Annotated in this window: 50 protein-coding genes and 1 pseudogene; 24 read left to right on the top strand and 27 right to left on the bottom strand. The window is 45.9% G+C overall.

The features are described 5' to 3' along the window. Positions 1 to 147: 147 nt before the first annotated feature. Entirely contained in the window at positions 148 to 576 is a 429-nt protein-coding gene (locus tag QUA34_RS09505) for an NUDIX hydrolase (RefSeq protein WP_333332486.1), read from the bottom strand. 19 nt (positions 577 to 595) lie between these two features. Between QUA34_RS09505 and QUA34_RS09500 the strand changes: the two genes are divergently transcribed. From QUA34_RS09500 to QUA34_RS09490, 3 genes are read left to right on the top strand one after another with little or no spacing between them, the layout of a single operon-like run. After that, positions 596 to 748: a hypothetical protein gene (locus QUA34_RS09500; protein WP_333086190.1), complete on the top strand. Its 153-nt coding sequence runs from the start codon at positions 596 to 598 to the stop codon at positions 746 to 748. A gap of 4 nt (positions 749 to 752) precedes the next feature. Beyond that, positions 753 to 1,673, top strand: a complete 921-nt coding sequence (locus QUA34_RS09495; protein ID WP_333332489.1) for an alpha/beta hydrolase-fold protein — start codon at positions 753 to 755, stop codon at positions 1,671 to 1,673. 11 nt (positions 1,674 to 1,684) lie between these two features. Further along, positions 1,685 to 3,364, top strand: coding sequence for a phosphatidylglycerol lysyltransferase domain-containing protein (locus QUA34_RS09490; protein ID WP_333332492.1), 1,680 nt, complete (start codon positions 1,685 to 1,687; stop codon positions 3,362 to 3,364). Between the two features lie 209 nt (positions 3,365 to 3,573). Here QUA34_RS09490 and QUA34_RS09485 read toward each other — a convergent pair whose 3' ends face one another. The 4 genes from QUA34_RS09485 to deoC form a co-directional block, all read right to left on the bottom strand. Beyond that, complete coding sequence (locus QUA34_RS09485) at positions 3,574 to 4,800, bottom strand: glycosyltransferase family 4 protein (protein ID WP_333332495.1); 1,227 nt, start codon at positions 4,798 to 4,800, stop codon at positions 3,574 to 3,576. Positions 4,801 to 4,827: 27 nt separating this feature from the next. Then, the gene (locus QUA34_RS09480) at positions 4,828 to 6,399 is read right to left on the bottom strand and encodes an MFS transporter (RefSeq protein ID WP_333385962.1); all 1,572 of its coding nucleotides are present in this window, start codon (positions 6,397 to 6,399) and stop codon (positions 4,828 to 4,830) included. 232 nt (positions 6,400 to 6,631) lie between these two features. Then, entirely contained in the window at positions 6,632 to 7,507 is an 876-nt protein-coding gene (gene recO / locus QUA34_RS09475; RefSeq protein WP_333385958.1) for a DNA repair protein RecO, read from the bottom strand. A 234-nt stretch (positions 7,508 to 7,741) separates the two neighbouring features. Continuing rightward, entirely contained in the window at positions 7,742 to 8,422 is a 681-nt protein-coding gene (gene deoC, locus QUA34_RS09470; protein WP_333385955.1) for a deoxyribose-phosphate aldolase, read from the bottom strand. A gap of 414 nt (positions 8,423 to 8,836) precedes the next feature. Here deoC and QUA34_RS09465 point away from each other — a divergent pair, with 414 nt between their 5' ends. The 3 genes from QUA34_RS09465 (at position 8,837) to QUA34_RS09455 (ending at position 12,017) form a co-directional block, all read left to right on the top strand. Beyond that, positions 8,837 to 9,199, top strand: coding sequence for a hypothetical protein (locus QUA34_RS09465; protein ID WP_333215283.1), 363 nt, complete (start codon positions 8,837 to 8,839; stop codon positions 9,197 to 9,199). Between the two features lie 281 nt (positions 9,200 to 9,480). Continuing rightward, on the top strand, positions 9,481 to 10,749 hold the full coding sequence (locus tag QUA34_RS09460; protein WP_333385952.1) for a transposase: 1,269 nt from the start codon (positions 9,481 to 9,483) through the stop codon (positions 10,747 to 10,749). Positions 10,750 to 10,994: 245 nt separating this feature from the next. Then, positions 10,995 to 12,017, top strand: coding sequence for a tetratricopeptide repeat protein (locus QUA34_RS09455; protein ID WP_333082473.1), 1,023 nt, complete (start codon positions 10,995 to 10,997; stop codon positions 12,015 to 12,017). 92 nt (positions 12,018 to 12,109) lie between these two features. Here QUA34_RS09455 and QUA34_RS09450 read toward each other — a convergent pair whose 3' ends face one another. From QUA34_RS09450 to QUA34_RS09440, 3 genes are all read right to left on the bottom strand, one after another. After that, positions 12,110 to 12,856, bottom strand: a complete 747-nt coding sequence (locus tag QUA34_RS09450; RefSeq protein ID WP_333385949.1) for a hypothetical protein — start codon at positions 12,854 to 12,856, stop codon at positions 12,110 to 12,112. A 575-nt stretch (positions 12,857 to 13,431) separates the two neighbouring features. Next, the gene (locus QUA34_RS09445) at positions 13,432 to 14,154 is read right to left on the bottom strand and encodes a pyridoxine 5'-phosphate synthase (RefSeq protein ID WP_333082475.1); all 723 of its coding nucleotides are present in this window, start codon (positions 14,152 to 14,154) and stop codon (positions 13,432 to 13,434) included. 61 nt (positions 14,155 to 14,215) lie between these two features. Beyond that, on the bottom strand, positions 14,216 to 15,001 hold the full coding sequence (locus QUA34_RS09440; RefSeq protein ID WP_333385947.1) for a nucleotidyltransferase domain-containing protein: 786 nt from the start codon (positions 14,999 to 15,001) through the stop codon (positions 14,216 to 14,218). A gap of 271 nt (positions 15,002 to 15,272) precedes the next feature. Between QUA34_RS09440 and QUA34_RS09435 the strand changes: the two genes are divergently transcribed. The 4 genes from QUA34_RS09435 (at position 15,273) to QUA34_RS09420 (ending at position 22,089) form a co-directional block, all read left to right on the top strand. Next, the gene (locus QUA34_RS09435; protein ID WP_333082477.1) at positions 15,273 to 16,133 is read left to right on the top strand and encodes a Tab2/Atab2 family RNA-binding protein; all 861 of its coding nucleotides are present in this window, start codon (positions 15,273 to 15,275) and stop codon (positions 16,131 to 16,133) included. 374 nt (positions 16,134 to 16,507) lie between these two features. Beyond that, positions 16,508 to 17,803 (top strand): TldD/PmbA family protein, encoded by a 1,296-nt coding sequence (locus QUA34_RS09430; protein ID WP_333385944.1) that lies wholly within the window; start codon positions 16,508 to 16,510, stop codon positions 17,801 to 17,803. A 149-nt stretch (positions 17,804 to 17,952) separates the two neighbouring features. Next, a complete protein-coding gene (locus QUA34_RS09425) occupies positions 17,953 to 18,909 on the top strand; it encodes a GDSL-type esterase/lipase family protein (protein ID WP_333385941.1) in 957 nt (318 codons plus the stop codon). Positions 18,910 to 19,275: 366 nt separating this feature from the next. Continuing rightward, positions 19,276 to 22,089 carry a chloride channel protein gene (locus QUA34_RS09420; RefSeq protein WP_333385938.1) on the top strand — a complete coding sequence of 938 codons (2,814 nt, stop codon included), beginning with the start codon at positions 19,276 to 19,278 and terminating at the stop codon, positions 22,087 to 22,089. Positions 22,090 to 22,166: 77 nt separating this feature from the next. Here QUA34_RS09420 and QUA34_RS09415 read toward each other — a convergent pair whose 3' ends face one another. Beyond that, positions 22,167 to 23,678: an FAD-dependent oxidoreductase gene (locus tag QUA34_RS09415; protein ID WP_333385935.1), complete on the bottom strand. Its 1,512-nt coding sequence runs from the start codon at positions 23,676 to 23,678 to the stop codon at positions 22,167 to 22,169. Between the two features lie 101 nt (positions 23,679 to 23,779). Between QUA34_RS09415 and QUA34_RS09410 the strand changes: the two genes are divergently transcribed. From QUA34_RS09410 to QUA34_RS09395, 4 genes are all read left to right on the top strand, one after another. Beyond that, positions 23,780 to 24,625, top strand: a complete 846-nt coding sequence (locus QUA34_RS09410; RefSeq protein WP_333260441.1) for an ABC transporter permease — start codon at positions 23,780 to 23,782, stop codon at positions 24,623 to 24,625. A gap of 111 nt (positions 24,626 to 24,736) precedes the next feature. Then, complete coding sequence (locus tag QUA34_RS09405; RefSeq protein ID WP_333385933.1) at positions 24,737 to 25,588, top strand: ABC transporter permease; 852 nt, start codon at positions 24,737 to 24,739, stop codon at positions 25,586 to 25,588. A gap of 51 nt (positions 25,589 to 25,639) precedes the next feature. After that, positions 25,640 to 26,701 carry a spermidine/putrescine ABC transporter substrate-binding protein gene (locus tag QUA34_RS09400; protein WP_333385930.1) on the top strand — a complete coding sequence of 354 codons (1,062 nt, stop codon included), beginning with the start codon at positions 25,640 to 25,642 and terminating at the stop codon, positions 26,699 to 26,701. A 220-nt stretch (positions 26,702 to 26,921) separates the two neighbouring features. After that, the gene (locus tag QUA34_RS09395; RefSeq protein ID WP_333385927.1) at positions 26,922 to 28,010 is read left to right on the top strand and encodes an ABC transporter ATP-binding protein; all 1,089 of its coding nucleotides are present in this window, start codon (positions 26,922 to 26,924) and stop codon (positions 28,008 to 28,010) included. A gap of 165 nt (positions 28,011 to 28,175) precedes the next feature. Here QUA34_RS09395 and QUA34_RS09390 read toward each other — a convergent pair whose 3' ends face one another. Next, the gene (locus tag QUA34_RS09390) at positions 28,176 to 30,263 is read right to left on the bottom strand and encodes a thioredoxin domain-containing protein (protein WP_333385925.1); all 2,088 of its coding nucleotides are present in this window, start codon (positions 30,261 to 30,263) and stop codon (positions 28,176 to 28,178) included. A gap of 127 nt (positions 30,264 to 30,390) precedes the next feature. Between QUA34_RS09390 and QUA34_RS09385 the strand changes: the two genes are divergently transcribed. After that, positions 30,391 to 31,965 (top strand): outer membrane protein assembly factor BamB family protein, encoded by a 1,575-nt coding sequence (locus tag QUA34_RS09385; protein ID WP_333385922.1) that lies wholly within the window; start codon positions 30,391 to 30,393, stop codon positions 31,963 to 31,965. 178 nt (positions 31,966 to 32,143) lie between these two features. Here QUA34_RS09385 and QUA34_RS09380 read toward each other — a convergent pair whose 3' ends face one another. After that, positions 32,144 to 32,341: a hypothetical protein gene (locus QUA34_RS09380; protein ID WP_333323683.1), complete on the bottom strand. Its 198-nt coding sequence runs from the start codon at positions 32,339 to 32,341 to the stop codon at positions 32,144 to 32,146. A gap of 1,239 nt (positions 32,342 to 33,580) precedes the next feature. Between QUA34_RS09380 and QUA34_RS09375 the strand changes: the two genes are divergently transcribed. From QUA34_RS09375 to QUA34_RS09360, 4 genes are all read left to right on the top strand, one after another. Further along, entirely contained in the window at positions 33,581 to 34,246 is a 666-nt protein-coding gene (locus QUA34_RS09375) for a PEP-CTERM sorting domain-containing protein (protein WP_333385919.1), read from the top strand. 310 nt (positions 34,247 to 34,556) lie between these two features. Next, the gene (locus tag QUA34_RS09370; protein ID WP_333385917.1) at positions 34,557 to 35,246 is read left to right on the top strand and encodes a PEP-CTERM sorting domain-containing protein; all 690 of its coding nucleotides are present in this window, start codon (positions 34,557 to 34,559) and stop codon (positions 35,244 to 35,246) included. 1,199 nt (positions 35,247 to 36,445) lie between these two features. Continuing rightward, the gene (gene crtA / locus QUA34_RS09365; protein WP_333323685.1) at positions 36,446 to 37,282 is read left to right on the top strand and encodes a cyanoexosortase A; all 837 of its coding nucleotides are present in this window, start codon (positions 36,446 to 36,448) and stop codon (positions 37,280 to 37,282) included. A gap of 169 nt (positions 37,283 to 37,451) precedes the next feature. Then, on the top strand, positions 37,452 to 37,949 hold the full coding sequence (locus QUA34_RS09360; RefSeq protein ID WP_333385914.1) for a 2TM domain-containing protein: 498 nt from the start codon (positions 37,452 to 37,454) through the stop codon (positions 37,947 to 37,949). Between the two features lie 364 nt (positions 37,950 to 38,313). Here QUA34_RS09360 and QUA34_RS09355 read toward each other — a convergent pair whose 3' ends face one another. The 9 genes from QUA34_RS09355 to QUA34_RS09315 form a co-directional block, all read right to left on the bottom strand. Then, positions 38,314 to 39,333, bottom strand: a complete 1,020-nt coding sequence (locus QUA34_RS09355) for a CHAD domain-containing protein (RefSeq protein ID WP_333385910.1) — start codon at positions 39,331 to 39,333, stop codon at positions 38,314 to 38,316. Between the two features lie 427 nt (positions 39,334 to 39,760). Beyond that, entirely contained in the window at positions 39,761 to 40,099 is a 339-nt protein-coding gene (gene petJ, locus QUA34_RS09350) for a cytochrome c6 PetJ (protein ID WP_333323691.1), read from the bottom strand. A gap of 125 nt (positions 40,100 to 40,224) precedes the next feature. Beyond that, positions 40,225 to 40,722: a photosystem II cytochrome PsbV2 gene (gene psbV2, locus QUA34_RS09345; protein WP_333323693.1), complete on the bottom strand. Its 498-nt coding sequence runs from the start codon at positions 40,720 to 40,722 to the stop codon at positions 40,225 to 40,227. A 154-nt stretch (positions 40,723 to 40,876) separates the two neighbouring features. Beyond that, the gene (gene psbV, locus QUA34_RS09340) at positions 40,877 to 41,365 is read right to left on the bottom strand and encodes a photosystem II cytochrome c-550 (RefSeq protein ID WP_333323695.1); all 489 of its coding nucleotides are present in this window, start codon (positions 41,363 to 41,365) and stop codon (positions 40,877 to 40,879) included. Between the two features lie 145 nt (positions 41,366 to 41,510). Continuing rightward, positions 41,511 to 41,702, bottom strand: a complete 192-nt coding sequence (locus tag QUA34_RS09335) for a translation initiation factor IF-2 (RefSeq protein WP_333058460.1) — start codon at positions 41,700 to 41,702, stop codon at positions 41,511 to 41,513. Positions 41,703 to 42,086: 384 nt separating this feature from the next. Continuing rightward, a complete protein-coding gene (accD, locus tag QUA34_RS09330; RefSeq protein ID WP_333323697.1) occupies positions 42,087 to 43,037 on the bottom strand; it encodes an acetyl-CoA carboxylase, carboxyltransferase subunit beta in 951 nt (316 codons plus the stop codon). 139 nt (positions 43,038 to 43,176) lie between these two features. Beyond that, on the bottom strand, positions 43,177 to 43,389 hold the full coding sequence (locus QUA34_RS09325; protein WP_333323699.1) for a hypothetical protein: 213 nt from the start codon (positions 43,387 to 43,389) through the stop codon (positions 43,177 to 43,179). Positions 43,390 to 43,450: 61 nt separating this feature from the next. Beyond that, positions 43,451 to 44,281, bottom strand: a complete 831-nt coding sequence (locus tag QUA34_RS09320; RefSeq protein WP_333385905.1) for a prepilin peptidase — start codon at positions 44,279 to 44,281, stop codon at positions 43,451 to 43,453. Between the two features lie 272 nt (positions 44,282 to 44,553). Beyond that, complete coding sequence (locus QUA34_RS09315; RefSeq protein WP_333385902.1) at positions 44,554 to 44,814, bottom strand: hypothetical protein; 261 nt, start codon at positions 44,812 to 44,814, stop codon at positions 44,554 to 44,556. An 88-nt stretch (positions 44,815 to 44,902) separates the two neighbouring features. Here QUA34_RS09315 and QUA34_RS09310 point away from each other — a divergent pair, with 88 nt between their 5' ends. Continuing rightward, a complete protein-coding gene (locus QUA34_RS09310) occupies positions 44,903 to 46,480 on the top strand; it encodes an adenylate/guanylate cyclase domain-containing protein (protein WP_333385899.1) in 1,578 nt (525 codons plus the stop codon). 243 nt (positions 46,481 to 46,723) lie between these two features. Here QUA34_RS09310 and QUA34_RS09305 read toward each other — a convergent pair whose 3' ends face one another. The 4 genes from QUA34_RS09305 to QUA34_RS09290 all read right to left on the bottom strand — a co-directional run bounded on the left by QUA34_RS09305 (position 46,724) and on the right by QUA34_RS09290 (position 49,381). Then, positions 46,724 to 47,233: an N-acetyltransferase gene (locus QUA34_RS09305; protein WP_333385894.1), complete on the bottom strand. Its 510-nt coding sequence runs from the start codon at positions 47,231 to 47,233 to the stop codon at positions 46,724 to 46,726. A gap of 233 nt (positions 47,234 to 47,466) precedes the next feature. Continuing rightward, complete coding sequence (locus QUA34_RS09300) at positions 47,467 to 48,483, bottom strand: tetratricopeptide repeat protein (protein ID WP_333385891.1); 1,017 nt, start codon at positions 48,481 to 48,483, stop codon at positions 47,467 to 47,469. A gap of 232 nt (positions 48,484 to 48,715) precedes the next feature. After that, on the bottom strand, positions 48,716 to 48,982 hold the full coding sequence (locus QUA34_RS09295; RefSeq protein WP_333323710.1) for a hypothetical protein: 267 nt from the start codon (positions 48,980 to 48,982) through the stop codon (positions 48,716 to 48,718). A 105-nt stretch (positions 48,983 to 49,087) separates the two neighbouring features. Next, entirely contained in the window at positions 49,088 to 49,381 is a 294-nt protein-coding gene (locus tag QUA34_RS09290) for a hypothetical protein (RefSeq protein WP_333323713.1), read from the bottom strand. 261 nt (positions 49,382 to 49,642) lie between these two features. Here QUA34_RS09290 and QUA34_RS09285 point away from each other — a divergent pair, with 261 nt between their 5' ends. Then, complete coding sequence (locus QUA34_RS09285) at positions 49,643 to 50,575, top strand: LysR family transcriptional regulator (protein WP_333385888.1); 933 nt, start codon at positions 49,643 to 49,645, stop codon at positions 50,573 to 50,575. 153 nt (positions 50,576 to 50,728) lie between these two features. On the opposite strand, the gene QUA34_RS09280 is transcribed toward QUA34_RS09285, so the two are convergent. Both QUA34_RS09280 and ispD read right to left on the bottom strand, forming a co-directional pair. Beyond that, positions 50,729 to 51,061: a hypothetical protein gene (locus tag QUA34_RS09280; RefSeq protein WP_333385885.1), complete on the bottom strand. Its 333-nt coding sequence runs from the start codon at positions 51,059 to 51,061 to the stop codon at positions 50,729 to 50,731. 76 nt (positions 51,062 to 51,137) lie between these two features. After that, positions 51,138 to 51,824: a 2-C-methyl-D-erythritol 4-phosphate cytidylyltransferase gene (ispD, locus tag QUA34_RS09275; RefSeq protein WP_333385882.1), complete on the bottom strand. Its 687-nt coding sequence runs from the start codon at positions 51,822 to 51,824 to the stop codon at positions 51,138 to 51,140. Positions 51,825 to 51,996: 172 nt separating this feature from the next. Here ispD and QUA34_RS09270 point away from each other — a divergent pair, with 172 nt between their 5' ends. Beyond that, positions 51,997 to 52,959 (top strand): glycosyltransferase family 9 protein, encoded by a 963-nt coding sequence (locus QUA34_RS09270; protein WP_333385967.1) that lies wholly within the window; start codon positions 51,997 to 51,999, stop codon positions 52,957 to 52,959. A gap of 110 nt (positions 52,960 to 53,069) precedes the next feature. On the opposite strand, the gene QUA34_RS09265 is transcribed toward QUA34_RS09270, so the two are convergent. Further along, positions 53,070 to 53,363, bottom strand: a complete 294-nt coding sequence (locus QUA34_RS09265; protein ID WP_333385879.1) for a TRADD-N-associated membrane domain-containing protein — start codon at positions 53,361 to 53,363, stop codon at positions 53,070 to 53,072. A 450-nt stretch (positions 53,364 to 53,813) separates the two neighbouring features. Here QUA34_RS09265 and QUA34_RS09260 point away from each other — a divergent pair, with 450 nt between their 5' ends. Continuing rightward, positions 53,814 to 55,184: a helix-turn-helix domain-containing protein gene (locus QUA34_RS09260; RefSeq protein WP_333385877.1), complete on the top strand. Its 1,371-nt coding sequence runs from the start codon at positions 53,814 to 53,816 to the stop codon at positions 55,182 to 55,184. A gap of 1 nt (position 55,185) precedes the next feature. After that, positions 55,186 to 55,690, top strand: a pseudogene (locus QUA34_RS09255) (WD40 repeat domain-containing protein); the annotation flags it as partial.

The raw sequence follows: 55,690 nt of genomic DNA, 5'->3' as shown, positions 1-55,690 counted from the left end.
CGAATTCAAGTTCGAGCGCCCGAATTCAAGTTCGAGCGGCCGAATTCACATTATAAGTAATTACCCGAACCTGATATAAATCACCGATAAATCATAGCAATCAATCTGCGTTAATCCGCGTGCATCGGCGGTTAACAAATCCTCACCCTACAAACGCGGCCGCAATCCATAATGACGGTAACGCCAATAATCGCGCAAAATCCGATCGTGATCGAAACACAATTCACGAGGAATCTGCCAAGATTCAAAAATTTTTAAACTTTTAGCATCATCGGCGGCTTGAGGTTCGCCCGTTGCAGAAGCCAAGAATACAATACTGATAGTGTGTTCGCGGGCGTCGCGATTTGGGTCAGAATAAACGTAAAACTGCTCAATTAATTCTACATTCAAACTTGTTTCTTCTAAAGCTTCGCGTTTTGCCGCCGTTTCTACCGCTTCCCCGTAATCGACAAAACCGCCGGGAATTGCCCAGCCGTAGGGAATATTGCGGCGTTCGATGAGTATGATCGGCCGATGGGGGCGATCGGCTAATTCGATGATAATATCAACTGTAGGAGCGGGATTTCGATAAGTCATACCATTTTAGATTAAAGAATTGAATAATGTATCGTTGCAGTTTAACTGTGGAACCGGCATCTTGCCCGTTACTGAGAATGCTGCACAATGTGCGATCGACCTCACCTACAGTTCTACAATATACTTGCATATAATGTACGGATTGCGATCGCCGACCAAAAAGAGAGATTGAAAGTATGCCTAAGTGGCTGGGAAAAGTTTTAGGTATCGGTACGGGTACAATCATCCTCCTCGGTGCGACTGGATACTGGTACGTTTTTATTGCCGGGGCACCTCAGTTAGACCCTCCGAAAGTAGTAGTAGATGCCAACTTAAATTTTGAACTCAAAACATATAAAAGTGCAGCTATGAATTCAGAGCGCACCTATGGCTTAATTTTGCCGCCTGGGTACGCAAATAATCTCAAACAGCGCTATCCAGTGATTTTTTTGCTGCACGGCGGGCACGGAGACGCGCGCGCTTATCAGGACAAAGCCGCTGTTACTTCTGTGCTTCACAATTTATATAAAAGCAAAAGATTGCCGCCATCAATTGTAATTACTCCTGACGGGAACGACAAGCGGGGTACGAGTCCTTTGTGGGACCCGCAGTATTTTGACGGGCCCAACGGTAAGGTGGGAAGTGCCATCGGCTCCGAGTTAGTGTCCATCGTAAAATCGCGCTACAGAACGCTGGAAGACCCCAAATTCTGGGCAATGGGAGGACAATCTTCCGGGGGTTGGGGAGCTTTTAATATCGGTTTGCGCTACTTGAATAATTTTAATATTCTGTTCAGCCACAGCGGTTATTTTACAGATCAAAGCGGCAAGGCTAACAGTCCTAAATATTTAGTGGAAAAACTCCCTGTTAAAGATAAACAGCAGTTGCGCGCTTATTTGGATGCGGGGGAAGCAGACGAAAAATTTCTGATTTCCACTCAACAGTTCCACGAGCAATTAAACAGTTTGGGTATAGCCAACGAGTTTAAAAAATTTCCGGGAGGACACGGGATTGTTGGCCCGGATGTCGGTTGGAATTATTGGCACAAGCATTTAGCCGATTCTTTGAGCTATGTTGGAAAACAGTTTAAAATATCACTGGCAACACAGAAAAATTAGAAAGGTCAACAGTGTTACCCCAAAAAACTAGGATTGGACTCTGGACTGCATCATTTTTAACCGGATTGGTAGGAGTTATTAACCTGCTGTCTGCTGTAACTCCCAGTTTACCCGATCGCCGAAATTGGTTGGAGCCATTTTTTCCTTTTCCCGTGCGTGCGGGCGGCCATTTTTTTGCAGCAGTTATCGGCTTTATGCTGCTAACTCTGGCCACTAATTTGTTGCGGCGCAAGCGGATTGCTTGGTTGCTGACGGTGGGATTGTTAATCGTTTCTATTGTAATTCATTTAGTCAAGGGATTAGATGTTGAAGAAAGCTTGCTTTCTGGGGTGCTGCTGTTTCAGTTGTTGGTGATGCGACAGACGTTTACGGCTAAATCCGATCGCCCTTCAATTGCTCAAGGAATCCGGGTTTTGCTGGGGGCTTTGCTGTTTACGCTGGCCTACGGGACGGCGGGTTTTTATATTCTGGATGGGGGTTTTCAAGTTAACGGACAAGCGGTTAATTTCGATTGGGACGATGCTATATTCCAAACTGTTGCCATGTTTTTTACGGCGGACAATGCGGGGTTGGTTCCGCAAACTCGGTTTGCTAACTTTTTTGCGGATTCGATTTATGCTGTAGGTACGGTAACGCTTGGTTACGCACTTTTAATGCTTCTGCGGCCGGTGCTGCTGCGAAATTCGGCAAGTATTTCGGAACGGAATAAAGCTCAAGAAGTTGTAGCAAAATATGGGCGGACAACCCTAGCAAGACTGGCGTTGCTTCAGGATAAATCTTATTATTTTAGTCCTTCGGGAAAAAGTACGATCGCCTACGTGCCGAAAGGTAGAGGTGCGATCGGTTTGGGAGACCCCATCGGGCCTGTTGAAGACCGCAAAGAAGCAATTCTAGGGTTTCAAGAATTTTGCTATCGCAATGATTGGTATCCAGCATTTTATCAAACTTTGCCCCAGGATCTAGAAATGTATTCTACTCTCGGTTTTCGAGTGGTGCAAATTGGCGAAGAAGCTATTGTCAATCTCAAAACTTTTACTCTCAAAGGCAAGAGCAATCAAAACTTGAGAACTGCTATCAACCGACTTACAAAAGCTGGTTATCAAATTGAATTTTACGAACCTCCTTTAAGTTCCGAATTGATACGGCAAATGAAACTTGTGAGCGACGAGTGGCTGCAAATAGTTCAGGGTGCGGAAAAAAAGTTTTCGGTGGGTTGGTTTGACGAGGCATATTTGCGGGAAACTCGCGCCGTAGCACTCCACACTCCCGACGGTAGAATTAGTGCTTTTGCTAATATGATATCGGCGGGAGATGGGGTAGTTGGAGTTGATTTAATGCGGCGTCGCACTGAGGTGGAAAATGGCACGATGGAGTGTTTGTTTGCTTCGATGTTGCAGCATTGTCAAGAATTGGGATATCAAGAATTTGATTTGGGTTTGTCTGCTTTGGCGGGAGTGGGAGAATCTGAGAAATGTGGGCGGTTGGAAAAGGTTTTAATTTATCTTTCGGCTCACTTGAGCAAGTTTTATAATTTTAAGGGATTGCACAGTTTTAAAGATAAGTTTGGGCCGCGGTGGGAACCGCGTTATTTTGTTTATCCGAGTTTGGGAAGTTTGCCGGATGTTGTGGTTGCTTTGATTCGGGCCGATTCGGGCGATCGACTTTTGGATTATTTGCGGCCGGGAGGGTAAGCGATTTTGGATTTTAGATTGGGGAGGAATGACTGGTTCCCAGGCGTTTGCCGAAAGGTGCCGTTAACTGGTTCCCAGGCTCTGCCTTAACTGGTTCCCAGGCTCCAGCCTGGTAACGAGTAAAAGAGCCTGGCTTGGGGCAAAGGAGGAGGCAGAGCCTCCGGATCTGCGTTCCCAGGCTAGAGCCTGGGAACGAGCAATCAAAACATTCATGCTAAACCCCGAATTAGTACGCGCTGCTTTTGCAAAACCTCTGAGTACAGCTTTTCCAACTCAGTAATATTCTGACTGAGAGTGTATCGCTCCATCGCCCGTTGGCGTGCTTTTTGACCAAGCAGCATTCCCAACTCAGGATGATCGCAAAACAGCGGCAGCAAGGTTTGCAACTGACTTCGTACCCGCTGAGTATTCAAAACTATCCCCGCGCCTTCCTCCAAGGCCTCGCCGTCAGCACCGGCATCGGTTGCCAAACAAGCTAAACCGCAGGCCATCGCTTCCAGCAGCGACAGCGACAGTCCCTCCACCAAAGAAGGCAAAATAAATACGTCTGCACCCCGCAGAATTTCGATCCGGCGTTCCTCCTCGGCAACAAATCCGAGCCACACAATGCCATCATCTTCGCCGTAAAACAGTTGCAGCGAGGCGGCTAGGGGCCCGTCGCCTACGATAGCCAATACGTTCCCAGGGCCAAAATTACAGTGTTTCCAGGCCTTGAGCATCGACTCGACATTTTTCTCCTGGGCAATGCGGCCTTGGTAAACAAAAATTCGATCGGCCTTTAATTCCGACTTCAACCCCGAAGGCCCGGGCGAATATTTAACAGCATCCACGCCGTTGGGAATCACAGCCACCCGTTCCTGTGGCACTCCTAACTTGACCAATATATCCCGCTGAATCTGAGAAAAAACGATCGTCGAGTCGTAGTTAGCCAAAAACGGAGCGTACAGTTGATACATCAGGTGTTGGGTTCCCGATGTCAAATTCCGCAATTTGCGATCGAACGGCGGGTGAAAAGTCGCCACCAGAGGCAAATTCAATTCTTGACAAATTTCCGGCAGCAGAAAGTCTAGAGGCGAAAGCGTCAGGGAAGCGTGAACCACATCGGGTTTGAGCCGCCGCAGAGATTTCATCAGCACTGTGCGGGACTTGAGAGTGGGAATCGTATAAATTTGCGATTTGTAGTGACAGGGTAAAGAGACTTCGTTGCAACTGGCGGACGAGAGCGAAGTGGTATATGAGGTTTGAGTAATTCCCTTTCCCCATGAACCATTTGCCATGCTCCACCCCGTATTGTTCCTGTCCAGTGAGTCCGCCTCTTGGGCAAAGTGCAGGAAACTAACCTGGTATCCCCGGTCTAATAGTGCGTTGGTGACTTCCCTGGAGTAAGTGACGTTACCGCAAAAAGGTGATTTTTTTCCTAGCCAAGCGATGTGCATTCCAGTAAATCAGAGTTTGTTATTTATTTAGATTCGATCGACTTTGCTATTACTGCTACGGAAAATATACCAGGTTAAGACACCCCCAGCCATCGCTAATCCTGCTAAAGCCAAAAATACTGTCGGCAAACCCAGAAATGTTTCGGCTACCCCGGCCAAAGCCAACGGTAAACTCAAAGCGATATTAGTGGCATTGTTTTGCAGCCCGAAGACTTTTCCCCGCATTTCTTCTGGAGTTTCTGCTTGAATTGTAGTCTGCATCGGCACTCCCACCAATGAGGCAAATAAACCCAACAGGGTAATGAACAGCACCGATAGCCACAAATGGTGTGTAAATGCAGAAAGGCCCATCAGAGCAAGTGCCATGCCAATCGAGCCGATTAAACTCAGTTGAGAGTGAGAAAATTTATGGCCGAGATAGCCGACTGTCGTCGCCCCAGCAGCCATGCCAACGCCCACCGCCGCCAGCAAAAAGCCAAATTGTGATGCTTTCATACCGGGGAGGATTTCCGCCAGCCGCACTGCTAGAACTGCCAAGGCTGCAAAAATGGAAAATAGAATAATTAGTTGAATTAAAGCATTGCGGACTTTGGGTTGATCGTTGATGTAACGCAGCCCATCTCGCAAATCTGCTAAGGGGTGCGGCGGTTCGTGTTCGACTTCGTTTTTTTCGCCTGTTTTCATCGACAGCAACAGCACTCCGGCGAAGGCGTAACTTCCGCCTACTACTAATTCTTTGCCGATGCCGAGTCCGCCGCCGAGGTTGGAAAATAGGGTGTCGGCTAAAGCTAGTAAGGGTTCTCCCACTGCGAAGCCAATAATCACCGACCCCATCATGGTTGTGGTGTAGAGGGAGTTTGCCGATAGCAGGTGGCGGCGTTCCACAATTAGGGGAATCACTGACTGTTCTGCTGGGGCGAAAAATTGAGTTAGAGTCGAGACTAGGAATGTTACTAGCAGCAGCAAGCAGAATCCGAGTGGCAGTTGACCGAGTTCCCACCCGTCAGAGAGCCACAGCAGCACGGGCAAGGTTAACACAAAGGCTCCCCGCAGCAGGTTTGTGGCGACGAGCACTGCTTTTTTCGACCAGCGATCGACATACACGCCTGCAGCGGCCCCGAACAGCACTGCGGGAATGGTAAAGGCAATCATGATTGCCGATACCCACCTGCTGATGGTTTGATCTGGCGCTTGAAAGCGGCTGGCTACGAGGGCGATCGTCAGTACGAGATAAACTTTATCTGCTAGTTGGGAGAAAACTTGCCCACTCCACAATGCTAGAAAATTTGGGTTTTTGAGCACTGGCAGAAATCCCGTTTGTTTTTCGGGAATTTCGGCTACTGCTTCGGAGAGTTCTGCTGCTGGCTCTGGTGTGGGAACCGGGGGGATTGCTTCGGGCTGTGGGCTATTGCCCTTGTTCCAGTCTGGTGCTGGAGTTGTGGGGTATTTATCCATTTCTGGGTCTGGGACGTTGCTCCATTGTCGATCGGCGGAGACGGGATAAGAGTCAAACTCTGGAAAATTTTCTCGTTCTTCCATCTTGTGGTGGGTTACGGCTAAAACAGATATTGTCAAATCAGAATCAGACAGTCGCATCATAGAATTTGGGGTGGATAGCCTGGGGTGGTTGAGGTTGGGGGGATGGGAATTTGAATTTGAGGTGGTTAACCCCTAAGTTTATTAATAATCTCGTAACTTTATCTCTATCTATTATCTGATGTCGCAACAACCTTGAGAATTTACCTGAAATTGCCTACAGGTTCGGGTATCCCCCCGGCTGGAGGTGCGATGTACGATCGCCCCTTCACCTATTTAAATCCACACTCAAAATTTAAAACTCAAAACTCTCTAGGTAGGTGTCGATCGAGCTTCCCGACCGAATCGTGCAACCTAAATGATACTGGGCATATTGTCGCAAAATATTTTCTACTGATACCCAAGTTGTTCGATCGGCAATCCCCTCTCCTAGTTCTGGACTAGCCAACTGTTGCAGCGCTGCTAATTCCTTAGCATTTATCTCGAAATTTGTCAAGTGTTTGCTGCCATTTGTTTGTCGGGAACGGGATGTGGATTTGTACAAGCTACCGATTTCTGAAGAGAGTTCTGCCTCTAGGTTAGCTAGCTCGGACAAGCTGAAGGTTCCCCCAGAGGGTATACTAAACCCGGTTTGCCAGTTCGGATCGGTGAAATTTGGGATGAGCGGGTGTCTGGTGGCGCAGCAAACTTGGACTTGGGGCGCGAGGCCGGCTAAGGCTAGCAGGTGAAAAATGCCGTGGCTGAGGTGGGCGACAAGCACGGCGGCGGATTGGATTTCTGTGCGATCGGACAAACGCTCTAAACGGCTCAAATGTTCGCCCAGCAACCAAAAAAGTTCTTCTTGGGGCTCATCGGAAAGGGCGCTGGCGATCGCTAATTCGGCCAGATATTGCGCCGCGGAGAGTTTTCCGAGGTTGCGGCTCAAACCCGGATGGGATTGTACCGTGTCGGCTTGGGTAATTTTGTCGAGCGATCGGCCTTTGGCAATTAGCAATTCGTTGACAACAAATAATTCACTTCTACCGCCAATGGTCGATCGTTGTTTGCGAACACCCGGTGCTACGGCTCGAATTAAGCCGAATTCCCGCGTCAAAATTGTCAGCACTCGATCGGATTCGCCCATCGGCGCACTCTTAAGATTGATTCCAGTTGCTTTGTAAGTTCGAGTCACTCGATTTTAGATTTTAGATTTTAGATTTTAGATTTACAAGGACAGTAGCAAAAACAGTCCGCGACGCAGAACTTTTATTAGATACTCGTTACCAAGCTCTGCCTGGTAACGCAGATCCAGAGGCTCTGCCTCCTAATCCCAGCCGAGGCAGAGCCTCTAAATATGGATTCCCAGGCCGAGGCTTGGAACCAGTTAATGACTAATGACAATTGCCCACTGTCAACTGACAACTGTCTAATGACTTTTATCTAAATTATCCCGCTGGCGAAGTAATTCAGGCCCGCGAGAAGTCCCCAAACGAGTTGCCCCAGCTACTACCAAATCTAGAGCTTGTTCATGAGTACGAATTCCGCCCGCCGCTTTAATCCCGATCCTTCCCTTCGTAACTTCCTTCAGCAGTCGTACATCGTCAACTTTCGCCGGGCCAAAAAAGCCAGTGTTGGTTTTGATGTAGGCGACGCCGGCTTCCATACAAATCTCAGCCGCTAATTGTTTTTCGGCATCGGAAAGGAGCGAACTTTCGATAATTGCTTTAATGGTGAGATTGGTTTCTTCGCAAATTTGGGCTAGTTCCCGGTGGAATGCGTCGATTCTTCCAGCTTTCAACAATCCTAAGTTAACGGAGACATCTAACTCTACGGCTCCATTATCTGCTGCTTCTAGAGCTTCGTAAACTTTCACCGTTGAAGTCGAAGCACCGGTGGGAAAACCTATAACTGTACAGACTTTGGGACGTTTGCCGTGCAGCAGCTCAACTGCTTGTCTGACGTAGGCGGGATACACGCAAACTGTGACAAAGCCAAATCTCTCTGCTTGTTGGCAACAGTGTTCTACTTGCTCTGGCGTAGCGGTGGGGTCGATCAGGCCGTAGTCGATCAAGGGGGCAATATCGATGTCTGCCTGGTTTGCAGCCATTGCTGTTTTTTCTCCGAAGTAACTACTTCCTTATTATGTAGCGAATTTACCAAAATCTTCGACCGAAAGCAGCCTGGGTAGAACCCCCCGGATTCATCCGTGAGGTCGCTTTCCCCAATTCTTCAATCAAAAATCAAAAATCAAAAATCGATTGACTTTACTCCGAGCTCGATCGAGTACAAATATTCAATTTGCTGCTCGTAAAAACTCTTGTGGGAATTGGTTTCTCAATTAAAATCAAAAAAATAATATTTTGGTATCTGCCTTTAGATACATTTTTGATCTTTCTTTAGGTATACTTTGTTAAAAGGAGTTACGGTAGAGCCTGCGTCAGCTACGCTAGGGCAGAGCCTGGTAGCGGCTACTGTTTTTACTTTTAGTAGTGCTTTAAAAACATAAAAGCCAGTGCCAAGCATGAATCATTTAGAACTCGAACAAGAAATTGGGAAGATGGCTAGAGCGATGATGACTCGCAATAGCTTAATTGGTAAGGATTTGATTGCGGATCTCAGAGGGAGGCTGCCTGTTGACAGTTTAGCTGCTTTGATGATTGTCAGTATTGAGCGTTTGATTTGGTATGACTGTGAGTCCGTGATCTGGAGTTTGAGTTATTTGATTCCTGCTGACGTGATGGAAGAAATTCGCCGAATCACTGCCCTGGTTGTTTGCCAGCGGTTGATGGGCAAGGGTTTTGTGCTGGGGAAAGATTTTAGTATTGATGGAACAGGCCAGTTGATGTTGAGTGAGAATGCTAAAACAGCAGTTGTGGTTGCTTAAATTGAGCAAGCAGAAGTAGAAGCTATTAGCACTAGGAGATTTGCAGTTAGACTTGGGGCGCCCTAGGACTCTTTGTGTAACTGCAAACCTAATTCGGGATGCGGTGGTAAGAGTTGCGTGATTCACCGAAGAACGAGACGGAAGCCCCTGGCTTTAGACATGGGGAGGAAGTCGGTAGCGGTTTCAACCGCCGACCATATTTTTTGATTGGTGGTTTTGTAGGCATACTTGAATCTTTAATCAAGAATACTATGCTAATATAAACCCAGGAGGAAAACAGAGTGTATGGATGCCAGCAAAATCTAATTAGTCCAGACAAAGACTTGAAAGCAATCTTAGAGTTTTTGTGCAGTGAAGCCTCAAAGTTAATTAATTGTGGAACTTATTATGCCCGACAACTCTTCTTCAAAACGGGAAGGATACCGAGTAAAGCCAAGCTGCATAAAGTTCTAGGAACGGACAATCGGAACATTCATTACAAAGCTTTTTATTCAGATACCGCACAGCAGATATGGAGTAGCGTGGCTGAATCTTTCAATTCCTATGTAGGCTTACTGGCTGGAGTTAAAGAAGGGACAGTGACGCAACATCCAAGACTTCCTGGATACAGACAAGGCGGATTAGCGCTGGTGACATTTACAGGTAGATCGGTCAAATTAAAAGATGGAATGTTACGATTTCCTTTAGGGAAGCAAATTAAAGCTTGGTTTGGCATAGATGCGTTCTATCTAACCATGCCATCTAACTTAGAACATTCTTCTATTCGAGAGTATAGGCTCTTGCCTAGAAATGGATGTTTCTATCTGGAATTGGTTTACCAAAAAGAAGCTGTCCAATCCTCTGTTACCGTTGATTCTGTATTGATGATAGATCATGGGATGGACAACTGGATAACTTGTGTTAGCAATATTGGAACTTCATTTATCGTAGACGGAAGGCATCTCAAGTCCATCAACCAAGGCTATAACAAACGAGTGGCAACCTTGATGTCGGGAAAAGATAATGGATTCTGGTCGAAAAGACTGGAACGGCTAACCGAAAACAGAAATAGAACAATGCGGGATGCAGTTAATAAAGCTGCTCGTAAAGTCATCAATCATTGTGTATCATCCCAGATAGGTACAGTCATATTTGGATGGAACACGAATCAGAAAGATTTGATAAATATGGGTACAAAGACCAATCAAAAATTTGTTCAGATTCCCACGAGTAGGTTAAAAGATAGAATAGCTCAACTGTGCGAACAGTACGGAATCAAATTCGTCGAAACCGAAGAATCATATACTTCAAAAACTTCATTTCTCGATGGTGACGAACTGCCTAAAGTCGGCGAAAAACCCGAGTGGTGGAAAGCTTCTGGAACAAGAGTAAAACGTGGATTATATCGGACAGCGAAGGGGTGGCTAATTAATGCAGACTGCAATGGCTGTGCAAATATTGGTCGGAAAGTAGCAACAATACTTGGAATTGATCTTAGTGGAGTTGGTAGAGGTGACTTGTCAGCACCTGTAAGACTTAAATTATGGTCTTATGAATCCCCGTCCCTTTAGGGCTGGGGAGATGTCAAGCAGAGTTAAGATTCGCAGCAGCTCTAAAAAACGATGAGTGCGGTTAGGTAAAAGAGCTTTTTACTAGAGGAAAATAGTTAGTTTTGACCGCAAATTGTTGAGGTTGTTACGGGCAGTGTGTACGGGCGATCCCCCTGTATCAAATTTTTCAGATTTTTAGTGGAATTACAGTTTTATTCCAGGTATGGTTTCATGTAGAATCATCCCTAAGATAGATACAAAATATTATGAACTTAATCCAAAACTTGGAAGCGGCTTGGTATTACCATCTGGGTTCGCGCCACCTCGAAGCTAACGATGATCATGGTGCTCTGGCGAACTTTAACAGAGCTTTGAAGTTGCAATCAGATCATTATAAGGCTTGGTTCGGCCGAGGTATGGCTTTGGGGAATTTAGAACGGCACTTAGAGGCGCTGAAGAGTTTTGATGAAGCCTTGGCGGTGCAGCCGAATGCGAGCTTTGGCTGGCACAACCGGGCTATTGCTTTAGGAAAGTTGGGCGAGTGGTTGGAGGCTCTCAATAGTTTTGACCGGGCTCTGGAGTTCAGTCCGTGCGCGGCGAGTATTTGGCACAACCGAGGACTGACGCTGATCGATATGGGGCTTTACGAGAAGGCGGTTCTGAGTTTTGATCGCTGTTTAAATTTGTACCCGGAGGCTGCTTGGGCGTGGTACAACCGAGGTAATGCCCTATTGGAACTCAAGCTTTACTATCAGGCACTCAACAGTTTTGAGCGGGCGATCGAGTTTAAGCCTGACGATGCGAAGGCTTGGTACAATCGCGGTATAGCTGCGAACTCTATGGGACTTTACAAACAAGCAGTGGCTAGTTTTAGCCGATCGATCGCTCTACAACCGGGCAGAGCCGAGGCTGTGGGCGAACGGAGAGTAGCTTTGGAGAAATTAGTAGGTTTAAATCAGAGAAATGGCAAGTTTACTCCCACATCTGAGCGTCCCTTTGAGGATTATTTGATCTGGTACAACCGGGGTGTGGAATTGGCGCGAAAAGGCTGCTACTCTGAGGCGATTGCTTGCTACGAAACAGTTTTAGAAATAAATCCTGATTTTGCTAACGCTTTTTACAATAAAGCTTGCTGTTATGCTCTACTGGGATTTGCTGATTTAGCCCTTGACAATTTGCAGCGGGCTATGGAGTTGATCCCTAATTTATACCGAGAGCTAGCTTTAGCTGACTCGGATTTAAGCTGCATTTGGAAACAAGAACGTTTTGAGGCGCTGATCCAAGGTTGATTTTACGCAAAAAAACAGCCCCCCAATCGGGCGAGCTGTTTTTTTGGCGGGCGCACATTCGATCGCCCTCAAGAGTATTTCTGCAATCTTTGCTATTGCACAGAAACTCGGATTGAGGGCTTGACCGGCCTCTTGGCAACTACGATTACCCGGTAAGTGCCGGACTCGGGGAGTTGAGCAAAAGTTTGACCTTCGCCTTGATCCAGGAGTTGTCCCGACGGAGATTCGATCGCCAGATCTAGATTTTTGGTGCTAGCTGTGACCCTAATTGTCTGTCCCTGCTTGCCTTGAACCGTGATAGGCTGGATTTGGTAGCCGGACATTTTGAGTTTGACTGTGGCTTGTTTTTCCTTGAATGCTATGGGAATTGCGCGATCGGGCCTATAAGTCCACTTGGCGTTAAAGTCGCGTCCTAGTACGAAGCTGGTGGTTTCACCTTTGGGGGTAACTCGCACGCGGTAGATACCTGACTCTGGCAACTGGCCAATCCACTGATTATCTGATTTTTCAATAACCCCCATATTTTCACCATTGGGACTGTACAGTTCGGCTGTCAGTTGTCCCGCCCACAGGGAGAGAGTGAGTTCTCGCCCTTTGATGCCTTCAAAAATATAGGTGGTGGGTTGGTTGATTGTTTCTCGGATTTCCGAGGTTGACATTCGCTTGATTGGTTCGAGGTTTGAAACTGATTCAGAGGTAACGGATTTGTTAAGGGTTTCTGTAATTTCCGAGGCAGCCATCAGCTCGCTCGGCGAAATTTTGGGGGCTACTGGGCTGGCAAATACTGATTTTGCCGTCATCATAAGTAGCATTCCAGTCAGTAAAATTAGTTTTTTCATGTCGCACGTCTGAGGGGGGGTAAGGAGTTGTATATGGTTACTTGTGTTTGCCTGTTTTCACCGGATTAAATCTGGCGATCGCACAGAGGCTACAGCAGCATAGAGGATACACGTAAATATCCCGTACTTGCACAAAACCTGATGGTAGCAGATTGGCAGTGCGGGAGCTAAGTAGTAGGCTCTGTTTTTCCGGACATTTCAATGATACTACCTACGCATAATATCATCAGAGAATATTAGTAATTGGGTCGAGGAAAATTAAAGCTGTTTCCCAGGATCTTGTTAAAAAAATGCCCACACCCAAAAAACGCGGTGTTTTGGATTCTGGCTCTGCCTTACTACTAGACAACTGCTAGACCCCCACGGGGTTACAGCCCCTCGTATTACTTCGTTTTTGACAATCGCCTAATTATGTAGGGCGCTGCCAACCGCACCTTACCATATTTGTAGCACGTCCAACCCGGGTTTTCGTAAGTTTTGATCCTGTATTTTCCTAGGGCCGATTTAGTCAGAATCTCTGATACAAACGGGTTTATCACTGCCAAATCTGCCCTACCAGACAAGGTTAATTTGTATTACGAACCTGCCAGAATTTTTAGGTAAGCTTCTACTGTTTTGGACAACCCCATTTCTAGCGCTTCCGCAATTAAAGCATGACCAATTGATACTTCGAGTATATCAGGAATAGAGCAAAATTTAGCTAAGTTTTGCAAATTTAAATCATGTCCGGCATTCACTCCCAAACCTGCTGATTGAGCGGCTTGAGCTGCTAAGACATATTGTTGAAAAACAAATTCTACTCTACCTTCGCGAAAAGCAGTTGCGTAGGGTTCCGTGTACAGTTCTACTCGGTCTGCTCCAACTTCTTTTGCTAGTGGCATGAGAGCAGCATCTGCCTCCATAAACAAGCTGACTCTGATACCATTGTCTTTTAATTTTTCAATGATTGGTAAGAGCCGATCGCGATTTTCGGGAATATTCCAACCGCTATCCGATGTTAGCACGTCTGGAGCGTCTGGGACTAAGGTACACTGAGCCGGTTTTACGTCGCAAACTATATCCATAAATGGCGGCTGAAACGGATTTCCTTCGATGTTGAACTCAACGGTTAGCATTTTAGCTAATTCGTAAACATCCGCAGCTTTGATGTGCCTTTCGTCGGGGCGGGGATGGACTGTAACGCCGTGGGCTCCGGCGGCAATTACTGTTTTTGCGGCTTCAGTAACGCTGGGGATGCCGATGTTTCGAGAGTTTCTGAGGAGGGCGATTCTGTTGATGTTGACGCTGAGTTTTGTCACGGGATGTCACTCTTTAAGGTTGATGCTACTATATTATCGCTTTCGGTACGAAACCTTGAGCCTATTGCGGTAGTGTTAAGGTGTTATCAAAGTAAAAATTAGCTTCTGCAAGCGGTAAACTTTCTGCAAAGAAAGCCTCAGCTATTTGCTGTTTTGCTGCCAAATCTTCAAGGTTGGCGATGCAGAAAAGGGGTGCAACGCGATCGACTATTTCGGGCGGAAAGTCTCGGCTGAAATATTTTAGTTCAAAATCGTATCTGTGGGGACGGTAAATCATGCCCAACAGTTCGACTAAGGGTAGAAGCGTCCAATTGTGATAGTTGCCGATCGCATCTACTAAATGTCCGCGATAAATCTCTTTTTTAACCAGAGGTTGCAGCAAATCGAAACGGATTTTTAGGTCGTTGAATCTCGACTGCATTGTAGATAAATGTTTGCTTATATCGACAGGATGCGGTACAATTAGATTAACTTTGTCGAAGGCGATCGGCACTTTTCCGTGTCTCTCTATTTCCAGGAAATCGTTGCGGCTGCTGCGCCGAAAAACGGCGAAATCAATTAGCAAAAACGGCGGGGTTTCTTTGAGCCGCCAGAAGCACTGCGATTGACCGTGCCAAGCGGGTTCGGGAACTCGATATTTGAGTTCGATTTCGGCAATTTCGGCGAGGGTTTTTTCAACAATATCCAATGTTTCTTCCACGCAGTTATCTTCAACCACAACCGCAATATCGAGGTCTGACCACTCGTCGGTGTATCCGTGGGCTGCTGAACCTCCTTGCCACAAAGCGAGAACAAAATCTAAAGGTTCTAAGGTGGAAACAATCTTTTCGAGAATGATTTGTCTCATGGAATCAAGCTATACTGTTTGTTTTCCCTGGCTTGCACAAGTTTAACAAACGATCGCGTGTTGAGATTGCTCCGCGACAGTTCTCCGAGGAGTTGCTAATGCTTCCGGTTGTGCACTGCTACCAAAAATTACACAGGAACCTGCTAGGGAGAGTGCCCATCTTTGGGAAAGTGCGATCGCCCGCGATTGAAAATCAGCCTTAAATTGTCAGAATCAGAAACTTGCCCGCTGTCCGGTAACATGATAAAGGATTAATTTTAAACAGCGCGGCATGGCTACTATTTGGGAACTCGACTTTTACAGCCGTCCAATCATAGACGAGCGAGAGAAAAAAAAATGGGAAGTGTTGATCTGCGAAAGCCCGCTGAATGTAGGCGACAAGGCCGAATCTCTGTTTCGCTACTCGCAATTCTGCTCCAGTTCTACCGTAAATTCCCTGTGGCTGGCGGGTGCTATTAAAGATGCGATCGCCGCAGCACCGAAACGCCCCGAAAAAATCCGCTTTTTCCGCCGCCAAATGGCGAACATGATTACTAAAGCCTGCGATGACTTGGACATTCCCGCCGCCTGCAGCCGCCGCACCCTGGCCCTTAGCCTGTGGCTGGAAGAACGGATGCAAGACGTTTATCCCGCCGAACCGGGCTATCAACCGGTCGTGAACCCGAGCGTTCAATTTGTACCAGAAACGCCAGTTGCGCTGCCGGATGCTTTAATCGGGGAAAAATGGGCGTTTGTGAGTTTGCCGATCGCAGCTTTTGACGAAATGTCCGAGTGGGATATCGGATTTGGCGAAGCTTTTGGACTGCCGATGACACGCCTCGCCCCAGAAACGCAAATTCCGGGACTAATTATCTACTCGTCGAGAGCCACAGCCCTGGCAGGTTGGATGTCGGGATTGGAGTTGGCTTTCCTAAAATTTGAGAGCGGCCCACCTGCTAGGCTGGTATTAGATACGGGAGCTAACGATCGCTGGATTTTAGCTAATCTCAGAGACGCAGCAACTGAGAGAGAAGCGAAAGGATTTGAAGCAGCTAAAAACCAAGCAAAAAAAGTACATTTTTTAGCAATTCAGTCGAATCCCGAATCGGAATCTTTTGCAGGATTTTGGCTGCTGCACGAACTAACTATTTAGTCATCAGTCATTAGTCATCAGTCAGTTGTTAGTAGTCAGTTGTTAGTTGGCAGTTGTCAGTTGGCAGTTGTCAGTTGTTAGTAGCAGTTAATAATCTACCGTTATTTAGTCTAGAGTTAACAGCTAGATTGACTAATAACGAATAACTCATATAGCGGTTCTCAAATAATTGAGGTATGCTTTTCAGTCCCAGACCCGCGAGGCCTATGCTCTACGAGCATCTCATGTTACTGAGAAAGGCTATAACTAATAACTACTGACTAATGCCAACTGCCAACTGCCAACTGCCAACTGCCAACTGCCAACTGCCAACTGCCAACTGACAACTGCCAACTGCCAACTGCCAACTGACTAATTACCAACCACCGACAACAATGACCAATCACCAATCAGCAGAACAACTGTTAGAACTAGCCACCAAAGCAGGTGCAGAAGCTGCTGAGGTATTGGAATCGCAATCGCTCTCACGGCCGGTCTTTTTTGAAGCAAACCGCCTCAAACAGCTAGAAACTGCCCAAGCAGAAGGCATTGCACTGCGGCTGTGGCGGGATGGGCGGCCGGGTTTGGCGGTGGCCTACGGGCCCGTGGAACTGCAAATTTTGGTGGACAGGGCGATCGCGCTTTCGCAACTTAACGAACCGGAAACCATCGAACTCGGCACCGGTGAGAAAGTTGTTTATCCCGATCGCGGAGTGTCGGTGCCGGCCGAACAGCTAGTAAACTGGGGCAAAGAGGCGATCGCGATCGTCCGCGAAGCTTATCCCGAAAGCCTCTGCACCGCCGAACTCGACTGCGAAATCGAAAGCACCCGCTTGGTGAACACCAAAGGCTTGGATTCGAGTCACACCGACACCACCCTCAGCGGTTACTTATCAGCAGAATTAGTGCGGGGCGAAGATTTCCTCAACATTTGGGAAGGCGAAACCGAACGCGGCACCCTCGACTTAAACACGAGCGCCAAGCGGGTTTTGCAGCGTTTAGAATGGGCAAAAGATAATGTTGCTCCCGCCACGGGCCGCGTGCCGGTGCTATTTACAGCCAAAGCAGCCGATTTGCTGTGGGGGACTGTCTGTGCGGCGTTGAACGGCAAACAGGTACTCGAAGGCGCTTCGCCTTGGAACGATCGATTAGGCCAACAAGTGACATCGCCGCTTGTCACCCTCTCGCAGCAGCCGGATATCGGGCCCTATAGCTGTCCCTTTGACGACGAAGGCACTCCCACTCGGGCGATCGTCTTTATCAACAGCGGAGTGTTGCAGCTATTTTATACCGATCGCACCACCGGTCGAGCCTTGGGCAGTGGCACCACCGGCAACGGATTTCGCCCTGGTTTAGGCAGCTATCCGACGCCGAGTTTGTTCAATATTTTGATTAAGCCAGGTTCGCTTTCGCTAATCGATTTAATCGCTAAATTAGACGACGGAATTGTAGTCGATCAAATGCTTGGTGGCAGTGCTGGAATTTCCGGCGATTTTTCAATTAATGTCGATCTGGGCTACCGAGTCAAAAAAGGTCAAATAGTCGGCAGAATCAAAGACACAATGGTAGCTGGCAATGTCTACAACGTCCTCAAACAATTGGTAGAATTGGGAGGAGACTCCGAGTGGAACGGTTCTTGCCAAACACCGTCTCTAATTGTAGAGGGATTGTCCGTCATCGGCAAGAATTAAAGTCAGTTGTCTGTTGGCAGTTGGCAGTTTTCAGTTGTTAGTTGTCATCAATGATCCGTTAACAGTCAACAGTCAACAGTCAACAGTTCCCTATTTCCAATTCCCACTTCCTAATTCCCAATTCCCAATTCCCAATTCCCACACATAATATGCGTATTTGTTTTATCGGCGATTCTTTTGTAAACGGTACTTGCGATCCCAAATGTCTCGGTTGGACAGGACGGATTTGCGCGGCCGCTTGCGGACAAGGACACGATATTACCTACTACAATTTAGGAATCAGGGGAGAAACCAGTGCCGATATAGAAACTCGTTGGTTCAACGAAGTTTCTCGCCGCTTACCTCACTACGGCGATGGCAGAATAGTATTTTCCTTTGGCGTCAACGACACTTACCGAGAAAACGAAAAAAATCGCATAGAAGTTGAAAAATCAATTGAAAATGCTCGCTGTATTCTCACATCAGCCCAAGAAATATTTCCAGTATTAATGGTAGGGCCACCGCCAGTTATCGATAGCGATCGCACAAGCCGGATTGCCAACTTATCCGAACAGTTTGCCCAAGTTTGCAACGAGTTAAATGTGCCTTATTTAGATGTTTGCACCCCGCTGCAAAACTCGGAAATTTGGCATAAAGAACTTACCGAAAATGACGTTTCCCATCCCCGCGCCGCCGGTTACGCTGAATTGGCGAAAATAGTTCACAATTGGGACGGTTGGAAAGCTTGGTTTAAAAATATCAATATATCAGATCAAGAGACAGTAACGCTGTTCCGAGCCGTCGGCAAAAAAGAAATGGAACTGATTAAAGAAAGCGATTTTCTGGCATTTCCGCCACGCTTATCCTTTCAGCCTACTTTTTATCCCGTACTTCACAAAGCCTATGCCATACAAATCGCGAGAGATTGGAATACAAGAGATGCAGCATCGGGATATTTCGGCTATGTCACGCGCTTTCGGGTGGCGACTGAATTCTTAAAAAAATATCCAGTTCAAAATGTGGGCAGTTCGATTCACCAAGAATATTGGATTCCTGCCGAAGAATTGGCTCAATTTAATCAAAACATTGTGGGCAAAATAGAGATTTTTGCGGAATATCAACCCTAAACTCGGAGCTAACTATGCTTGAATTTAATCAATTTTCAGTAGTGAGTTTTGACTGCTACGGCACTCTGAGAGATGGGGAAAGGGGAATAGTGCTAGTCTTGAGACAATTGCTGTCAAGTCACGAGATATATTTTGGTAAATCGCAGACACGAAAAAACAGGATTTTGCGCGACACTGCCGGCCAGCGGCCAGCCTGATTTAGAAGTGCCGGATTTAAAAACACTGGTGGAGGCTATAAGGTAAAAAAATCGCAGATTGATATCAAATCCGGTAGCATCGGAATTACAACAGATTTTAGGTAAGTATCGAAGGATTTTTCGCTAAAGTGCGATCGAGCAGACAATTCTCAGGTCATCTACGCTATTTATGCCGTACATAACTATCCCTAAACAATTTAGGGAACCTTCCAGGGTCATCAAATCTCAACTTTTTTTACGGCCGAAACGCCTAGCCATTTTTGAAGCTTGTCTGATAGGTTTAATTTCAGGGCTGGCTGGGGTTTTGCTCAAATCAGGAGTTGGATGGCTTGGCAGTTGGCGAGTTGCTACCTCGACATTAATTCCAGCTTGGATATTGCTTCCGGCTGTCGGTTTATTGGGCGGGTTGCTGACAGGTTTCTTGGTAGAGCGTTTTGCTCCAGAAACTGCCGGCAGTGGCATTCCTCACGTCAAAGCTGCTCTCGGCGGAGTCAATCTTTCCTTAGATTTGCGAGTAGCTGTCGCCAAACTTCTGACGACTATTTTAGCAGTTGGTTCCGGTTTAACTTTAGGCAGGCAAGGCCCGACTGTGCAAATAGGAGCATCTTTGGCCGGCTGGATAGGTCACTTGATGCCAACTTCCCCAGACTACCGCAGACAATTGATTGCTTGCGGTGCTGCGGCCGGATTGGCTGCTGGTTTCAATGCTCCCATTGCAGGAGTTTTGTTTGTAGTTGAAGAACTACTGCACGACGTTTCGGGATTGACTTTAGGGACTGCAATCATCGCTTCATTTATCGGTGCAGTTGTCTCGCAGCTTTTGGGCGGTGATAGTTTAAATTTGAACCTTCGCGAGTACCAAACCAGTTTTGATGCTCAGGAAATCCCCTTTTATATACTGTTAGGAGTTTTAGCGGGATTGCTGGGAGCTTTGTTCACCAAAGGGATTATTGCTAGCTTGCAATTTAACAGGCGATCGCTCAAATTAGCTTTGCCTGTGCGAATGGCTTTAGCTGGCATAATCTGCGGTTCAGTAATAGCTTTTCTTCCAGCAACTTTCCGCGATAATACGGGTTTACGGGAGTTTATGCTGACCGGTGAAGCAAGCGGGATAACGAGTTTAATTGCTTTTGTAGCTCACTTTTTTCTGACAATTATTTCCGCTGCTTCTGGAGCTCCGGGAGGATTGTTTTCCCCTGCCCTAGTTATGGGTTCTGCACTCGGTCACATGGTGGGAATTGTGCAGGCAGATTCCCTGGGTGTCGGTTTGCCGGTAACTTACGCTTTGGCGGGAATGGGAGCGTTTTTTTGCGCGGTTTCTAGGGCGCCGATTACTGCGGTAGTGATTGTGTTTGAAATTACGGCGGATTTCAAATTAGTGCTGCCTTTGATGATCTGTTCTGTAGTTGCTTATTTGGTCGCGGAAAAGGTGGACAGTGGCTCTTTGTACGATCGCCTTTTGGAGTTTAACGGCATTCAACTGACAAAGGCAAAAGCTGCGAGCAATACTTTGAGCGACTTGCACGCAGATGACGTGATGCAGCGCCGAGTTGAAACTCTTTCGAGTCTGCTGACTTTCGATGAAGTGATGCAGGCTTTTTCGCGATCGCACCACCGAGGATTTCCAGTAGTTGAAGATGGCAAATTAGTGGGAATTGTCAGTCAAACCGATTTGGCAAATGCCAGCGGGCGCAATTTGTCCGGCAACTCCCTGCTTAAAGAATTTATGACTGTACAGCCGATCGCAGTCAAAGCAAGCGATACTTTAAGCGAGGTATTGTACAGGCTCAACAACTACAATATCAGCCGTTTGCCAGTCGTGGAAGGTCGGCGTTTGGTGGGAATTATTACCCGCAGCGACATTATCCGAGTTGAATCCGATCGCCTCAGCGGAGAAACCACCCAGGGCCCGCACCCAGAACCTTCCTATGTTGTCTATCAAACCAGGGCTCCGCAAGTTGGAAACGGCCGCTTATTAGTACCGCTTTCCAATCCCCAAACAGCACCCGCTTTGCTGCGGCTGGCGGCTGCGATCGCGCGCGATCGTAATTACGAATTAGAATGCCTACAAATCATCATAGTACCGCGCAACAGTTCCCCCTCAGAAAGCGCCGTGCGGACAACCAAAAGCCGCCGCCTGCTACAACAAGCAGAGCGAATAATTCGCAATTGGAACTTGCCGGTACACACCCAAATACGGGTAGCTCACGACGTGCCTAACGCGATTTTGGAGACAATAAAGGAGCGGCATATCGATTCAATTTTGATGGGCTGGCAAGGCGAATTTTCCACAAAAGGACGCATTTTTGGCGATGTGGTGGATACCGTAATTCGGCAAGCAGGCTGCGAGGTTATTTTGGTGAAGTGGAGCGAAAAACTATTAGCAACACGCAAGAAAAATGAGTTTTCCCCCATTTTCAGCGGGCGAAAATATACGTCTATTGAATGGGAATTCAATACCGAAGGAGTTGATGGTGCAGATAATCCCGCATTGGCGATATCCTCAGATCCATCAGCGACTCCAGAGACGGAACTTTCCCCGCCGAATTCAGACCTTCCAGGGCCAGAATTGGGACTGCACACGCTGATGGGTTTGCATCGCTGGTTGGTGCCTATTCGCGGCAGTTACAAGCAAGCTGCGGCTTTGCGGCTGCTACCTGCTTTGGTGGCTGCGAGTGCTGTACCGGAGATTAAATTGTGTCAGGTTCATCAGCCTTCTGTTGCAGAACCCGATCGCGGAGAATTAAAGCAAGCCGCGGAGTTTATCAAGCGCCGGGTTAGCTGTTCGATAATAGCGACTTCGGTTTGCGCTAAATCGGTTTCTGATGCTTTAATTGATTTGGCTCAGAACGATCAGTGCGATGCGATCGTCCTGGGAGCGAGCCGTGAAGGGCTGCTGAAGCAGGTGATTCACGGGAATATCCCGGAAGCTGTGGCGCGCGGGTGCGACTGTACAGTGATTTTAGTGCGATCGGCCTCTTAGCTAACCAGACGGGAATCCCCCTTCTTCCTGACATCCGTTAAATGCCTTACCGCATCCGTTGCCGAATTTCCTTATTCTTATGGCAGCCAAAAATCGGGAATGAAAGTTTTAGTCAAACTGCGAGTAAACTGATTAATCTTTCTCCCGATTTGAATGTGCGGTTCGTCAGCTTCCACGGGAATAATTGCCGCTTTGTTTCCGATTCCGAAACGCGAAATTACCAAATTTGCCGCCTCCAAACCAGTAACATAAGCCTTTTCCTGCGACCAAGAACCGTGACGGGTCACAACCCAATCCCCGCTCATGAATACATTATCATAACTTGTTACCGCAGGCAACAAATATTGATAGCTGCCAGGGGCAAAATGCGTCACTGCCCGCGACAGCCGAATCGCGCTGCTGTCAATTACTTTTGCTTCCCGAAAAGCGGGGATACAAGTGGCTAAATCCCGCTGAACTAAGGAAACAATTTCCTCATCTTTTAGGGGAATTAATTGATTTGCGTGATAAAAGTCAGCTTCGACAACTGTTCCCGGTTCGTCTCGAAATTCGTCGTGCAAAGCATTCAAATCAAAAAACGTCCAACCTGTAGTTGAACTAAATCCAAAACAGGCATTAGAAGGCAGCGGAATGTCAATTTTTCTGTCAAACCACAGGCGAACAGCTAACACGTCAACTGCACCCAAATTCATCGCGTCCCGAAACTCTGGGCGACTTTGCAAAGCTGGGCTGCTGCTGATAATTTTTTGCATTCCCGTGACACCAACTGCAAAAATAACTGCATCTGCCTCGAAGGTTTCTTCGCCGCAAACAACGCCTGTTGCTCGGTTGTTGCTGTCAACTATTAAATCCGTAACTCGCTGCTTTGTCAATACTTTTGCACCGAGTTTTTCCAGGCGCTCGACCCAGGGGCGAAATATTTTTTCTCCGACTGTTCCGCGACACCAAACTACATCAAAATCTGGTTGGTGTGCTAATATGAAATAATAAAGCATTCCCAAAGCTGCGGCGGCAGAACATTGTTCTCCTGGTGCAAATAAACCTACTAATAACATCGGTTCAAAAGCATCGCGGTACAGTCTTGCAGAAACGCCAAACTGTTTGAATAGTTCGCGGGCTGTGACGCGATCGTACCTGCGCCAAGCTTCGTCGGAATTGTCGAAATCTAGGACGGCGTAGAGTAAGGGTAAGGCTGAAAGCCGATCGACTAATGGCAGTCTTTTAAATCTGGTGTAAAGAAAGGTTCCTAACGGTGTCGGAAGGCGCGGTTCGTCCTGAAAAATCGGCGATTCTACTTCCAATCCGGCGGGTGAATACTGACAAGAACGAGTCCAAGGCGTGAAGGGATAGAGTCCTAATTCCTTGACTAAGGAAAAGATATTTTTGTAGGGATACCAGAAGCCATGAATGCCTGCTTCTACGGAACGCCCGCCGGCGGTTTTCCACCCTGCAACTAAGCCACCCGGATAGGGGCCTGCTTCTAGCAGGGTGACATCATAGCCTTGCTGTGCTAGGTGATAGGTAGCGCCTAGACCGGCCCATCCTGCACCGACGACGACTATTTTTGGGGTTGACGATTCTGCTGACATTGCGTACCTCTTGATAATTTATTAATGATGACATAATTCATAAAATGCTGATTTGATATAAAATGTGTTGCATTATGTGCTAAATTTCGCTTGAGTGAATAATGAGTGTCAAAAACCGCCAGCAAACAAACCTGTTGCTGCTCTTATTTCCCGCTACGGCATGGCTGATGGTTTTCTTCATTTTGCCCGTGCTAATTGTACTGTTGTACAGTTTTTTAGAACGCGGTACTTACGGCGGTGTTACTTGGATATTTACTCTCAGCAACTACCAGCGTTTGTTCAGTGGACTTTTCTTAGGAGTAATTGGGCGATCGCTCTGGCTGGCTTTTCTAACAACAGCCACTTGCTTGTTAGTTGGCTATCCCCTAGCATTCTTCATCGCCACCCGTTCTCCTCGCTGGCGAAATGCTTTGCTTTTGCTGGTAATTATTCCATTTTGGACTAATTTTTTAGTGAGAACCTACGCCTGGATCATACTGCTGCGTAGCGAAGGAGTAGTTAACACAGCCTTGCAAAGCCTGCAAATTATTAGCGAACCGTTAAACTTGCTTTTTACGCCTTTCGCTGTGGCGATCGGTCTTATTTACGGCTATTTACCTTTCATGGTTCTGCCTTTATATTCTAGCATAGAACGCTTCAATTTTTCATTAGTAGAAGCCGCTCACGATTTAGGTGCAAATGATATTCGCACTTTTTGGCGCGTATTTTTACCATTAACAACTCGCGGTATTGTTGCAGGCTCTATTTTAGTTTTTGTTCCCGCTGTCGGCGCTTTCATCACACCGGATATATTAGGTGGTTCTAAAACAGTAATGGTGGGAAATTTGATTCAGAATCAGTTTATGAGAGCCCGCGATTGGCCTTTTGGTTCGGCGCTTTCTATGCTATTGACGGTAATCATATTGATTCCGGTGTTAATTTACTTCCGCGTGTCTGACGAAACTTAAACAGGTAGATTGAGATTTACAGTTGGGTGGGGGACCGGTTTATGAGATTATTGGTCTTAGGCACAGATTGTCTGTAAAATCCGCCCCTACAGGCTAACCTATTATTGACTAATGACTAAACTAGATTTACTCGTGCGGGCGATCGGCAAAAAGTGGCTTTGGGTACAAGCTGCACTCGCATTTGCCTTTCTTTACTTGCCAATTCTCATCTTAATTATTTACTCCTTTAACGCCTCCAGATTCAACGCCGTTTGGCGCGGCTTTACCCTCGATTGGTACCGCAGTTTGTTTAGCAATGCAGGCGCGACGATTGCTACGAGTAGCAGCGCCGGAATCTGGACAGCACTCAACAACAGCTTGCTAATTGCAGCTATTTCGACTGTGCTAGCAAGCATTTTTGGTACAATGCTCGCGCTAGCACTGGAACGCTTTCATTTTCCGGGGCGCAAAGCAGTAGAAGCTTTACTGTTTTTGCCGATTATTATGCCCGAAATTACGATCGGCATTTCGCTGCTAGTTTTCTTTACCCTAGTATTTCGGATCGTAGAAAATCTCACTGGAATTCGCTTCAATCTCGGCTTACCTACCGTAATTATCGGTCATGTTGTCTTTAATATTTCCTTTGTGACTATTACTGTCAGGGCGCGTTTGGCGGAACTAGATCCTCAATTAGAACAAGCAGCTTTTGACTTAGGCGCTAACGAATGGCGGGCTTTTTGGCGCATCACTCTCCCTCTAATTTGGCCCGCTATTTTCAGCGCGGCACTCCTGGCTTTTACTCTGTCGCTGGATGATTTTGTCGTGACATTTTTTACCACTGGCGTCGGTTCCATGACGCTACCATTATTTGTTTACGGCATGATAAAATTCTCAGTGACACCAGCGATTAATGCCATTTCAACTTTGATGTTGTTGGCTTCCTTGTTGCTGGTTGTATCATCGTTAAAAGTTCAGAAAAGTTAAAATAATTGCTTTCTGTGCCATAATTATTTTTGTCTGCAACTAACAAAACCTATGAAACGCCTGCTGACTTTCCTACTTTTGTTCTTGATGAGTGCAACGGTGGCTTTCGGCTGTAGCCCCACAGGTGGCAACCAACAGCAAGTGCTCAGCATTTACAATTATGCAAGTTATATCGCCCCAGAAACGATCGCCCAATTCGAGAAAGATAACAATGTTAAAATTCAATACGACACTTTCGAGAACAGCGACGCACTCTATGCCAAACTCAAACAGGGAAACCCCGGTTACGACTTAATATTTCCTGCCGATTACATGGTGAAAATCATGATCGCAGAAAATATAATTGAGCCGCTGAACTTAAACAATATCCCCAACCAAAAGAACCTAGAACCTAAGTTTATAAATCAAGCTTTTGATCCAGGAAATAAATATTCGCTGCCCTACCAGTGGGGAACCATGGGAATTGGCTACAATGTGAAAACAATCCAGAGAGAAATTAACAGTTGGGGGGTGATGTTCGACCCGAAATATACCGGAAAAGTCGCGTGGCAAGACGATGCCAGATACACATTAGCAGGAGTTTTAATGTATTTAGGATTTGACCCAAATACAACCAATCCCGAAGAGATTAACAAAGCCCGCGATTTGCTGATTAAAAGTAAAAATATCATTGCAGCTTTTGTCCCCGACACCGGGCAAAATATGCTAGATCAAGGAGAAGTAAATTTGACAATGGAATGGAGCGGTGATATTTTCCAAGTGATGACAGAAAATCCTAATCTCCGTTACGCTATTCCCAAAGAAGGAACAATCATTTTTTCTGACAATATGGCTATTCCGAAAGGTGCGCCCCACAAAGAGTTAGCGGAGAAATTTATTAACTTTATTTTGCAGCCAGAAGTAGGCGCCCAAATTTCCAATTTTACCCACTTCGGATCGCCCAACAAAGCAGCAATTGATCAAGGTTTAATCGATCCGAAAGATTTGAACAATCCTCAAATTTACCCACCGGCTGAGGTGTTTGGCAAAATGAAATTATTGGAGGATGTCGGGAAAGCAACTGCATTGTACGATCGAGCTTGGACTGAAGTTAAAGCAGGGGCTGGAAAGTAGATATAAAACAGGTTTCTGCCGGGGCTGGTTTACTTAATTTTTTAGCTTGTTTTGGAGTTGCACCATTCTCAAGAACAGGCAAGATGCCTGTTCCACAAAGAATAAATTTCTTGTGGAACGGGCATCTTGCCCGTTCCTAAACCAGTAATTGAGACTGGTGCAAGATATCAGTTCAACCGGACTCGAACTCAGATTTTTATTAGTCACACATACTAACACAATGCACTCTGTCGAGGTTTTAGAAGTTTCCAAAATATTTAAAAGTGCCCGCAGTCAAGATTTCTTAGCTGTTGATAACATCAACCTGCAAATTTACGATCGAGAATTCTTTTCTTTACTCGGCCCTTCCGGCTGCGGCAAAACTACAACTTTGCGAATGATTGCCGGTTTTGAAATTCCCACAGCCGGCGAAATTTACATTCACGGCCAACCGATGCAAAATCGCCCACCGTTTCACCGCCCAGTAAATACGGTATTTCAAAACTATGCTTTATTTCCGCATATGACACTAGCACAAAATGTCGCTTTTGGGTTAGAAATGGAGAATTTGCCTCAGAAAACAATTCGCGATCGCGTTGCTGAAGCCTTAGCATTAGTACAGTTAACCGATGTAGAAAAACGCTATCCCCGCCAACTGTCAGGCGGACAGCAGCAGCGAGTAGCACTAGCCAGAGCATTAGTCAAACAGCCGTCTGTTTTGCTGTTGGATGAACCCCTAGGAGCGCTGGATTTAAAATTGCGTAAAGAGATGCAATTAGAATTAAAAAAAATGCAGCGAAAATTGGGAATTACATTTATTTATGTGACTCACGATCAGGAAGAAGCACTAACAATGTCGGACAGAATTGCAGTGATGGATGGAGGAAAACTGCAACAAGTCGGGACGCCTGTTGATATTTATGAATATCCTAAAACGCGGTTTGTTGCTGATTTTATTGGCGACAGCAATTTTTTAAGTGGTCGAGTAGTAGAAAAGCAAAACGGGAAAATAATCGTGTTGGTTGACCAGCAGTTGCCCGTGTTAGTTGCGACAGCAGAAGATATGCCCGCTGGGAAAGTTGTCACCCTGGTTTTGCGGCCAGAAAAAGCTGCTATTTATCCGGCTAATTATGACGCTGAAAATAGCTGGCCGGGAATAGTAGAAGAGGCTATTTATATTGGCACTGACACGCGCTATACAGTGCGGTTGACTGCTAAAAGTTCGATCGCCCTTCGCCGACAAAACTTGCACAGAGATGACTTGCAGCGATACCAAGTCGGCGACAGCGTTCGAGTTGCCGTGCCGCCGGAAAGTATTTGCATTTGTTGACACTCAAGCGGACTGAAGTCACTGAGATTCTTTGGAAGATTGAGGGGCAGACTGAAGATGCGATTCCTTCCCGGTAGGAGATAATATACTTCTTCCTTCTGCTTCCTCCTTCTTCCTTCGCGTTTTTCGCGTCTTCGCGGTTAAATAATATAGACAGTATTGGTACTAAACCCGCGTTTGACTTTGCAAAATTTCCTCCAACAGCCTCTCTTGACTTTTCGCCGGTTCCTTGCAAGTCAAACACTCGCAAACTAACCCGATAACACCTTCAGGCAGATCAGCCTCAATCTGACACACAGCAGTCGGATAATACTGCGAAATTAAGCCAGAAATTCGATCGGGAGTCGTGCGAATCAGGGTAGAATGCTGATACCAGTCGATCGCCGAAAGTAGACTAGGACAAGCTTGGGGAGCATCTTGTACAATACTGCTGAAAGCTTGCAAACCTTGCTCCGCGCGATCGAGATATTCCAAATTTTGCCCCAACAGTGCGAGGCGAACCAAAGAGGCGATCGCAATTCCATTCGCCGCCGGAGTTGCATTGTCTATATAGCTGCGTTCCCGCACCAACAAATCTCCGCTAGCATCCTTAGCAGTATTGTAATATCCTCCCAATTCCACGCTCCACAAAAACTCATCAAACTTTTCTTGCACCTGCACAGCTTTCTCCAACCAAAACTGAGAATTCGGCAACTGTTGTGCCTCTTCCCCATTGCCTAAAGTCAAACTCGCTTGATGCAAATCCAACAAAGCTTTCACAAACAAAGCATAATCTTCCGACTGCGCGGTTACAGCAGATTGTCCGTCATAATTCAACCGCTGAAACCGCCCATCCGTCCACTGATTGTCTAAAATAAACTTAGCCGCTTTCACAGCTAATTCCAGATATTCCCAATTTCCAAAAACCGCTGCAGCGCGGGCTAAACCCGAAATCATTAAGCTATTCCAAGCAGCAATCATTTTCGTGTCAGTAACGGCGGGAATTCTACCCGGCCAACTGTCGTTTTTAGCTTCTTGATTGTTGCGGGCTGGCGGAAAGGTTTTTACATTATCGGGTTTGGCACCGTAACGCACAGCAAAAAGTTTAGCCAAAGCCGTTTCTACCGTGTCGCTCAGTTTTCCTGGATGGCGGCGCTGCAATACATTCTTGCCTTCAAAATTGCCGCTGCGACTAACAGTAAACTGTGCTTTAATTTCCGCCAATTCCTCAGCAGTTAATAGTTGTTCCAGTTCGGCATAAGTCCAGACATAAAATGCTCCTTCTTCCGGTTCAACTTCTTCAGAAGTGTTAAAGCTGTCCGCATCCTGTGCAGCATAAAAATAGCCTGTTGGCGCAATCATTTCTCGCTTCAACCATTCTACTGTCCCCGCGATCGCAGTTTCAAAAGCGGGTTCTTGTATTCCCGCGCTCCACAAATTCGCTAAATACTCAACAATTTGACCGTTGTCGTAGAGCATTTTTTCAAAGTGTGGCACAGTCCAAGTCGCATCAACCGTATAGCGGTGAAATCCGCCTCCTACGTGGTCATAAATGCCGCCCAATGCTAAGTCTAATCCGCGCTGAGTGCAGACTTGTTTGCTGTCGTATTTTGATTCAAAATTAAATCGCGTTCCCCGCAGTGCTAGCTCAGCATAAGGTATCATCGGAAAACTGGGGCCGGGGTTGTTGCCGGCAATAATTCCGGTGTTGAGTTCTAAGCCTTTTTGGAAGAGTTCGCGATTTAATTCGGCAGTTACTCCTGACAGCGCTGCCGTCTGTTGGAGATTTCCTAAAATCTCTGCTTTGAAGGCTTCTACTTTGCCTTTTTCTGTGTCGTAAAAGCGGCGAATTGCTTGCAAAACTTCTAAAAATCCCGGCCGTCCGTAGCGCGGTTCTACGGGGAAATAAGTGCCTCCGTAGAAGGGAACTCGCTCGTCTGGAGTGAGAAAAACGTTGAGTGGCCAACCGCCTTGACCAGTCATCATTTGCAAGGTTTGCATATAAATGCTGTCGATATCCGGGCGTTCTTCGCGATCGACTTTTATCGGTATAAAATGCGAATTCATGTATTGGGCGATCGCGCGATCGGAAAATGCTTCTCCTTCCATCACCGTGCACCAGTGGCAGCTAGAGTAGCCAATTGACAGGAAAATCGGTTTATTTTCGCTTCGGGCCGTTTCCAAAGCTTCGTCGCACCAGGGCCACCAGTCGATCGGATTTTCGGCGTGTTTCCGCAGGTAAAGGCTTTGGGATTGAGCAAGACGGTTGACCATAATCAAATATACTTTTACTCGTGCTGGGTAAGCTTGTCAGTCCTATAGCAGTTTAGCGCGAGATGTTTTAGTTGAGTTGTTGCTGATAATTATGTTTTAATATTAAGGCTGATTATCTCGATCTAATATGAGCTTATCATCTCGGAGAACCTTTAATCAACACCTAGGACAATTTTTGCTGAGTGCTGCTGTTCCTCCTGCTGTTCTCAAACTGAGCCAAACTGAATCCTCGGAGCAAGCTTTATTAGACACTAATCTTAACAATCTTCTGGCTAAAGCAGACCCAGAAATAGAATTATTAGTCCCGACCTTTTTAGGTAACGACAAGCGTCGGTTCTACGGCAGAGGTGTTCCGAAAAGCTTGAAGTTAATCGACAAATTTCAACTAGGCGGCGGCCGGACTTTTCTGGGAAAGCGGTCTGTAGTTTGGAGCGGTGCCGGTTGGACAGGACAGCCGACAATTACCAGAGACGGGGGAAAAACTTATTTAATTATAGGTGCTTATGACCACAATTTGCGAAAAATAGATATTGCTACTAATAAAGAAGTTTGGCGCTATAAATTTGATGATGTAATCAAAGGTTCATCAACAATTTATATCGATCAAAAAGCTAGCGCCGAAAACAGAATTGTGATTTTGCAAGGCAGCCGCAGCGGCGGTGGTGGCAAAAGTGTCGTGCCGAGTTTTAGGGCAATATCTTTTAGAACTGGCAAGGAACTTTGGAAATTGGACATCAGGAAAACGCCCAGCTACAGCCGCGATAATGACAGCAGCGCTTTGGACATCGGCGGTGGAGTTTTGTTCAATGCGGGGGAAAATGCGATCGGCTATTTTCTCGATAGTTCCACAAGCAATGCAAAAATCAAACAAGGCATCAAGCAGCCAAATATCTTGTCGGAAGTACAGCTTTATGCAGCAGCAGATATCAGGAAGCACGGCGGCAACTTGGTAGCAGAATCATCGCCATCAAGGCTCAAAGATAGAATATTTATAGCTGCTGGTTCCGGTCATATTTACGGTATTAGCATTGCCACTAAAAAGATAGTTTGGGATTTCTATACTGGTTCAGATTTGGATGGAAGTGCTGTAATTTCTAAATCAGGGAAACTGTTTTGTGCCATTGAAAAACAATACATTCAGGGCAACGGCGGAGTGCTGAAGCTGAATCCGAATAAAGAACCGAATGCCAGTGTCGAATGGTTTTTGCCTACCGGAAATCGCCGACTTTCTAGCTGGGAAGGTGGGATAATTGGCTCGATCGCGTTGAACGACGAGTACAATTCAGGGGAGTTTCCGGCGCTGTTTGCTACAAATGCGCTCGACGGCAATTTGTACATCGGTTCCCAAGATATGATTACAGGTAAAAAAACTTTTGTGCCTTGGCGAAACCAGTCTTACGATACTCCGGTAATAGTATTTAAAAAAGCGATTGGTTCTTCAATTTCGACTCCGATTTTTACCGATGGCAATAAACTGATCAGTGCGGGATACAACGGTGTTTATTTGTTTAATTTGAATTGGGAACGAGCGAAGTCGGGGGATCAGAATGCTTTGAAAAATGCTAAAGGGGATTTTTACCGTTTGAAAGTAATAGAATCGGGGAGATTTAAGCCGGGTTTGTCATTTGAGGCGACGCCTGTAGTTTGGGACGGAATTGTGAGGATTTGCGCGAGGGATGGCTGGATGTATACTTTGGGTTAGTTATTGGTATGTTGTACCTGGATCGGGAACAGGCAAGATGCCTGTTCCACAACAGAGTCTACTTATTGTGGAACAGGCATCTTGCCTGTTCTTAAAATGGTGTTGAAATCGGCCACCTATTCCTACCTGCGCTTTAACTGCGGTGAGAGAAATAATTTCGGAAATTATCGGAAACTCGTTATGGCAACTCCTGAAACTCAAATAAGTCCAGTTTACGGTTGAGAGGATGCTCAAGGTATTTTACAGCTTGCGATCGCGCGCCGACAGGATGAAGGGGAATTATCCAGATTGCACCTTTTCGAGATAGCAGCGGAATTGGGCATTTCCGAACAGGATATTGTGGCGGCCCAATAGCAATGGTTAAGCTGAGGCGCATCTAAATTTGACTATCAAATTCAAGCAAATTCTTGTGGGGTGGGCGTCCCGCCCGCCCAAAAATACAATTTAGATGCGTAACAGCTTAGCAACTAGAGGAGAATTTCAAGAAAAACAGGTTTTTAACTCTTTTTTTTGATGACAAGCTACTCAAACCTTTACTGGGTAAACTCTTTCTACTTGCTTGTCACGCCGTTAAATCTTGGCATCAAGCTTTTTGCGAAAAATAATATTAACCAATTTTTAGCGAAAGCAGACCCAGAAATAGAATTATTAGTCCCAACATTTTTAGATAACGACCACCGCGCCTTCTACGGTAGACGCAGGGCTGTTTCATTCTCTTGTAGGGGCTGCCCCAATCCCACCAAATGCCTAACAAATTCTGGATGGGTAGGCATTCTTGGCACGACCCCCGTACAAAAGGCTGGTTTTCCCTAGGGGCAATCCCCCCGTGGTTGCCCCGAAAAAGCCCCGACGGTAAAGGTGTTCCCAAAACCATGTCCCAGAAAGTCGAGTCGTCCCTTTAGTCGGTCAAAGTTCCGGCGTCACAGATAATAACGAGCACCGAAACCATTGGTCTCTAAATTGAGATGTTGCACCATGATCAACAAGCCTGTTTTGGGCGGTCTCTCCTGCCCACCCCCTACTCCCCACAAGAAAACTCATTCTTTGTGGAACCGGCCCCAAAGCCGGTTCTTGGTAATGGTGCAATATATAAGTCTAAATTGCGCTGGTTGCCGAATCCGAAAGCGAGAATCGACGCACCGAATATGATCCAAGATTTTGTCCTGAGTTATAGCCCACATTCCGCAGTTTCCACTATCACCATCGGTATTTACTTATTTTTACCCAGCAATCAAGCTCTCACTTAAACTTTTCTACCGTACATTAACGGATAAAAAACTTTTGAAGGGCATAAAATAGAGCTTTAAAACACTTTTATCAGTAATTCTGCTGTGTGAAAACCCAGGTTAGGAAGGTGGGTTATAGCTTTTTAAAAGAGAGAAAAGTCAGGACTAAAATCCGGATGGCAGCACCCCTATTTTTTGATGCACGCCATAGGAAATAGCTAGCTAGAAGCCATCAATTTAGGCATTTTGCCTAAATCCAATCAGCTTATTCCCAATCTTCATCGAATCTTTATCAAACCTACTTGCATTAACCTGTGCTTTGCTTTAGATTGAATATGTGAAGGAAAAAAACCTGCTTCCAGTCAACTTAAAAAATAAAGGTATCAACCATGAAATTCCAATTAAACTTAGTCAAATCTATTTTAGCTGTTGCCGGTGTCGCCGCTGTTAGTGCAGTCTCCGCAGCACCTGCCTCTGCCTTCAGCTTTGGTAATATCACTGGTGGCGATACGCCGGGAGATGCCTATGTAAATAGCTTTTCATTTGACGTAATCGACGAAGGTACATCAGTTCTTTTTAACATCTTCAACTCGGGAAATACTGCTGCCTCTAGTATGTTTATCGGCAAAGTTCTGTTTGATGATAATGGCTATCTGTCTAATGCCGAGGCTAACATTAATAACACTGGTGATGTAGCCTTTACTGGTGGTGCTAGTAGCGATCAATTGCCTCAAGGTGGTACTGGCTTCACCACAGACTATGCCTTCACAAGAGATAATGGTGGTGGTAATAAATGGGCTGTCCAAGGTAGCGAAAGTTTGGGAGTGAGGTTTACTGGAAATTATGCTAACGTAGTTTCCGCTTTGAATACCGGTGCCTTAAAATTAGGTTTGCACGTTCAAGCCTTACCCAATGGTGCAAGCGATTCTTACATCAGCAGCACTAGCAACACTGAAGCTACTCCTGAACCTTTAACAATGCTTGCTGCTGGAGCCGCTGTTGGGTTTGGTACTATGTTCAAAAAGCAACGCGCTCAGGTTCAAAAAGCTGAATAGGCGATCATTTGAACTGGTTTTCGATTCTGGCTTGATGCCACACTGATTATTTTATGTTCGAGCTAAAAACCTGGTTTCTTGGTGAAACCAGGTTTTTTATTTTGTTATTTAAAGCAGTAGAAGAGGGCTGTTAAGACTCTAAGATTGCTGAAACCCTTAATCTTAATTTACAAATAATCTACAAAGCATTTTTCCAATCTTCATCGAATCTTTATCAAACCTACTTGCATTAACTTCTGCTTCGGTTTACATTGAATATGTGAAGGAAAAAACCCTGCTTCCACTCAACATAAAAATAAAGGTATCAACCATGAAATTGCAATTAAACTTAGTCAAATCTATTTTAACTGTTGTCGGTGTCGCTGCTGTTAGTGCAGTCTCCGCTGCACCTGCCTCCGCCATCAGCTTGGCACCTACATCCGCCTTCAGCTTTGGTAATATCACTGGTGGCGATACGCCGGGAGATGCCTATGTAAATAGCTTTTCATTTGACGTAATCGACGAAGGTACATCAGTTCTTTTTAACATCTTCAACTCGGGAAATACTGCTGCCTCTAGTATGTTTATCGGTAAAGTTCTGTTTGATGATAATGGCTATCTGTCTAATGCCGAGGCTAACATTAATAACACTGGTGATGTAGCCTTTACTGGTGGTGCTAGTAGCGATCAATTGCCTCAAGGTGGTACTGGCTTCACCACAGACTATGCCTTCACAAGAGATAATGGTGGTGGTAATAAATGGGCTGTCCAAGGTAGCGAAAGTTTGGGAGTGAGGTTTACTGGAAATTATGCTAACGTAGTTTCTGCTTTGAATACCGGTGCCTTAAAATTAGGTTTGCACGTTCAAGCCTTACCCAATGGTGCAAGCGATTCTTACATCAGCAGCACTAGCAACACTGAAGCTACTCCTGAACCTTTAACAATGCTTGCTGCTGGAGCCGCTGTTGGGTTTGGTACTATGTTCAAAAAGCAACGCGCTCAGGCTCAAAAAGCTGAATAGGCGATCATTTGAACTGGTTTTCGATTCTGGCTTGATGCCACACTGATTATTTTATGTTCGAGCTAAAAACCTGGTTCCTTGGTGAAACCAGGTTTCTTAGTATCTGATAGCGCGCCACCGTTAAAACCCCGGACTTGGAAGCTGATTTCAAGGGAGCATCTCATATTTGTTGTAAAAACACTTCTTCTGGCTCCTTCCTTCTGACTCTTTCCTCCTAGCTCCTGGCTCGAATTTCTAGCTTGGCTGCTTTCATTGAGATGCTCCCTATCTCAGTCAAATCACCCCTAGACAGCGCATTTAAGAACTACCGTAAAGCTGTTTCTGAAGAATTTCCCTATAGCAATCCTTGCAGAAGTCGTAAATTTTTTACCCCACCCCGAACCCCAGGACTGTTTCGGGGCAACCACGGGGGATTGCCCCTACGGAAAACCAGGCTTTTGTAGGGGCGGTGCGCCTGTGCCCGCCCCCACCCACAGATGATTTCATGGGCATTTCAGGCATCGGGGCTCTTCACGAGGGTTTGCCCCTACAAGAAAATGAAACAGCCCTGCCCCGAAGCAGCTCTGAGGAAGAAATTCACAAATGATTTAGGATTGCTATAAAGATACTGAGATTCTTGAAAAGCAGAGAATCACCATTGAGCATGGCTCGAACTCTAACTCGCTCAGCCGTATTTACTCAAACCTCAGTGTCACACCATGGGCGGCCCTAATTGTGTTTACTCTCAAGAAATCCAAGCCTGATTGAGGCTACTTATTTTTAATTTTTGTTGATTCACTCCCTTTTTAGTATTTGCTTACGGGGGCAAAGTAAGTAAGCGCTAGGCATCCAATCAATTAGTTCGAGTAGCAGTCTTTTCAATAGGTGTCCTAATGCTGAGCTATGCGTTGCATCTGAGTCTCACCATTCATCAAATTTTAGAGGGTTTACTAACCTCATCTCAAAGATTTACGGCGATTAACATCCTCCGAGTCCTTTCCGTAGGAGAGGTTTAAGCTACTGAGTTGTCCACCTCCCGTACTATTTTTATGATATGATGTAACAATAGCCTGGACTGTTTTTAGTTCGTAGTCTGAAACCCTCGATTTTCCGTGGGTAATTTGATTGCCGAATCGCCTTGAAACCCTTATTCTACGGTTGACAATCAAAAACTGTCCGCAGTATTGCTCTCCTCAATCAACTAATAACTAATATCTAAAATGTTCAAGAGAAAACTTTTCTGGCTCATTATTATCGCCACAGCTTTAGTAACTCTGAATATGACACTCCTGTGGAAACTGGACGATATTGCTCATTTTTGGATGAGTATAGTTTTTTGGTGCGCTGTGGGTTCCCTACTTTGGGACAACCAGGATATTCTCAAACAGAGTGACATAAAAAGTGACCTATTATCGACAATAGCAGGGACGCTATTAATAGCTTTTATTCTCTTTCAAAGTGCTGTAGTTTCCAGTAAATTCGATCCTTTTTTAAGACTTGCACCTTTTTTGTCTGGTTTAGGTTTGAGCCTAATTGCGGTAGGTTTTCAGAACTTAAAACTATATTGGCGTGAATTGGTAATACTATTTTTTCATGGCACCCCCAGTGTCCTTACGTTACCTTTCGTGGATTTTGTTACCTCACTTACTGCTAAATTTGCTCATTATTCTTTGTGGTATGTCGGTTTTGATGTAACACGCGACGGTAATTATGTTGCTTTGCCAACAGGAAGGGTGTTGGTAAATGGGGGTTGTTCGGGTATAGAGGCAATGAATTACTTATTAGGTTTAGCTGTAATTTGTTTGTTGATGTTTCCTACTAAACAAAATAAGGCTTTGGTAATAGGTGTCGCTGTCATTTTGGGTTTTATTATTAATGTTTTTCGAGTGGCGGGAATGGCTTTGTTAGTTGCATCTAATCGCCTAGACTTGTTTAAATATTGGCATGAGGGTGAAGGTTCTTTAGTCGTGGGAATGATTGCGGTGATTTTGTTTGGGATATTTTATCAGTTTATGTTGAAACGAGATAGCAAACTTAGTCACAGTTCTGGAAATTAATTAGTTGCAATTTGGGGAAATATATCGGTTCTTCGATTTCCCCTCCCATAGTCAGGAGTCTCACTCACTCAAATGTCCGGGTGTTGAAATCCGCCAATGTCACTACCTGTCGTTTAACTGCGTCTATATCTATGATAGAAAGGATGTCAGGAATTATCGGAAACCTGTTATGGCGACAAATGAAAGTCAAATAAATCACATTTACGGTTCAGAGGATGCTCAGGGTATTTTACAGCTTGCGATCGCGCGGCGACAGGATGAAGGGGAATTATCCAGAGTGCAGCTTTTCGAGATTGCAGCGGAATTGGGCATTTCCGAACAGGATATTGTAGCGGCGGAACAGCAATGGTTAGCAACTAGAGGAGAATTTCAAGAAAAGCTGGTTTTTAACTCTTACCGTCGTCGCAAATTGCAGAAAAATGTGACCAAGTACGCAATTATCAATACTTTTCTAGTTTTGTTTAATCTAGCAGGTTGGCACGAGATTTCTTGGTCACTGTTCATTTTACTCACGTGGGGCTTGGGATTGTCGCTGAATGCTTGGAATGTTTATCAAACTGAAGGGGAAGATTACGAACAAGCGTTTCAGCGGTGGCGGTTGAAGAAACAAGTGGGAGAGTCTATTGGTACTGTGACGAATAAGTTTATGAAGTGGTTGCAGTCGTGATTTGGTATGGTAAAAAACGCTATCGTCCTTTCTTTTACTTCACCTAGTGAAGTAATTCGGATTTTAACTCGTTATATCAATTCCGGTTACACCGTCCGTGATTGTTGACTGTTGACTGTTGACGGGCGGGTCGAAAAACTGAATATGTGAGTGTTAACTGTTGACTCGATTTTATGATTCTGATGCAACCGGAAACGATATTACTGGAAAGAATAATTGTTAAGATTTTTTCTTGAACCTATCCCAAAGCGCGATCGCCCTTTATTGAGTTACACAATGAAGGACACTGCAATGCCGTGTCCCTACAAATATCCCTCTTTTAGTCCCTCCCCCCAGTCGATCGCATTCTCTGGGCCCGAAAAACCTAACTTTCCTGGGGCAACTTTCCATTAGCAGCATCTTTAACCACAGGATGAATTAAAGCAGATCGAAAACCTTGCCGAATTTCCGAACTCAAATACCGGCGCTGCAAAACCTGCCATTTTTGCCAAGCTGCATAGCGATTTTCGGCCAACAAACCAGCCAACTTCGGCAACTCTTTTTTCAGATCGCGATCGACAAAATCTGTCAGGAACTCGCCTAAAACTTCACTGTCTTGAATATCGCCCAAACATTCCTGAATAGCTTTCACATCTTCGACATAAACTTCGTAAGTCTCGCTGTAAAAATCCCCAAACAGATTCATCAAATAGCGAACTCGCTTAGCTTGCTTCCGCAAATCGTGCAGAATAGTTCCCTCGGCTGCTAACTTCTCTTCGACAGCCTCAGCATTTAAATCATCAACAACTTTAACTTTACCATCCTCATATTCCGTGCCCAACAGCCAAGCCGGATGCAGGAAAAACTCACTGACTTGAGGTAACAGTAAATCTGGCAAAACCTCACCAATTGGCAAATGTTCGATCGCCTGAAACTTCGGTTTTTCCAGCCAATCCTCGATCGACTGCTTCAGCGATTCGTAGCTTTTGTGCTCTAAAATCGCCCTCACCCCTTTCAAAGCCCGGTGGCGCTGTTTGAGCAAATTCAACAAAGCCTTATCCAAAACTTTCTGTTCGTCAGTCGGCAAATTCGGGTAATAGCGGTTTTGGAGACTTTCGAGCATCACATCCAAATCCCTGAGCGTTCCCAGAATCCGCCCCACCTTACCAATTTTACGTTCAGAAGCCTCTTTTGGCCAATCTAAAACTGGAGCAAAACCAGTCACAGCCGATCGCAAACGTCTCAATCCCACGCGCATTTGATGAAGTTCTTCCGCGTCTTTGTCTTTGATAACTTCAGCCTCGTGCGCTACACTTTTGCGGAAATATTTCTCAATCGCCCCAGATGCAGCGTCTCCGAGAGTTTTAACTTGAGTTTTAACTTTTGCTGATGTTTTTACGTTCATGGCAGGTGTAGATTCCACTTTGCAGATCGACTTTAATCTCGATTTCAAAGGTTTGCTAATAAGGGGTTATATCCTAGCACACATTTTTAATTTAGGAAGCGCCGCCACAATAAATCTTAATATAAAGTGCTTGACAATTTCTACAAAATCAGCATCTAGCAATCTTCAAATCTTCAAATCTTCAAATCTTCAATTCTTCAATTCTTCAATTCTTCAATCCAAAATCCAAAATCTAAAATCTAAAATAAAATGTCCCTCCCTCGCCCTTGAGCTCATAAAAATCGGATTTCTGGCGCGCTTTCCCAAATAGGTTAAGATCGCTGCAAACCGATGTTTATTCGCCAAAGGGTGAGAGAGGGTGCGATCGGGAGGACAAGTTTTAAATTAAATCAAGCCCGCCCAGGCTTCCCGACTTCAAAGAGGCAGTTTAGCCTTTCCAGTCTTTCTCAGCTTGCTCGAGCACGTAGGTTGCTACATCGTCGATTTGTTCGGGCTTCAACTTGGCGCCGAAAGCAGGCATAGCATTTTTGCCCTTAGTTACCTGAGTGGTAATAGCTTCGAGAGAATTCATGCCGTACTTCTCAAGAGCACTCTTTTTCAAGGTTTTCTGGGCCATAACCACGTTGCCGCCACCGATGTGACAAGCAGCACAGTTCGAGCTAAAGATTTTAGCTCCTTTAACCGCATCTCCTGCCAAAGCAGGGCGGCCAAAGCCGACGGTAAAAATTGCGATCGCTAACAGGGCGATCGATAAGAGTCTTTTCAACGCAGTTCTCCTCTAATGGACACGCAAAGGGTGATTCTTTAGATATTTTACCTGTTAAAACAGGCGCGATCGCGCAGTCGTATCGCCTTCTTCCGAGTAATTTACCACTTTTTGGCAGTGGCAGTTCAACTCTCAAAATTCTCCACGCCCCAGCCCGGAGCTTTCTGAGCAGCCCGGATCACAAAAGCCGCTAAATTTTCAATCTCAGCCTGTGGCATCCAGCTTTCCGGCACTTGGCGGCACCAAAAAGTCTCCTCAGTACCGTCATAAGTCATCGGTTCTCTCAGATACGCCACCAGACTATTGATGTTGTTGCGGGGAGGCGTTGCCCCTTTGAGGTCAGCCAAAGACAGAGATATCGTCGGATCAGGCAAATTAGCCCCTCCGACGTGACAATTCAGGCAATTTTGCTCGAACAATACCTTGCCTGCAGACAAATCCTGAGCCGAAAACAAGCGAGTATGTCCCTCAGAGTCCAACTCCAGAGCCACAGGTTCGCTGGCTTGTAAATACCTATTCACGTAAGAATCGGCAGCAGCCAAAACAGGTTGAGGAGCCAACAGCACGGGCAAAATAATTAACATCCCCAACAGAAAGCAGACAAAAGCACCACGACGCAGCATGAGGGACTACAACCTTTTGCGATAATCAATGAGCCGGAGGTAAATTTTAGATTTCAGATTTTAGAGTGAAAAACGACCAGCCAGCAATTATTCCCGAACTTCAGCCATCTCCCAATCCAAAATCCAAAATCTAAAATTTAAAATCTAAAATCGATTAGCGAGCGCCTTTACCACCAGCCCACTGCTTGGAGACAATTTTCGGCTGCAACAGAATGTGACCGGCAATCGCGTACAAATCCTCATCCGAGAGATTTCTCATCTCAGCGAAAATATCCGCACTCTTCATGCTCGGATGCAGTTCCGAAATTTCCTCAAACCCGTCATAAGTGGTGGGATTTTTCATAAAGTCCACCAGCGACTCAATATTATTCCGGGGCGGGTTTGCCAAAGCCAGAGTTTCCGGGCTCAAATTCACGTTCGGGTCAGTTTTTGTCATGCCCGCAGCGTGACATTGAGCGCAAGCCGAATTGAACAGGCGTTTGCCTTGCTGAACTTGTTTGAGGCTCAGCACCACTGGAGCACCCTTGTCATTCAAAGTCACAGTGCGAAGTTCAGGACTCAGTTCAACAGCCATCGCACTGCTGACAAATAACTGAAAGCTCAAGAATACAGCGGTCAGAGCAATGAAATATCTTTTAAGCATGGTTCTCCTTAAAAAAATCCGGCAAATTATTGAACGCTAAGAGAGTATAGCTGGCAAACAGATTTGTGTTCAAAATTCCCTCTTTCTGCAACAACGGGCGAAAGTTTGTGCAGCCATACCTTTAAAGGTAGAGGAATTTTGCGATCTAATCTGCAAGAAGTTTTGAGTCGCGCCTTTTTTCGAGAGTGGACATAATTGCCTTAACATCCTCCAAAGCCAAACGGGTTTGAGGGTGCTTGTAGGCAATTTCCAACTCATCGCACAAGCGGATCACTTCTTCAACAGGGACGTTGAAGTCCTCTGCTATTTCTGCGATGGACAGGTCTGCAAAACCCATAATTTTTAGGTCGCTGACAGGTCAAAATTGAGTTGACGGCTATTAACTGAAAGCCGGACAATTTTAGAAAGCGCTGTTAGCTTGTTCTGTTAGTTTGTTCTGAGATTTTGTTTGATCTATCGCAAGCTAACTAACCGCTAACTGCGACTAGGCATTTTTGCCCAGCCTAACTTCAGGGCCAATCAACTTCCGATCAATATCATCCCACTGCTGCGTCGTTATTACCAATAGGAGTTGCGCGGGCGGGGCTCAAAACCCGGTGTCTGCGTGAACGTCTCGTTACCAAACTCAATATTGTGGGTAGAAGCCGGGTTTTTCCCAATTCCTCAGCAATTTCCCTCTGTGCCCCGCACTCACCAACAGACAATCATCCGGCGCAGCAGCTTAGGGAGAAAGTTTGAAAGCGTGAGTCTGCGGGGGCAAAGCGTGACTCTCACTGGCTTCGAGGGCGGGGAATTCCGAGTCTGCCAAGAAAGGCTGGGGCTGGTGGAGGCTGATGAGCTGACCGAGAGTTTTCTTTAATTGAGTCCGGGGTACAATCAAGTCTACAAAACCGTGGGCGAAGGAGTATTCGGAAGTTTGATAATTTTCCGGCAGCTTTTCCCGCAGAGTTTGTTCGATTACCCGGCCGCCCGTAAAGGCCACAGTAGCTTTTGGCTCTGCAATTATAATGTCTCCCAGCATGGCAAAACTGGCGGTGACGCCACCGGTGGTCGGGTGGGTCAAAATCGGGATGTAAAGCAGTCTCGCTTCCCGGTGGCGTTCCAGAGCCCCGGAAATTTTAGCCATTTGCATCAAGCTGAGCATTCCTTCTTGCATTCTTGCACCACCGGAAGCGCAGACAATGATCACGGACAAGCGTTCCCGCGTGGCGTGTTCGATGAGGCGAGTTAGCTTTTCTCCGACAACTGAGCCCATGCTGCCGCCGATGAACTGAAATTCCATGACTCCGAGGGCGACGGGCAAATTTTCTAGTTTGCCGATGCCTGTTTCTACGGCGTCTAGGTGGCCTGTTTTTTCTTGAAATTCTCGGAGTCGATCGCTATATTTTTTGCGATCGCGAAATTTCAGGGGATCTGTGGCGTGCAGTCCTTCGTTAATGGGTACCCAGGTATTGGGATCGATCAACTGCTCGATGCGATCGTCACTGTAAACTCTGATATGATGCCCGCATTCCAAGCAAACCATTTGATTTGCTCGCAGGTCTTTGGTATAACTCAGGGCATCGCAAGCTTCGCATTTATTCCAAAGTCCGTCCGCAATTTCTCGTTCCGGCCGTTCTTGGGAGTTCGGTACTGATTTTCGTCGATTTGCAAACCAATCAAATAGAGACATTAAAACTTGGTAATTGTTAACTGTTAACTGTTGACTGTTGACTGTTGACTGTTGACTGTTGTTATTTGTGAGTTGTTAGCTGCTACCAATAACTAATAACTAATAACCCATAACAACTGACAATAAAGAACAGACTTGACTACTGACTATTGTCCTCAATGGGACTGATGAGGAGCGATGCTGTTCGCTGGTGTTCTGGAAGAACTTGCAGGGCTGTAGCACTTCCAGCACCCAAATAAGATGCTATGCCCAAGTCTACAATCCGGGCCGGGATTTCATGAGCTGCTAGGAGCTGCTGCATTAATTCCGCTTCCCAACGAAAGCTAGTGGTTTTAAGTGTAATCCAAGACACGGAACAATTTTACCAATTTTTGAGACAATATTATGTTCGAGCGCGCCTGACTACCTGCAGATCAGAAACTAAAATTCGGGAAAAACAACTGCAAGTAAGTAGATAAGATCGCTTCGCCCCATAGAGCAGTAATTGCTGTACCGAGAGCCAGAAACGGGCCGAAAGGCATGGGTTGACGCCGATCGAGCCAGCCCAGGGCGATCGCCCCGCCACCAGCAAAAGCCCCGGCTATACAGGCGATGAATCCCGCTAGCAGCAAGTATTTCCAGCCCAGCCAAGCTCCCATCAAGGCGGCTAATTTGGTATCTCCAGCCCCCATAGCATTCTGCCCCAGCCCGATCGTCCCGGCGAGTCCGATGGCATCAAACAGCCACAACCCGACAACTGCTCCCGCGATCCCGTCGAGTACCAGATAGTGTATCGAGTCGATCAAACTAAATGTCGGCCACCAACCTTTCGCCACCTGGAAAACCAATCCGAGCACCAAACCCGATCGAGTTAAAGAATTAGGCAAAGTCATTGTATCGCAATCAATCAAAGACAAAGCCAACAACCAGCTAAACAAAGCCCAAAAACCCAGAGTTGGCACTGTTACGCCAAACCGCCAGAAGATGAGCACAAACAGCAAACCCGTAGCTGCTTCCACCAGCGGATAGCGGGCAGAAATCCGACTGCGGCAGTGATTGCAGCGTCCCCGCAGCCACAGCCAACCGAAAACGGGTATATTTTCGTAAGTTCTGAGTTGATTTAAACACTTGGGACAGCGAGAAGGAGGGTTGATCACCGACAAACCCGCAGGCAACCGATAGACTACCACATTTAGAAAACTGCCAATAGCCGATCCGAGAATAAAGACGATCGCCATGACAAGGCAATTAAAGATAATTTCCATTAAGTTGACTGTTCACTGTTGACTGGGGTTATGTATCACTTGTTACTTCTCAATAGTTAGTTGTCAGTTGTTAGAGCCTGTACGGTCAATTACCCATCATAAAAGGTATTAATAGTCAAGAAGGAAAGTTTTCATAAAATCCTGAAAACATGGCTCTTCACTAGAAACCTATTTTAGTGCGAGCGTTGGAGCGGACATAATATTAGTGACTAATTACCAATTCCCAATTCCCAATGCTCAATTACCAATTACCACCAATGACCAATTAGCAATTAATACATTTGAGATTCAATTTCGTCAAAAGTAACAAAACGTTCACCGGGCAATAAAATCGGCTGCGAAGCAAAAATTACCTGGCCTCGATCGCTTCCTTGACTGACAACTACACCCGCCGGACGCTGCATCTGCTCGGAATGCACTTTCAGATACATACCATAGGCCGATCGAGCAGCTCGGATCAAATCGGGAGCTAGCAAGCTGTGACTTTCGGAAGTTTCTATAGTGGGTTCTGGGTTTGGCTGGTATGGAGTCACTGGAAACTTATCATAATGGTATAGGTCGAGTTATTGGTGTTGCCTCTAGATTGATCGAACTTACCCTATTTTTTAAGAATAAACTTAGGTGGAAATTATTAATAGATTAACCTACAATCCTCCCTTGGCTGCGATCGAACTGCGGCTGCGATCGCTCCTTTCGGCTCAACTGTACGCTGCTGCGTGGGTAGATCCTTCCCCGGCAACGCTAATGGGGGTTTTCGAGCACCTGCGAACTCTGCGCTACATTCTCCACGACTACGTACCGAGGCTCGTGTCCGAATCTCCGCCCAATCCGGGCGAGGTGCGCTACCAGTGGCAAACAGGCACCTTGCTGTTCACGGATTTGGCAGGGTTTACCTCGCTGTTGGAAGCGAATGCTACCCAGGGACGCAAGGGAGCTGAAAGCCTGCTGGGCGTGATTAACGACTATTTTGCCTCGATGATTGAAATTGTCAGCAAATCGGGCGGGGATTTGCTGGAGTTTACCGGAGATGCGATGCTGGTGCAGTTTCTGTCAGGAGTTTACCAAGAGGATACAGCCAGGGCGGTGCGGGCGGGTTTGCGGATGCAGCGGGCGATGGCTGAATTTGCCAATATTGAAACGGCGCGGGGTGTTTTGTCTTTGAAGATGCGGGTGGGCATCCACTGCGGTCGCTATATTAGTGCTGACATCGGTACCCCGCTGCGGATGGCTCACGTACTGCTGGGGCATTCAGTCCAGCAAGCCAAGCAAGCTGAGGGTTCTGGAACTGTGGGGCGGGTGTGTGTGACGGAAACTGCTAGAGAGTCTTTGGGAGAGCAATTTCGTTTTGAACCCGGGAAACCGGGTTATTTTTTGGTGGTGGACGATTTCACGGACGATCGACTCGGAGAGTATGATATCACTTTGACTGGGCGGCGGATGCCGAGTTCGGTATTGCTCGATCGCAGCGTTGCGGGCTTGGTAAAAGAAATCGGGGAAGCTGTGAATCGGCTTGAACCCCTTGCTAGTTATATTCCCAAAACTATCCTGAGACTGCTGGTGGAAAATGCAGACAGGCGCAAAATACCGCCGGATTTTCCTGAACCGACGGTGATGTTTGTCAACTTGATTGGTTTACCGGAGTCTGTGGACAAAGCTTCGCTGGAGGAAGAAGTCAATCTGATAGTGGCTTTTTCTCGGGTGTTTGCGTCGATTGATGCTGTAGTCTCAGCTAAAGGGGGCGTGTTGCAAAAAGTAACGGCGCACTTAGACGGTTCGGATATGCTGATTTATTTTGGCGTGCCCGACGCTCACACGGATGACGCCAGCCGCGCGGCTAGTGCGGCGATTGCGATCCGAGATCTGATTGTAGGTTGGCCTCTGGTAATTATCGCGGGTGAAGAAGTAAAAGTAAGCTGTCAAATTGGGCTGTCGCGGGGACCCGTGTTTGCTGCTGAGGTTGGGGAACCGCGAGGGCGCAGGGAGTTTAATATCCTCGGCGATACGGTGAATACGGCGGCTCGGTTGATGAGCAAGGCGGGGGAAAACCAAATTTTGATTGGTGAAAGGGTGTTTGAGTCGATCGAGCTAAACTTTATTTGCGAGGCTTTGGGATCTCTTGCTCTGAAGGGGAAATCTGCTCTGACTCCGGTTTTTGCTTTGCAATGTGCAAAAGGGGAGAAGGGAAAAGGGGGCGTTTAAATAACTTTGCGGGGTAATAGTTGTACAAGTTTTATGGTTCACAAAGCCAAGTACAGCACAACCATTTTCCACTGTGAATACTAAATGTTATTTTTATAATTTTTTACGATACATCACGATAAAAACCGCCACTGCGTCAGATCAGTTCCGGTTGCATCGGAATGATTTAACCGCAGAGAACGCAGAGAACGCAGAGGGAAATCAGAGAGAGATGAATAATTCCGTCCTTCATCGGAATTAATATCACTCGCATAGACTAAACTCCGATCGATACTTCACCGTGCCGCTGCAATCCTGCAAAGCTCCACTTTCTAACTCCAACACCATAAACGCTTCATCGGGCACATCATATTCACATTTTAAGCTCTTTCTACTAGCAGGAATAAACCCAAAACGCGGATAAAAATCTGGATGACCAAGCACAACTACTGCCTGAAATCCCGATCGCCCGCACTCTTTTAAACCGTGCTGGATCAGCAGCGTTCCTATACCTTGTCGCTGATAGTTGGGTAGAACTGCGACTGGCGCCAACCCTAGAATCGACAAATTCCTGGAACATTTTCCTTCCACGACAACCGGACTGAAGAAAATGTGTCCGACAATGCGATCGGATTGTACCGCAACGAAGGAAAATGTAGATGCAATTCCCCGCAATTTATCGACTAAGTTAGCCTCATTTTTTCGCCCGAATGCCGCAATATTAATGTTGCCAACAGCTTCTACATCTTCTGGCTTTTCGGTACGGATATCCATAGCTTAGATTAAGTGTTGTGCAGCCGCTCTGGCAGACCAATTACTACAGAAACTGTTTCTATCTTGCGATCGCGATTTTAATCAAATTATAGCGCCCCTGAAGCCTTTTTCCTCTTTTTTAGTTATATGTTTTTGGCAAGCAATTATACAACGACTTGCAGATGAATGTCAAATCATCGCCAAAGTTGATCGCTTCCAATCTTCACGCCCGATGCGGAACCGCTTAACTCTCCTTATTGCGGTACAAGCTGACTGGAAGACAATCGCTTAATGCCCTCCATCGCTGTAGTTTCTCCGGCTTTGTCACCGCCCTCACGAGCAATTTTTAAAGCTTCCTCGTAGGATTCGAGAGCTTGAGCATTTTGACCGAGACTTTCATGAATTGCGCCCATATTGTTGAGCAAGCGTCCGATACTTGTCTTGTCACCGATTGCTTCTAACATCGGTATTGCTTGCTGAAAATATATCAGCGCTTGAGTATCTTTGCCGAGTTTGCGGGAGGTAAGTGCCATGTTGTTGAGGAGGCGGCCGACGCCAGCCCGGTCTCCGATTTCCCGGCGAATTGCTAAAGCCTGGTGGTAAAATTCCATCGCTCTATTAAAGTCGCCGATGTTGTAGTAGACGCCGCCCATATTATTGAGGGTACGGCCTAAATCGCGTTTATCGCCCGATGCCGTGCGAATCGTCCGCGCTTGCTGATAAAATTCGATCGCCTTGGCGTAATCTACCTGTTCTGCGTACACGGCCGCGATGTTGTGGAGGGATTCTCCAATTTCAATTTGGTCGTCGGTAGTTTTGGCAAGTTCCAAAGCTTGTTGGTGCAGTTTCATCGCTTCGGAAAAATTGTCCCCAATCCGGTTGACGAAACCTATGAGATTGAGAGTGCGCGCGGTACGACGCCCTCCGCTGATTTCTCGGTGAATGACTAAAGCTTGCTGCAGAACTTCCAAAGCTTTGGGCCTCAAACCCATTTCGCCATAAACTTCCCCCATATTGTTGAGGGTTTCTCCGATTCCTGCTTGGTCGCCGAGTTGCTTGCGAATTGCCAAAACTTGCTCAAAAGTCTCGATTGCTTCTCGAAACAAACCCTCCCGGTGCTGTTTTACTCCTGTTTCAAAGAGTTCGTCTGCTTGCGTTTTGGGGTCAGTTGCCTGAGCGTGATCGATCGCTTGGGCGCGCCTCGCATTTATAATTGGGGCATAAGCGCGGGCGTCTGAAATTGCCAGCAAGCTGAGTGCGGGCGATAACACAATACTTATAGCTGCGAGATAGCTGAAGTGATAAGAGCGGCAGTGCACCGATCGAGTCCTCCAATAGCTAAGTGATAACTATTAAGATAGAGCTTTTTGGGGTGTTCCTGCCGAATTTTTTCTCAATCCCTAGGTTCCGATACCAGTTTCAAAAAAGAAGGCAACTGTAGACCCGTGCTTCAAGCCCATACATCATCAGTCGTTCCCAATTCTTCAATCCAAAATCTAAAATCTAAAATCGCATGACTGGGTTTTTGTCTTGCCAGACGGCCATAATCAGCGGCATATTGTTGAGAGCGGATATGACAGCAAAGTTTTTGCTGGGTGGAAGCGATACTTTTTCAGAACTTTGCAAGATGATGTCCTGTTGGTCAACCGTGATCCAAGCAATTCCTGACAAAACTTGAATTTCTCGATGAGTTTGAGGCAATCGGTATACCTCGTTTTCCATCAGAATAATGCGATCTGGCGCTGCACATTCGGAAGATATTTGAAGCATAGCATCTCCTACTTGGTAATTGGTAATTGCTAATTGGTAATTGCTAATTGGTAATTGCTAATCGAGGGCTGTATTTCACTTCATTTCCACGCAACCCACACACTACTATTGGCAATAACGCCGATCGATCCAAGCGCGCATTTCATCATCCGTTGCCACACAGGTAGAGCGACCTGTAGCCCGATCGCAACCGTGCCACCAAGTGTTACCATAGCGATCGCACGTCTGCCAAATTCTCAGTTCGTCCTCACTAGAAATGAGGTACAGCAAAAACTGCCCAATTTTTTTGATAGCTGAAAAGAGAGATAGCCCTTTATATTTTTCGGATGGTTTAGCTCGATCGGCTATCAAAAAAAACATCATTATTCGGGGGTTTATGCGACTGTTGTAAGTAGACATAGCCAACACCTTAAAGTGATAACTCCTACAAAAAATGCACCAATAAAATTATAAAAAATAGCTGTTAACGGCAATAATTTGATTGCAATTACAGCACAATATTGTTGTCGTGCAAGCCCTGTAAAAGTCTATCTGTTACCTGATAAATTAACCTTAACTCTGCGGCAATTGACAATCAAAGCATTGCTTGCATAGGTTGTATGAATAAAATCGATATATCGAAGGCCTTGTGACAATTTGGATACTACTGGCACAAACGCTATGAACGAAATCAATACGCGGCGGATGAAACTCTCTCAAATTCAGGCTTTGATAGCTGTAGCAGACTGTGAAAACTTTAGCGAGGCCGCTTTGCAATTGGAACTGTCCCAATCCGCCGTCAGCCACGCCATCGCCTCTTTAGAAACAGAATTGGGAGTGCAATTGTTCCACCGGGGGCGACACGGTGCTCAACTGACGCCAGTGGGGCAAAGGGTAGTGAGTCACGGGCGTCAAATAGCCTGCGCCTTAGAAATGATGGTCAAAGAAGCGGATTTAGAAAAAGGTTTGCAGGGAGGCCAGGTACGGATAGTTACTTTTCGGAGTGTCGCAACTCATATCCTACCGGGTATTATTGCTAAATTTCGCAGTTGCTTTCCCAAAATTACGGTTAGCATTACCGAAGTTTATTATACCCAAGCTGTGGAAGAGGCTTTGCGATCGGGCAAAGCAGACATCGGCTTTGTCTCTCTTCCCATCTCCGATGAATTTGAAACTAGGGAAATTTTGCGGGACAAATATCTGGTTTTGCTGCCGCCGAAGGCGCAATGTAAAAGTGCTAAGATTACCTGGGAAGAATTAGCGGCTTATCCGCTGATTTTGCAGCCGATAGAAAATGCTTGTTCGATACCGCTTCGCAAGTATTTGACAACTGCAGAATTTCCCATAAATATCGGTTACGAACTCAGCGAAGATTCAACGATTGTCAGTATGGTGATGCAAGGTTTGGGTGCAGCTATTCTGCCCCGTTTGGCCGCGGAACCGATACCGTCTTCGGTGAAAGTTTGCAGTTTACCGTCGGATTTTGAGAGGGTAATCGGGGTGGCTGTTTTGCGGGATGGGCTGTTAATTCCGGCGGTGTTTGCGTTTTTGGATTTAGTTAAAAGTGCTCCAGAGGTTGATAGTGAGGGTGACTTTCCGATTAATCCTTCATGAGAAACCTCAGTCAGTTGTTATTGGTTATTGGTTAGATGGGGATTTTGTTACCGCGATATCAGCGGATGGACACAGATGAACGCGGATGGGATTTTATCTGCGTTCATCTGCGGTTTAAAAACAATGGTCTAAAATAGTGTGATCGCTGATTTCCTATTTCATGCGTTTTGCAACAAGACTAGAACTATCGCCTTGGTGGAATTTGATTCGACCGTCTATGGAGTTTTTATCCTTTAATTTGAGCCAACCGCTACCAAATGCAGGATCGTTCTCATCATTACCGTCCCATGTAAACTCAAATCGTTGATCCTTTCCATCTTTTACGACTTCGCCGTCAATTTCACCTGATACTAAACCGAATTGAAATTCTCCTGAACCTGTTTGATCGATCTCGATATACGCTTCAACTTCCATGTCTAAGTAATCACTATCCCACATTGCCATCTCTGTGATCCGCCATGTACCGCTATATTGCATTCCTTTCATCCTCCACTTGTATTACAGATTTTCTCCTAATGACGACAACATAGCCGAGTCGCATTCCCCATTACCCAATTCAAAATTATTCCCCGTATCTTTGCCGCAAAATAAATTCAGCTAGTGCTAAATCTACGGGTGTTGTGACTTTCAAATTCGTCTCTTCCCCCTCCACAATTTGCACTGGTAAACCGCATTTTTCAAACAAAGCTGCATCGTCGGTAACTTCCCAACCTTTTTGTCGCCCTTCTTCGTGACACTGCTTTAACAATTTCACTTCAAATCCTTGGGGAGTCTGGGCTGCCCACAAATTGCTTCTGTCTGGGGTGTCTCGCACGATCCGACGCTCATCTACGACCTTAATCGTATCCTTGACCGGGATGGCGACAATCAAGCCTGGACAGGTCAAGAGGGCATCGGCAGATCGATCGAACAATTCAGCAGTTGCCAAACACCTCGCGCCGTCGTGAATCAACACTCGATCGGCATTGGGGGGCAAAGCCTGCAAACCGTTGTAAACTGACTCTTGCCTGGTAGCGCCACCTTGAATCAGTTCCACGGGCTTAACCAAAGATAAATCGCTCAGAATTGCTTTAAAATCAGGAAAATCGTCTGGCTGGCCCATGATGCCAATCCAGCTAATGTGCTGCGAAGCTTCAGCCGCAGCCAAAGTCCAACTCAGCAAAGGTTTAGAGAGCAAAGTCAGCAGCAGTTTGTTCCGCTGACTCCCCATCCGTCGCCCCGAACCCGCTGCAGGAATTAATAAGTGCATTTACTAACCGTTTTTAACCCAACTAGATATATATAATAAGAGCGTCCTGTACTTTTGAGTCAGTTGTTTAGCTGTCAGCCAGTAGCTTTTAAGGTCTAGAAATACTATAAGCTGATAGTTGAGAGCCGATCTCTGAGAGCTACCTCGATCAATAATAGCCCGATCGTTTATGATGCGAATACTAGCACTTGTCCCTGGCGGGATTGGCGACCAAATTTTATTTTTCCCCACTCTTGATGACCTCAAGCAGTCTTATCCCGACGCGCAAATTGATGTCATTGTCGAACCGAGGGCAAAAAGTGCTTACCGAGTCTGCAAGTCTGTTAAAGAAGTCTTGACGTACAATTTCAAAGACCGCAACGCGATGGCGGATTGGGGCAATTTGCTGGGTGTAATTCGCGATCGCGAATACGAAGCAGTTATTTCCCTCGGCCAGCGGTGGACTGTAGGGCTGCTGCTGTGGCTGACCGGCATTCCGCAGAGAGTTGGCTATTCGGGAACCAATGGCGCTCGATTTCTCACTGCTGCTGTACCGCTGAAAACTGAACAGTACGCCGCTTCAATGTACCATGATTTGCTGCAAGGATTTAACATTACAAATCCTTGTCCGCCACTGGCAATTAATGTACCAAAACAGGACATTCAGTGGGCGGAAGCCGAACAGCAGCGGTTGGGAATCAAAGAAAGCGGTTACATTCTAATTCACGGCGGTTCGAGTCAATTAGCTGTGTCTAAAGGTATTGACAAAATTTACCCTACAGACAACTGGAAGCAAATAATTGAAGATTGTCAGCAGCGGCAGCCGAATTTGCCCGTTGTTGTTGTGAAAGGCCCGGAAGATGCAGACTTCGTGACAAAGTTAGTCGAGTTATGCCCGAATGTAAAAGTTATCTCGCCGGATGATGTCGGCAAGTTGGCGGCGACAATTGCTGCTGCTAATTTGATGATATGTACTGATAGTGCGCCGATGCACTTAGCGGTGGCGGTTCAAACTTATACAATAGCTTTGTTTGGCCCGACTGAACCGGCGAAATTGTTGCCAAAGAGCGATCGATTTTTGGGCATTAAATCTCCTACTGGCAAAATGGCAGACATCTCTCCTCAAGAGGTTTTAAAGAAGGTTTGGGGCGGCTAAGAACTAGGATATCTAAGTCAGGACACGGCAGTGCCGTGTCCCTACAATTTAGCTACTTTCCAGGCCCCGCCGGGGGATGAGGAAAGAAGTCGGGAAGCTAAAACTCGAAGTTAGTCTTCCAAATCATCCATCATCTGCTGCAATTCCTTCTTCTTTTGCTTGGCAAAGTCAACGCTGCCCAAACTTGTCAACAATCCGCCCGAAGCAGTGAGAGTAGCCTCTGAGATTTTCTCACAAAAAAGAAGTCCGATCCCTCCGAAAGTAACCATTGTCGATGCGGCGATGACAAAAAGGGCAAGATTGTAGCTTTGACAAACTTGCCGCAATGATTCTCGCAGCATTTCTTTCTTAATTTCGCTATAATCTTCATCAGGTTGCGAGTTGCCGAATAAGTTAAAATTCATAACTGTTTCCTTCCCTAAATACCGATAAGTTTTTGTTTCTACAATTACTCTACCGAAGCAAACAGCGAGAGTCTAGGGCAGATAGGGCGAGTTTAAATTTGCGATATGCCCTAATTTTTGGGGCAGATAGGGCAGGAGATTACAAACTATCTGCCCTAGACAGAGAGAAGTAATTAAATATAGAATGTGAGTGCGATCGGAGTTAGGGATGAATAATCATGAAATCTCGCTCCCGCTAGCCCCCATGCTGTTTCATTCCCCTGAAACCCGCCAGGGAATGAATTCCCTGGCTAATAGCAGAAGTCGGTTAAAACCGACTAAAATACTAATTTTGAGTCCTCTTAAGAGGACTTTCGCTATGAGACAGGGAATTCATTCCCTGTCGGACTGTCGGATGATCGAATTAATCGAATTAACTGAACAACCAATAACCATAGCTAACAAATTACTATGCGCGACTCCGATAAAGTTCAATCGAGTGCAAAGGGAAAAGAGTATCTCCGAGAACAAATTAAAGAAAAAGATTTTACTCAAGAAAAACTTGCCCAACTCGCCAAAGTTTCCACCGACACAATTAAGCGCTTACTCGGTACAAAAGACTGCCCCAATGGCGTAGAAAGATGGCAAGTTACCCAGATAGCTAAAGCATTAGGAATAGAACCAACAGATATTGTTGACCCCAAAGATTGGTATGCCGAAAATTCGCTGCCACCAGAGTTTGAATCACTTATAGCAGAAAAAATTAAAACCTTTTGTGGCCGCCAATTTGTTTTTAAGGCTTTTCAGGACTTTATCAAGGAAAATCCTCACGGTTATTTTACAATTATCGGGGATGCGGGAATGGGCAAAAGTTCGATCGTTGCTAAATACGTCTCGGAACATAAATCTCCCTGCTATTTCAATATTCTGGTAGAAGGACGCAACAGACCAGAATTGTTTTTGAAGAGCATTCGCCAGCAATTAATTGACCGCTATCAATTGCCAAATTCAGAAGATGCCGATTTACCGACGTTACTGGCAAAGGTGGCGGGAAAACTCACTTGGGGCGAACGTTTGGTAATTGCGATTGATGCACTGGATGAAGTCGAACAAGAACCGGGGGGAAATCTTTTACATTTACCGAAAAATCTGCCCAATAACGTATATTTTATGCTGACTAGACGGCCCTATAGCCTCGATAAAAAGCGGCTGTTAGTAGAGGTTTCGGAAAAAGAGTTAGATTTAAGAGGCAAAAAGTATGTTAATAATAATCAAGAGGATATCAAAGAATATATTGAATTTGTTATAAATACCGATTCTGAGTATAAAAAGGGGCTAAGAAAGTGGATTCAAAGCCGCAGAATTCCAGATACAATTTTTGTCGATCAAGTGGCAAACAAAAGCGAAAACAATTTTATGTATTTGCGGTGTGTTTTGCCAGCAATTGCTAAGGGCCATTACAATGACTTCAGTTTAACGCAATTGCCCGAGGGGCTGCGACAGTATTATCAAAACCATTGGGTGCGGATGGAGATGGAAGATAAGCCAGGCCACTTGATGGAGATTGTCTTGTATATTTTACTAGAGATTGCCACGCCGATTCCCTGCGAGATGATTGCTGGAATTGCGGAGGTGGATGAATGCGATGTGGAAGAGGTTTTAGAAAATAAGTGGGTTGAGTATTTGAAAAAGCAGAATTTAGACGGAGAAATCTGCTATACCATCTATCATGCTAGTTTCCTTGACTTTCTGAAAGCCAAACGGGAGATGGATTCAAAACGGAAGATTTTTAAGGAAGTAAATCAACGGATTGCTGAGTATTTAGAAAAGGAGATGGCGTGAGATGGGAAAATTTGCTGACAAATTTGTGGCCAAACCACTTTCCTATCAACGTGCTTATCTGGGCAGCTTACTGCCAAATCATGTCAAATCAGGGAATTTAGAAAAGTATTATCAAACGCTGACAAATTTTAACTTTCTGATGGCAAAGATTCAGCATCCTGAGTTTGGGGTGCAGGCACTTATTGATGATTTCAATTTGGTTGACGATTCAGAAGCAGTCACTAACCCAGAATACAACTCAGAAACAGCAAAAGCCCTAAACTTGATTCAAAGGGTACTGTGGATGTCAGCCGATATTTTGGAGCGAGATAAAACCCAACTGGCGGAGCAATTGTTAGGGCGCTTGCTGCACTTTAACATTCCCGCAATTCAGGCAATGCCAGAGGTAGCAAAGCAGTGGAAAGCAGCACCTTGGTTGCGTCCTTTGACATCTTGTTTAACTCCCCCTGGCCGGGGACTGCTGCGAACTCTCAATGGTCACAGCAGTTCGGTAAATGCAGTAGCCG

Source organism: Microcoleus sp. POL10_C6 (assembly GCF_036701585.1).
In the GTDB taxonomy this organism is placed as follows: domain Bacteria; phylum Cyanobacteriota; class Cyanobacteriia; order Cyanobacteriales; family Microcoleaceae; genus Microcoleus.
This window is presented reverse-complemented; position numbering and strand designations above follow the sequence as displayed.

Coding starts and splice junctions, on each gene's coding strand:
- QUA34_RS09505 (WP_333332486.1), bottom strand. CDS start 576: ATGACTTATCGAAATCCCGCTCCTACAGTTGATATTATCATCGAATTA.
- QUA34_RS09495 (WP_333332489.1), top strand. CDS start 753: ATGCCTAAGTGGCTGGGAAAAGTTTTAGGTATCGGTACGGGTACAATC.
- QUA34_RS09485 (WP_333332495.1), bottom strand. CDS start 4,800: ATGCACATCGCTTGGCTAGGAAAAAAATCACCTTTTTGCGGTAACGTC.
- QUA34_RS09480 (WP_333385962.1), bottom strand. CDS start 6,399: ATGATGCGACTGTCTGATTCTGATTTGACAATATCTGTTTTAGCCGTA.
- deoC (WP_333385955.1), bottom strand. CDS start 8,422: ATGGCTGCAAACCAGGCAGACATCGATATTGCCCCCTTGATCGACTAC.
- QUA34_RS09465 (WP_333215283.1), top strand. CDS start 8,837: ATGAATCATTTAGAACTCGAACAAGAAATTGGGAAGATGGCTAGAGCG.
- QUA34_RS09455 (WP_333082473.1), top strand. CDS start 10,995: ATGAACTTAATCCAAAACTTGGAAGCGGCTTGGTATTACCATCTGGGT.
- QUA34_RS09450 (WP_333385949.1), bottom strand. CDS start 12,856: ATGAAAAAACTAATTTTACTGACTGGAATGCTACTTATGATGACGGCA.
- QUA34_RS09440 (WP_333385947.1), bottom strand. CDS start 15,001: ATGAGACAAATCATTCTCGAAAAGATTGTTTCCACCTTAGAACCTTTA.
- QUA34_RS09435 (WP_333082477.1), top strand. CDS start 15,273: ATGGCTACTATTTGGGAACTCGACTTTTACAGCCGTCCAATCATAGAC.
- QUA34_RS09430 (WP_333385944.1), top strand. CDS start 16,508: ATGACCAATCACCAATCAGCAGAACAACTGTTAGAACTAGCCACCAAA.
- QUA34_RS09425 (WP_333385941.1), top strand. CDS start 17,953: ATGCGTATTTGTTTTATCGGCGATTCTTTTGTAAACGGTACTTGCGAT.
- QUA34_RS09420 (WP_333385938.1), top strand. CDS start 19,276: ATGCCGTACATAACTATCCCTAAACAATTTAGGGAACCTTCCAGGGTC.
- QUA34_RS09415 (WP_333385935.1), bottom strand. CDS start 23,678: ATGTCAGCAGAATCGTCAACCCCAAAAATAGTCGTCGTCGGTGCAGGA.
- QUA34_RS09410 (WP_333260441.1), top strand. CDS start 23,780: ATGAGTGTCAAAAACCGCCAGCAAACAAACCTGTTGCTGCTCTTATTT.
- QUA34_RS09405 (WP_333385933.1), top strand. CDS start 24,737: ATGACTAAACTAGATTTACTCGTGCGGGCGATCGGCAAAAAGTGGCTT.
- QUA34_RS09400 (WP_333385930.1), top strand. CDS start 25,640: ATGAAACGCCTGCTGACTTTCCTACTTTTGTTCTTGATGAGTGCAACG.
- QUA34_RS09395 (WP_333385927.1), top strand. CDS start 26,922: ATGCACTCTGTCGAGGTTTTAGAAGTTTCCAAAATATTTAAAAGTGCC.
- QUA34_RS09390 (WP_333385925.1), bottom strand. CDS start 30,263: ATGGTCAACCGTCTTGCTCAATCCCAAAGCCTTTACCTGCGGAAACAC.
- QUA34_RS09385 (WP_333385922.1), top strand. CDS start 30,391: ATGAGCTTATCATCTCGGAGAACCTTTAATCAACACCTAGGACAATTT.
- QUA34_RS09380 (WP_333323683.1), bottom strand. CDS start 32,341: ATGCGCCTCAGCTTAACCATTGCTATTGGGCCGCCACAATATCCTGTT.
- QUA34_RS09375 (WP_333385919.1), top strand. CDS start 33,581: ATGAAATTCCAATTAAACTTAGTCAAATCTATTTTAGCTGTTGCCGGT.
- QUA34_RS09370 (WP_333385917.1), top strand. CDS start 34,557: ATGAAATTGCAATTAAACTTAGTCAAATCTATTTTAACTGTTGTCGGT.
- crtA (WP_333323685.1), top strand. CDS start 36,446: ATGTTCAAGAGAAAACTTTTCTGGCTCATTATTATCGCCACAGCTTTA.
- QUA34_RS09360 (WP_333385914.1), top strand. CDS start 37,452: ATGGCGACAAATGAAAGTCAAATAAATCACATTTACGGTTCAGAGGAT.
- QUA34_RS09355 (WP_333385910.1), bottom strand. CDS start 39,333: ATGAACGTAAAAACATCAGCAAAAGTTAAAACTCAAGTTAAAACTCTC.
- psbV2 (WP_333323693.1), bottom strand. CDS start 40,722: ATGCTGCGTCGTGGTGCTTTTGTCTGCTTTCTGTTGGGGATGTTAATT.
- psbV (WP_333323695.1), bottom strand. CDS start 41,365: ATGCTTAAAAGATATTTCATTGCTCTGACCGCTGTATTCTTGAGCTTT.
- QUA34_RS09335 (WP_333058460.1), bottom strand. CDS start 41,702: ATGGGTTTTGCAGACCTGTCCATCGCAGAAATAGCAGAGGACTTCAAC.
- accD (WP_333323697.1), bottom strand. CDS start 43,037: ATGTCTCTATTTGATTGGTTTGCAAATCGACGAAAATCAGTACCGAAC.
- QUA34_RS09320 (WP_333385905.1), bottom strand. CDS start 44,281: ATGGAAATTATCTTTAATTGCCTTGTCATGGCGATCGTCTTTATTCTC.
- QUA34_RS09305 (WP_333385894.1), bottom strand. CDS start 47,233: ATGGATATCCGTACCGAAAAGCCAGAAGATGTAGAAGCTGTTGGCAAC.
- QUA34_RS09295 (WP_333323710.1), bottom strand. CDS start 48,982: ATGCTTCAAATATCTTCCGAATGTGCAGCGCCAGATCGCATTATTCTG.
- QUA34_RS09290 (WP_333323713.1), bottom strand. CDS start 49,381: ATGTCTACTTACAACAGTCGCATAAACCCCCGAATAATGATGTTTTTT.
- QUA34_RS09285 (WP_333385888.1), top strand. CDS start 49,643: ATGAACGAAATCAATACGCGGCGGATGAAACTCTCTCAAATTCAGGCT.
- QUA34_RS09280 (WP_333385885.1), bottom strand. CDS start 51,061: ATGAAAGGAATGCAATATAGCGGTACATGGCGGATCACAGAGATGGCA.
- ispD (WP_333385882.1), bottom strand. CDS start 51,824: ATGCACTTATTAATTCCTGCAGCGGGTTCGGGGCGACGGATGGGGAGT.
- QUA34_RS09270 (WP_333385967.1), top strand. CDS start 51,997: ATGCGAATACTAGCACTTGTCCCTGGCGGGATTGGCGACCAAATTTTA.
- QUA34_RS09265 (WP_333385879.1), bottom strand. CDS start 53,363: ATGAATTTTAACTTATTCGGCAACTCGCAACCTGATGAAGATTATAGC.
- QUA34_RS09260 (WP_333385877.1), top strand. CDS start 53,814: ATGCGCGACTCCGATAAAGTTCAATCGAGTGCAAAGGGAAAAGAGTAT.